At 63.9% G+C, this 55838-nt stretch carries 52 protein-coding genes and 2 pseudogenes (2 of these 54 cut by a window edge); 24 read left to right on the top strand and 30 right to left on the bottom strand.

Annotated elements, in window-relative coordinates; genetic code table 11:
* From ACQZ2L_RS13855 to ACQZ2L_RS13835, 5 genes are all read left to right on the top strand, one after another.
* On the top strand, positions 1–1115 hold the 3' portion of the coding sequence (locus ACQZ2L_RS13855; protein WP_101322263.1) for a D-alanyl-D-alanine carboxypeptidase family protein. It extends 46 nt beyond the left edge of the window; the window shows 1115 of its 1161 coding nt (coding positions 47–1161); the start codon falls outside the window, past its left edge; it ends in the stop codon at positions 1113–1115.
* Positions 1116–1189: 74 nt separating this feature from the next.
* Complete coding sequence (locus ACQZ2L_RS13850; RefSeq protein ID WP_430326640.1) at positions 1190–1465, top strand: DUF493 domain-containing protein; 276 nt, start codon at positions 1190–1192, stop codon at positions 1463–1465.
* Positions 1465–2112, top strand: a complete 648-nt coding sequence (gene lipB / locus ACQZ2L_RS13845) for a lipoyl(octanoyl) transferase LipB (RefSeq protein ID WP_314877134.1) — start codon at positions 1465–1467, stop codon at positions 2110–2112. Before ACQZ2L_RS13850 ends, lipB begins: the two co-directional genes overlap by 1 nt.
* A gap of 2 nt (positions 2113–2114) precedes the next feature.
* Complete coding sequence (gene lipA, locus ACQZ2L_RS13840; protein WP_101322260.1) at positions 2115–3131, top strand: lipoyl synthase; 1017 nt, start codon at positions 2115–2117, stop codon at positions 3129–3131.
* Between the two features lie 144 nt (positions 3132–3275).
* Positions 3276–4214 (top strand): S66 peptidase family protein, encoded by a 939-nt coding sequence (locus ACQZ2L_RS13835; protein ID WP_430326639.1) that lies wholly within the window; start codon positions 3276–3278, stop codon positions 4212–4214.
* Positions 4215–4250: 36 nt separating this feature from the next.
* On the opposite strand, the gene ACQZ2L_RS13830 is transcribed toward ACQZ2L_RS13835, so the two are convergent.
* From ACQZ2L_RS13830 to leuS, 5 genes are all read right to left on the bottom strand, one after another.
* Positions 4251–5561 (bottom strand): lytic murein transglycosylase, encoded by a 1311-nt coding sequence (locus tag ACQZ2L_RS13830; protein WP_430326638.1) that lies wholly within the window; start codon positions 5559–5561, stop codon positions 4251–4253.
* A 60-nt stretch (positions 5562–5621) separates the two neighbouring features.
* Positions 5622–5786: an alternative ribosome rescue factor ArfA gene (gene arfA / locus ACQZ2L_RS13825; protein ID WP_103435107.1), complete on the bottom strand. Its 165-nt coding sequence runs from the start codon at positions 5784–5786 to the stop codon at positions 5622–5624.
* A gap of 215 nt (positions 5787–6001) precedes the next feature.
* Positions 6002–7039 carry a DNA polymerase III subunit delta gene (gene holA / locus ACQZ2L_RS13820; RefSeq protein WP_430326637.1) on the bottom strand — a complete coding sequence of 346 codons (1038 nt, stop codon included), beginning with the start codon at positions 7037–7039 and terminating at the stop codon, positions 6002–6004.
* Between the two features lie 39 nt (positions 7040–7078).
* Entirely contained in the window at positions 7079–7684 is a 606-nt protein-coding gene (lptE, locus tag ACQZ2L_RS13815) for an LPS assembly lipoprotein LptE (protein ID WP_430326636.1), read from the bottom strand.
* 61 nt (positions 7685–7745) lie between these two features.
* On the bottom strand, positions 7746–10352 hold the full coding sequence (leuS, locus tag ACQZ2L_RS13810) for a leucine--tRNA ligase (protein WP_430326635.1): 2607 nt from the start codon (positions 10350–10352) through the stop codon (positions 7746–7748).
* A gap of 239 nt (positions 10353–10591) precedes the next feature.
* Here leuS and ACQZ2L_RS13805 point away from each other — a divergent pair, with 239 nt between their 5' ends.
* A complete protein-coding gene (locus ACQZ2L_RS13805; RefSeq protein ID WP_430326634.1) occupies positions 10592–10906 on the top strand; it encodes a hypothetical protein in 315 nt (104 codons plus the stop codon).
* A gap of 133 nt (positions 10907–11039) precedes the next feature.
* The gene (locus tag ACQZ2L_RS13800) at positions 11040–11801 is read left to right on the top strand and encodes a YdcF family protein (RefSeq protein WP_430326633.1); all 762 of its coding nucleotides are present in this window, start codon (positions 11040–11042) and stop codon (positions 11799–11801) included.
* 164 nt (positions 11802–11965) lie between these two features.
* Here the strand turns inward: ACQZ2L_RS13800 and lnt are convergent, their stop codons facing one another.
* From lnt to ACQZ2L_RS13780, 4 genes are read right to left on the bottom strand one after another with little or no spacing between them, the layout of a single operon-like run.
* Positions 11966–13483 carry an apolipoprotein N-acyltransferase gene (gene lnt / locus ACQZ2L_RS13795; protein ID WP_430326632.1) on the bottom strand — a complete coding sequence of 506 codons (1518 nt, stop codon included), beginning with the start codon at positions 13481–13483 and terminating at the stop codon, positions 11966–11968.
* Between the two features lie 8 nt (positions 13484–13491).
* On the bottom strand, positions 13492–14331 hold the full coding sequence (locus ACQZ2L_RS13790; protein ID WP_101322250.1) for an HlyC/CorC family transporter: 840 nt from the start codon (positions 14329–14331) through the stop codon (positions 13492–13494).
* A gap of 5 nt (positions 14332–14336) precedes the next feature.
* On the bottom strand, positions 14337–14825 hold the full coding sequence (ybeY, locus tag ACQZ2L_RS13785; protein WP_430326631.1) for an rRNA maturation RNase YbeY: 489 nt from the start codon (positions 14823–14825) through the stop codon (positions 14337–14339).
* Positions 14818–15810: a PhoH family protein gene (locus tag ACQZ2L_RS13780; protein WP_101322248.1), complete on the bottom strand. Its 993-nt coding sequence runs from the start codon at positions 15808–15810 to the stop codon at positions 14818–14820. Before ACQZ2L_RS13780 ends, ybeY begins: the two co-directional genes overlap by 8 nt.
* A 208-nt stretch (positions 15811–16018) precedes the next feature.
* Here ACQZ2L_RS13780 and ACQZ2L_RS13775 point away from each other — a divergent pair, with 208 nt between their 5' ends.
* The gene (locus ACQZ2L_RS13775) at positions 16019–16345 is read left to right on the top strand and encodes a DUF1820 family protein (protein ID WP_186701555.1); all 327 of its coding nucleotides are present in this window, start codon (positions 16019–16021) and stop codon (positions 16343–16345) included.
* 3 nt (positions 16346–16348) lie between these two features.
* On the opposite strand, the gene ACQZ2L_RS13770 is transcribed toward ACQZ2L_RS13775, so the two are convergent.
* The 4 genes from ACQZ2L_RS13770 to ACQZ2L_RS13755 form a co-directional block, all read right to left on the bottom strand.
* Complete coding sequence (locus tag ACQZ2L_RS13770) at positions 16349–16906, bottom strand: tetratricopeptide repeat protein (RefSeq protein ID WP_430326630.1); 558 nt, start codon at positions 16904–16906, stop codon at positions 16349–16351.
* Between the two features lie 221 nt (positions 16907–17127).
* On the bottom strand, positions 17128–18411 hold the full coding sequence (gene hemL / locus ACQZ2L_RS13765) for a glutamate-1-semialdehyde 2,1-aminomutase (protein ID WP_430326629.1): 1284 nt from the start codon (positions 18409–18411) through the stop codon (positions 17128–17130).
* A gap of 15 nt (positions 18412–18426) precedes the next feature.
* Entirely contained in the window at positions 18427–19050 is a 624-nt protein-coding gene (gene thiE, locus ACQZ2L_RS13760; protein ID WP_430326628.1) for a thiamine phosphate synthase, read from the bottom strand.
* A gap of 21 nt (positions 19051–19071) precedes the next feature.
* Positions 19072–19869: a hydroxymethylpyrimidine/phosphomethylpyrimidine kinase gene (locus tag ACQZ2L_RS13755; RefSeq protein WP_188036722.1), complete on the bottom strand. Its 798-nt coding sequence runs from the start codon at positions 19867–19869 to the stop codon at positions 19072–19074.
* A gap of 265 nt (positions 19870–20134) precedes the next feature.
* Between ACQZ2L_RS13755 and ACQZ2L_RS13750 the strand changes: the two genes are divergently transcribed.
* From ACQZ2L_RS13750 to ACQZ2L_RS13735, 4 genes are all read left to right on the top strand, one after another.
* Positions 20135–22114: a sensor histidine kinase gene (locus ACQZ2L_RS13750; protein ID WP_430326627.1), complete on the top strand. Its 1980-nt coding sequence runs from the start codon at positions 20135–20137 to the stop codon at positions 22112–22114.
* 114 nt (positions 22115–22228) lie between these two features.
* On the top strand, positions 22229–23881 hold the full coding sequence (locus ACQZ2L_RS13745; protein ID WP_430326626.1) for an acyl-CoA dehydrogenase family protein: 1653 nt from the start codon (positions 22229–22231) through the stop codon (positions 23879–23881).
* A 58-nt stretch (positions 23882–23939) separates the two neighbouring features.
* Positions 23940–25427 (top strand): AMP nucleosidase, encoded by a 1488-nt coding sequence (amn, locus tag ACQZ2L_RS13740; protein WP_430326625.1) that lies wholly within the window; start codon positions 23940–23942, stop codon positions 25425–25427.
* A 6-nt stretch (positions 25428–25433) separates the two neighbouring features.
* Positions 25434–26066 (top strand): pseudouridine synthase, encoded by a 633-nt coding sequence (locus ACQZ2L_RS13735; protein WP_430326624.1) that lies wholly within the window; start codon positions 25434–25436, stop codon positions 26064–26066.
* An 18-nt stretch (positions 26067–26084) separates the two neighbouring features.
* Here ACQZ2L_RS13735 and ACQZ2L_RS13730 read toward each other — a convergent pair whose 3' ends face one another.
* Positions 26085–26288: a DUF2788 domain-containing protein gene (locus tag ACQZ2L_RS13730; RefSeq protein ID WP_101322238.1), complete on the bottom strand. Its 204-nt coding sequence runs from the start codon at positions 26286–26288 to the stop codon at positions 26085–26087.
* Between the two features lie 55 nt (positions 26289–26343).
* The gene (locus ACQZ2L_RS13725) at positions 26344–26820 is read right to left on the bottom strand and encodes an Lrp/AsnC family transcriptional regulator (protein WP_186701560.1); all 477 of its coding nucleotides are present in this window, start codon (positions 26818–26820) and stop codon (positions 26344–26346) included.
* 390 nt (positions 26821–27210) lie between these two features.
* On the opposite strand from ACQZ2L_RS13725, the gene ACQZ2L_RS13720 reads away from it, so the two are divergent.
* Positions 27211–28035, top strand: a complete 825-nt coding sequence (locus ACQZ2L_RS13720) for a DUF6515 family protein (protein WP_430326623.1) — start codon at positions 27211–27213, stop codon at positions 28033–28035.
* Between the two features lie 169 nt (positions 28036–28204).
* Here the strand turns inward: ACQZ2L_RS13720 and ACQZ2L_RS13715 are convergent, their stop codons facing one another.
* Positions 28205–29074, bottom strand: a complete 870-nt coding sequence (locus ACQZ2L_RS13715) for a cation diffusion facilitator family transporter (RefSeq protein ID WP_430326622.1) — start codon at positions 29072–29074, stop codon at positions 28205–28207.
* Positions 29075–29096: 22 nt separating this feature from the next.
* Positions 29097–29516, bottom strand: coding sequence for a polyribonucleotide nucleotidyltransferase (locus tag ACQZ2L_RS13710; protein WP_101322234.1), 420 nt, complete (start codon positions 29514–29516; stop codon positions 29097–29099).
* A 116-nt stretch (positions 29517–29632) separates the two neighbouring features.
* On the opposite strand from ACQZ2L_RS13710, the gene hrpB reads away from it, so the two are divergent.
* Positions 29633–32161 carry an ATP-dependent helicase HrpB gene (gene hrpB / locus ACQZ2L_RS13705; protein WP_430326621.1) on the top strand — a complete coding sequence of 843 codons (2529 nt, stop codon included), beginning with the start codon at positions 29633–29635 and terminating at the stop codon, positions 32159–32161.
* Between the two features lie 9 nt (positions 32162–32170).
* On the opposite strand, the gene ACQZ2L_RS13700 is transcribed toward hrpB, so the two are convergent.
* The 3 genes from ACQZ2L_RS13700 to ACQZ2L_RS13690 form a co-directional block, all read right to left on the bottom strand.
* Positions 32171–32683: a hypothetical protein gene (locus ACQZ2L_RS13700; RefSeq protein ID WP_430326620.1), complete on the bottom strand. Its 513-nt coding sequence runs from the start codon at positions 32681–32683 to the stop codon at positions 32171–32173.
* A 107-nt stretch (positions 32684–32790) separates the two neighbouring features.
* On the bottom strand, positions 32791–33876 hold the full coding sequence (locus ACQZ2L_RS13695; protein ID WP_430326619.1) for an endonuclease/exonuclease/phosphatase family protein: 1086 nt from the start codon (positions 33874–33876) through the stop codon (positions 32791–32793).
* Between the two features lie 65 nt (positions 33877–33941).
* The gene (locus ACQZ2L_RS13690) at positions 33942–34598 is read right to left on the bottom strand and encodes a YciC family protein (protein ID WP_430326618.1); all 657 of its coding nucleotides are present in this window, start codon (positions 34596–34598) and stop codon (positions 33942–33944) included.
* Positions 34599–34751: 153 nt separating this feature from the next.
* On the opposite strand from ACQZ2L_RS13690, the gene ACQZ2L_RS13685 reads away from it, so the two are divergent.
* From ACQZ2L_RS13685 to ACQZ2L_RS13675, 3 genes are all read left to right on the top strand, one after another.
* Complete coding sequence (locus tag ACQZ2L_RS13685) at positions 34752–35504, top strand: DUF2076 domain-containing protein (protein WP_430326617.1); 753 nt, start codon at positions 34752–34754, stop codon at positions 35502–35504.
* Between the two features lie 54 nt (positions 35505–35558).
* Positions 35559–36038, top strand: a complete 480-nt coding sequence (locus ACQZ2L_RS13680; protein ID WP_101322228.1) for an NYN domain-containing protein — start codon at positions 35559–35561, stop codon at positions 36036–36038.
* A 232-nt stretch (positions 36039–36270) separates the two neighbouring features.
* Entirely contained in the window at positions 36271–37602 is a 1332-nt protein-coding gene (locus ACQZ2L_RS13675; protein WP_430326616.1) for a DEAD/DEAH box helicase, read from the top strand.
* Positions 37603–37648: 46 nt separating this feature from the next.
* Here ACQZ2L_RS13675 and ACQZ2L_RS13670 read toward each other — a convergent pair whose 3' ends face one another.
* Positions 37649–38887, bottom strand: a complete 1239-nt coding sequence (locus ACQZ2L_RS13670; protein ID WP_430326615.1) for a TIGR03862 family flavoprotein — start codon at positions 38885–38887, stop codon at positions 37649–37651.
* Between the two features lie 152 nt (positions 38888–39039).
* Positions 39040–39954, bottom strand: coding sequence for a histone deacetylase family protein (locus ACQZ2L_RS13665; protein WP_188036711.1), 915 nt, complete (start codon positions 39952–39954; stop codon positions 39040–39042).
* Positions 39955–40082: 128 nt separating this feature from the next.
* On the opposite strand from ACQZ2L_RS13665, the gene ACQZ2L_RS13660 reads away from it, so the two are divergent.
* The 4 genes from ACQZ2L_RS13660 (at position 40083) to ACQZ2L_RS13645 (ending at position 43256) form a co-directional block, all read left to right on the top strand.
* Positions 40083–40652: a GNAT family N-acetyltransferase gene (locus ACQZ2L_RS13660; RefSeq protein ID WP_430326614.1), complete on the top strand. Its 570-nt coding sequence runs from the start codon at positions 40083–40085 to the stop codon at positions 40650–40652.
* 96 nt (positions 40653–40748) lie between these two features.
* Positions 40749–41618 (top strand): acyl-CoA thioesterase II, encoded by an 870-nt coding sequence (gene tesB / locus ACQZ2L_RS13655; RefSeq protein WP_430326613.1) that lies wholly within the window; start codon positions 40749–40751, stop codon positions 41616–41618.
* A complete protein-coding gene (locus ACQZ2L_RS13650) occupies positions 41615–42205 on the top strand; it encodes an HAD family hydrolase (RefSeq protein WP_430326612.1) in 591 nt (196 codons plus the stop codon). Before tesB ends, ACQZ2L_RS13650 begins: the two co-directional genes overlap by 4 nt.
* Positions 42206–42245: 40 nt before the next feature.
* Positions 42246–43256 carry a zinc-dependent alcohol dehydrogenase family protein gene (locus tag ACQZ2L_RS13645; protein WP_430326611.1) on the top strand — a complete coding sequence of 337 codons (1011 nt, stop codon included), beginning with the start codon at positions 42246–42248 and terminating at the stop codon, positions 43254–43256.
* Positions 43257–43425: 169 nt separating this feature from the next.
* On the opposite strand, the gene ACQZ2L_RS13640 is transcribed toward ACQZ2L_RS13645, so the two are convergent.
* On the bottom strand, positions 43426–44139 hold the full coding sequence (locus ACQZ2L_RS13640) for a FadR/GntR family transcriptional regulator (protein WP_430326610.1): 714 nt from the start codon (positions 44137–44139) through the stop codon (positions 43426–43428).
* A gap of 326 nt (positions 44140–44465) precedes the next feature.
* Here ACQZ2L_RS13640 and ACQZ2L_RS13635 point away from each other — a divergent pair, with 326 nt between their 5' ends.
* From ACQZ2L_RS13635 to gabP, 3 genes are all read left to right on the top strand, one after another.
* A complete protein-coding gene (locus ACQZ2L_RS13635) occupies positions 44466–45815 on the top strand; it encodes an MFS transporter (RefSeq protein ID WP_430326609.1) in 1350 nt (449 codons plus the stop codon).
* Between the two features lie 24 nt (positions 45816–45839).
* Entirely contained in the window at positions 45840–47207 is a 1368-nt protein-coding gene (gudD, locus tag ACQZ2L_RS13630) for a glucarate dehydratase (RefSeq protein ID WP_430326699.1), read from the top strand.
* Positions 47208–47667: 460 nt separating this feature from the next.
* A complete protein-coding gene (gene gabP, locus ACQZ2L_RS13625; protein WP_430326608.1) occupies positions 47668–49071 on the top strand; it encodes a GABA permease in 1404 nt (467 codons plus the stop codon).
* Between the two features lie 172 nt (positions 49072–49243).
* On the opposite strand, the gene ACQZ2L_RS13620 is transcribed toward gabP, so the two are convergent.
* The 7 genes and pseudogenes from ACQZ2L_RS13620 to ACQZ2L_RS13590 all read right to left on the bottom strand — a co-directional run.
* Positions 49244–50884 (bottom strand): AMP-binding protein, encoded by a 1641-nt coding sequence (locus ACQZ2L_RS13620; protein WP_430326607.1) that lies wholly within the window; start codon positions 50882–50884, stop codon positions 49244–49246.
* Between the two features lie 55 nt (positions 50885–50939).
* Positions 50940–51200 (bottom strand): annotated as a pseudogene (locus ACQZ2L_RS13615) (methyl-accepting chemotaxis protein); the annotation flags it as partial.
* Positions 51201–51230: 30 nt separating this feature from the next.
* Positions 51231–51890, bottom strand: a pseudogene (locus tag ACQZ2L_RS13610) (PAS domain-containing protein); the annotation flags it as partial.
* Between the two features lie 349 nt (positions 51891–52239).
* The gene (locus ACQZ2L_RS13605; RefSeq protein ID WP_430326606.1) at positions 52240–53496 is read right to left on the bottom strand and encodes a GTP-binding protein; all 1257 of its coding nucleotides are present in this window, start codon (positions 53494–53496) and stop codon (positions 52240–52242) included.
* Positions 53493–54155 carry a nitrile hydratase subunit beta gene (gene nthB / locus ACQZ2L_RS13600; RefSeq protein WP_430326605.1) on the bottom strand — a complete coding sequence of 221 codons (663 nt, stop codon included), beginning with the start codon at positions 54153–54155 and terminating at the stop codon, positions 53493–53495. Before nthB ends, ACQZ2L_RS13605 begins: the two co-directional genes overlap by 4 nt.
* A 39-nt stretch (positions 54156–54194) precedes the next feature.
* On the bottom strand, positions 54195–54776 hold the full coding sequence (gene nthA, locus ACQZ2L_RS13595) for a nitrile hydratase subunit alpha (protein ID WP_430326604.1): 582 nt from the start codon (positions 54774–54776) through the stop codon (positions 54195–54197).
* A gap of 87 nt (positions 54777–54863) precedes the next feature.
* On the bottom strand, positions 54864–55838 hold the 3' portion of the coding sequence (locus ACQZ2L_RS13590; RefSeq protein ID WP_430326603.1) for an amidase. Its footprint extends 540 nt past the window's final position; 975 of the gene's 1515 nt are visible here — the last part of the coding sequence; the start codon falls outside the window, past its right edge; its stop codon occupies positions 54864–54866.

Here is a 55838-nt window from a genome sequence, read left to right as displayed (position 1 = left end):
TGATGATCACCCCTGCTGCCTTTGCAGCAGAGCAGATGATGCCAGCCCCACCACAGCTGGCAGCCAAGTCCTACGTACTCATGGACGCGTCCAGCGGCAACGTGCTGGTCGAAAACAACGGTGACGAGCGCCTGCCGCCAGCCAGCCTGACCAAGCTGATGACCGCCTACATCGCCACCCTCGACATCCGTCGCGGCCAGATCGGCGAGAACGACCCGGTTACCGTCAGTGAAAACGCCTGGCGTACCGGCGGTTCGCGGATGTTCATCAAGGTGGGCAGCCAGGTCACCGTCAGCGACCTGCTGCACGGCATCATCATCCAGTCGGGCAACGATGCCTCGGTCGCTCTGTCCGAGCACATCGCCGGCAGCGAAGATGCCTTTGCCGATATGATGAACAAGACTGCTGCCGATCTGGGCATGAGCAACAGCCACTTCATGAACCCGACCGGTCTGCCGCACCCTGAGCATTACTCGTCGGCCCACGACATGGCCCTGCTGGCGCGCGCGATCATCAACGAGGACCCGGCTCACTATGCGATCTACTCGCAGAAAGAGTTCTTCTGGAACAACATCAAGCAGCCCAACCGCAACCTGCTGCTGTGGCGTGACAAGACCGTCGATGGCCTGAAAACCGGCCACACCGACGAAGCCGGCTACTGCATGGTCGCTTCCGCAGTCCGTGACGGCCAGCGCCTGATCGCCGTGGTGTTCGGTACCAACAGCGAGCAATCGCGTGCTGCCGAAACGCAAAAGCTGCTGACCTATGGCTTCCGCTTCTTCGAAACCCAGACCTTCTACCAGAAGGGCACCGAGCTGACTCAGGCGCCGGTATGGAAAGGCGCGACCAACCAGGTTAAAGCCGGTCTGGCCAACGACCTGACCATGACCATGCCTAAAGGCCAATTGAAGCGCCTGGCCGCTTCGATGACCATGAACCCACAGCTGACCGCGCCTATCGCAAAAGGTGACGTGATCGGTAAAGTCGAAGTCAAACTTGACGAGAAAGTGGTTCACAGCGCCGACCTGATCGCCCTCGACGGCGTTGAGGAAGGTGGTATCTTGCGCCGTATGTGGGATAGCATTCGTCTATTCTTCTACGGGTTGTTCAACTGATAACGTGACCTGCCACGCTCCCGCCAATCCGGCGGGAGCGTTGTTGTTGCCACGGCTTACGAGGCCGTTTCCGCATGAGCGAAGCTGACGTCAAGTCGCACAAGATCGAATTCCCCTGCGCTGATTACCCAATCAAGGTGATCGGCGATACCGTGGTCAATTTCAAGAACACGGTCATCGAGATTTTGACGAAATACGCCGAAGTCGACATGTCGACCCTGGCCGAGCGCCAGAGCAAGGAAGGCAAGTACACCACCGTGCAATTGCACATCGTCGCCACCAGCGAAGACCAGTTGCACGATATCAACAGCGCCCTGCGTGCTACCGGCATTGTGAAAATGGTGCTCTGATGCCGGCCAGCCTCGGTATCCGCGAGCTTGGCCTGCAGCCCTATGAACCGGTGCTGGAGGCCATGCGGCGTTTTACCGAGCAGCGTGGTGCCGACAGCCAGGACGAAGTCTGGCTGGTCGAGCACCCGCCGGTGTTCACCCAGGGCCAGGCCGGCAAGGCCGAGCACCTGCTGGTGCCGGGTGATATCCCGGTGGTGCAGAGCGACCGCGGTGGCCAGGTGACCTACCATGGCCCCGGGCAGTTGGTGGCTTACCTGTTGCTTGATGTGCGCCGGCTTGGTTTTGGCGTGCGTGAGCTGGTTACCCGGATCGAACACAGCCTGATCGATCTGCTGGCCAGTTATGACGTTGTGGCGGCGGCCAAGGCCGATGCGCCCGGGGTCTATGTTGACGGGGCCAAGATCGCCTCGCTCGGCTTGCGAATCCGCAACGGCCGTACCTTTCACGGCCTTGCTCTGAACGTGGACATGGACCTTGCGCCATTCCGCCGAATCAATCCCTGCGGCTATGCGGGGCTGGCGATGACCCAGCTGCGTGATCTGGCAGGTCCGATCGAACTCACCGAGGTCAGGACAAGGCTGCGTGGACAGCTGGTCAAGCACCTCGACTATGCTGAGCAGACGACCCTTACGGGCGGAATCGACTGAATATGACAACTGTGCAAGAAGCCGTGCCGAACCTGATCACCACCCATGACGTGACCCCGCGCCCGGCGCCGAAGAAGGTCGAAGCCGGGGTCAAGCTGCGTGGCGCCGACAAGGTCGCGCGCATCCCGGTGAAGATCATCCCTACCGACGAGCTGCCGAAGAAGCCTGACTGGATCCGCGTGCGCATTCCGGTTTCGCCGGAAGTCGACCGTATCAAGCAACTGCTGCGCAAGCACAAGCTGCACAGCGTCTGCGAAGAAGCCTCGTGTCCGAACCTGGGTGAGTGCTTCTCCGGTGGTACCGCCACCTTCATGATCATGGGTGACATCTGCACCCGTCGCTGCCCGTTCTGCGACGTCGGCCATGGCCGGCCGAAAGCACTGGATGCCGACGAGCCGATGAACCTCGCCGTGGCCATCGCCGACCTGCGTCTGAAGTACGTGGTGATCACCTCGGTAGACCGCGACGACCTGCGTGACGGCGGTGCCCAGCACTTTGCCGACTGCATTCGCGAGATCCGCAAGCTGTCCCCGGGCGTGCAACTCGAGACCCTGGTGCCGGACTACCGTGGGCGCATGGACGTGGCCCTGGCGATCACCGCCCAAGAGCCGCCAGATGTGTTCAACCACAACCTGGAAACGGTACCGCGCCTGTACAAGGCTGCGCGTCCGGGTTCGGACTACGACTGGTCGCTGGACCTGCTGCAGAAGTTCAAGCAGCTGGTGCCGCATGTTCCGACCAAGTCTGGCCTGATGCTCGGCCTTGGCGAAACCGACGAAGAAGTGATCGAAGTGATGCAGCGCATGCGCGAGCATGACATCGACATGCTGACCCTCGGCCAGTACCTGCAGCCATCGCGCAGCCACTTACCGGTGCAGCGCTTCGTGCACCCGGACACCTTTGCCTGGTTCGCTGAAGAAGGCCACAAGATGGGCTTCAAGAACGTCGCCTCCGGGCCGCTGGTGCGTTCCTCGTACCACGCTGACCAGCAGGCGCACGAAGCCAAGATCAAGCTGTAAGCTGATCCGCTGGGCCAATGCCGATGTGCGCCGTGAGGTGCCATCGGCATTTTTGTTGGGGTAGCTGTACCCTGTGGGCAACGACCTCGGGCTGGCCCATTGTTGCTGCCCACTGATCTGCAAATGCTTTCAAGGAGTTGCTGGATGGACTGTGCTGAACACCTAGGTTCTCTATTGCCGCGAAAGCTGGCGGCGAATGCCTGCTTTGCGGTGATTGCTCCGGCAGGCCCGGCGCGGCTGGATGCCGACAAGGCCCGGCAATGGTTCAGCGAGCGTGGCTACCAGTGCCGGCTGTACCCCAGCGTGAACAGCAGCCAGGGTTATCTGGCCGGCACCGACCAGCAAAGGCTGGACGACCTGCACGCCGCATTCGCCGATCCGCAGATAGATGCCATCCTGTGCATGCGCGGTGGCTACGGCAGCATGCGCTTGCTCGACCAGATCGATTTTGCGCTGATTGCCCGCACCCCCAAACCCTTGATTGGCTACAGCGACATCACTGCGCTGCACACCGCGATCAACCGCTACAGCGGGTTGGTCAGTTTTCACGGCGGCATGCTCAACGCCGACCTGCTGGGCGGCAAGCTGGAACCTACCGTCAGCTCGCTGCTGCGGCAATTGCGCGGTGAAGTGGGGCAGGGCGATGCACTCGTCCATCCCCATGCTTATCCCTTGACCACAGTGCTGTCGGGCGTTGCCAGCGGGCGCCTGCTGGGCGGCAATCTGTCGATGCTCGGGGCGACGCTGGGCACGCTTGGGGAGATCGATACTGACGGCGCCATTTTGTTTATCGAAGACGTCAACGAGCCGTTGTACCGGGTCGACCGGCTGCTCACGCAACTGCGCCTGGCAGGCAAGCTGCAGGGCGTGCGTGGGGTGTTGGTGGGGGATTTCGCCGGGATCACCGTAGCCGCCATGACCCCGCTCTTGCAGGACATGTTTGCGCCGCTGGGGGTGCCGGTACTGGCCGGCTGGCGCAGTGGCCATTGCGACCCGAACCTGTGCCTGCCGCTGGGCGCTCAGGTGCGGCTCGACAGCGAGAGGCAGACGCTGGTACTGCAGCAGGCGCTGTTCCAGCCCTGATCGCCAGGGGCTCAGGGCTGGAACAGGCCGCGACAGTCAGCGCAGGCCGTCGAGCAATTTGTGCGTCGGGTAGCCGTCAGCGGGCATGTTCTGCGCCTGCTGAGCCGTGCGGATGGCCTTGCGGGTATTGGCGCCGATGATGCCGTCGGCATTGCCCGCGTCATAGCCGCGCGCATTGAGCAGATTCTGCAGCTCGATGCGCTCGCTGCGGCTCAATGGCAAGTCATCCTTTGGCCAACTACCGGCGATGAAGCCCCAACCGGAGAAACGATCGCCCAGCAGGCTTACCGCCAGCGCGTAGGACGACGAGTTGTTGTACTTGAGAATGGCGCGGAAGTTATCCAGCACCAGGAACGCCGGGCCACGTGCGCCGGCCGGCAGCAGCAGCGCTGCCGACAGTTGATTGCTGCCCGCTGGCAGCTGAGTGCCATTGGGCAGTTTGACGCCCAGTTGCAGCCATTCGCTGACGGTCTTGCGCTGGGCGCCATCGGCAATCCAGAAGTCGAAATCGGCCGGCACCTGGACTTCGAAGCCCCACGGTTGGCCACGCTTCCAGCCCGAGCTTTGCAGGTAATGCGCGGTCGATGCGAGGGCATCGGGAGTGCTGTTCCAGATGTCGCGGCGGCCGTCGCCATCGAAGTCGACGGCATGGGTGTTGTAGGTGGTCGGGATGAACTGGGTCTGGCCCATCGCCCCGGCCCACGAGCCACGCATGGCTTCAGGCTGGATGTCGCCGTTCTGCAGGATCTGCAACGCCGCGATCAATTGGTCCTGGGCAAACTGTGGGCGACGACCTTCATAGGCCAGGGTCGCCAGCGAGCGGATGACCGATTTGCTGCCCTGGAACTGGCCGAAGTTGCTCTCCATGCCCCACACCGACACCAGCACCTGGCGGTCTACGCCATAGCGTTGCTCCAGGCGCGTGAGCAGTTCGGCGTTCTGTTCCAGCAGCTTCTTGCCGTTGCGCACCCGTAGCGGCGACAGCGCACCTTCGAGGTATTCCCACACCGGGCGGCTGAACTCGGGCTGGCTGCGATCGGCCTTGATCACGTCCATGTCTGGCGTGACACCGGCAAACACGCGATCGAACAGCCCGGCATCAATGCCGGCCTGCAACGCTTGTTGACGGAAACCGGCCTGCCACTGGGCAAAGCTTTGCACTGGCTGGATTTCAGCGTTGATGTCGGCGTTGCTGGTGGGCAGGGTAACCACCGGTGCGGGCTGGGCAGGGGCCAGGGGCACGGCGTCGGCGGCGGTAGGTTTTTCCGCACAGGCGACCAGCAGGATAAGGCTGGAGGCCGCGATCAGCTGGCGTGGTTGCCAGCGTGGGAACAGACTGAGGGACATGCACAGATCCAGAATTACAGGTCAGGTAGCGACCATATCATGCCTGCGCGCTGGATGCTTTCATGCGGCCAAAAAGTAAGAAGCCTCCCAATCTCTCGATTGGAAGGCTTCGCGGCGGTAGCTGCCTTTGCCCTTGTCGGGTTGCTCCTGGCGGCTGCGAAACAGCGGCTGGGCAATGATCGACTTGGCTTTGTTGGGGCGGTGCTTTTGCGGCTTTTTGCTCATGGCGGGGGTCCCCGGCTTGGGTGGGTTTGCGGGGCGGACTTTAGGGCTTGGGGCGGGGTGGGGCCAATTGATTGTGTATATGGCTGAGATTTTTGGGGCCGCTTTGCGCCCCAATCGCGACACAAGGCCGCTCCTACAGTGACCGCGCATGTCGGTAGTGCGCGGTGCCTGTAGGAGCGGCCTTGTGTCGCGAAAGGGGTGCGAAGCGCCCCCAGCTATTCCGAAGGCAACACCAATCGCTGCCCAGCCATCAACAGCGCCAGCCGCGACAACCCAGTCCAAGGCGAACCAGGCGCCTGGCCCTTGATCTGCGCATCAATCCGCTGGGCATCCTGCAGCAACTGCGCCCAGCGCTGCGCCGACAGCCGTTGCAGGGCCTTGCTGACCAGGGGCCGACGCTTGTCCCAGATCGGCGGGCGCGCCTGGCTGAAAGCCTTGTCTAGCGGAATACCCTGGCTGAACTGCAAGGCAATCCCCGCCAGCAGGCGCAGCTCGCGGGCCAGCGCCCAGAGAATCACCGGCGGCTCCACGCCCTCACCGCGCAAGCCTTCAAGCATGCGCAGCGCATGGCCAGCATCACCCTTGAGAATCGCATCGACCAGGCCGAACACATCGAAGCGAGCACTATCTGCCACCGCGCTCTGCACGGTTTCGACGGTGATCTGGTTGCCTTCGGCGAGCAGCTTGAGCTTTTCGATCTCTTGGGCGGCTGCGAGCAGGTTGCCCTCGACCCGCGCCGCAATCAGGTCGACCGCATCGCGCTGGGCCGACAACCCGGCCTGGGCCAGGCGCTGATTGATCCACTGTGGCAACTGCTGCGCATTGATCGGCCAGATCTGGATGAACTGGCACTGACTGCCCTCGACCAGCGCCTTGCCCCATTTGGTTTTCTGCGCACTGCCGTCGAGCTTGGGCAGGCTGATCAACAGCAGCGTGTCTTCCGCGGGTCGCGAGCAATACTCGATCAGCGCCGCCGCGCCCTTGTCGCCTGGCTTGCCTGAGGGCAGGCGCAGCTCGAGCAGGCGCCGCTGAGCGAACAGCGACAGGCTGGCACCGGCTTGCAGCAGCGTACCCCAGTCGAAGTTGGCATCGGCACTGAACACCTGGCGCTCGTCAAAACCCTGCTGGCGGGCGGCGGCGCGAATCGCGTCGGCGGCCTCCTGACACAGCAGCGGGTCATCGCCGCTGACGATATAGACAGGCGCAAGAGTACCTTGCAGATGCTTGTCGAGTTGGGCGGGGGCGAGCTTCATGAGCAGAGGCCGGGGCACCTGATGGTGCCCCGCACGGGCTTAGGTGCCCGGGATTTCCATCGGCGACTGCTGCGGGGTTTCATCACGATAGCGCTGCGCGGCTGCGGCGGCTTCGGCTTCGGCCTTGGCACGTTGATCCGCTTGCTGCTGCAGTTCGTCGAGGTGAGCTGGGGTCAGCATCTGCAGGCGCACGACCAGGGCCTGGACCAGATCACGGCGCATTTCTTCACGGGTCTGGGTGCCTTCTTGGTCGGAACCGGTGATGTTGTCGCCGTCACGCACGTAGATCTTGCGCACTTCGAGCTTGTCGCTGAGCAACGGCACGTTGTTCAGGCCGTTGATGCTGTAGTCGAGCATGGTGGTGAGTTCGTACTCGGCCGAGCGGCTGCCGCTGCTGTAGGTGACTGCGCGCTCGGTCTGTTGCTCGTTGTCGAGCGACAGGCGATACGGTGCACCGCTGCGCAGGTTGACGCCACTGCGCTCAAGTACCTGGCGCAGTTGGGTGACGGTCTGGCCGTAGGCGTCACGCGCGCTGACATCAAGTTCCTTGATGCTCAGTTCGGTAGTGCCGGTGCCGCGCAGCTGGAAACCGCAGGCGCTGAGCATGACGGCCAGGCCCATTACCAGCAGATTGCGTTTGATCATGTTGAAGCTCCCTTGTGGGCCGATTCCGCTCGCCCGCAGTGCCTGCGGGCGAGCGTTGCCATCAGTTGGCGACGATGTTGACCAGTTTGCCTGGAACCACGATGACCTTGCGAATGGTCAAGCCGTCGGTGAAGCGCACCACGTTTTCGTTGGCGCGCGCCGCAGCTTCGACTTCTTCGCGGCTGGCAGTGGCGGGCATTTCGACCTGACCACGCAGCTTGCCGTTGACCTGTACCACCAGCGTCACGCTGTCTTGCACCAGGGCGCTTTCATCCACGCTCGGCCAGGTGGCGTCGATAACCGCTTCGCTGTGGCCCAGGTGCTGCCACAGCGAATGGCTGATGTGCGGGGTGATCGGCGCCAACAGCAGGGTGACTGCTTCCAGGCCTTCCTGCAGCAGGGCACGGTCCTGGGCGGTAGCGGTCGGGGCTTTTTCCAGCACGTTCATCACGGTCATCACCTGGGCGATGGCGGTGTTGAATTTGTGGTGCAGGCCAACGTCGGTGCTGGCTTGCTTGATCGCCACGTGGATCGCGCGGCGGATCGCCTTTTGCCCGTCATCCAGTGCCGCAGTGTCCAGCTTGCCCGGCAAGCCGAGACTGACGTGGGCCTGGGCCAGGCGCCAGACGCGACGCAGGAAGCGGCTTGCGCCTTCAACGCCGGAGTCGGACCATTCCAGGCTCATGTCGGGCGGCGAGGCGAACATCATGAACAGGCGGCAGGTGTCGGCGCCGTAGACGTCGATCATCGACTGTGGGTCGACGCCGTTGTTCTTCGACTTGGACATCTTCTCGGTGCCGCCGATTTCCACCGGCAGGCCGTCAGTCTTGAGGCGAGCACTGATGACCTTGGCCTTGCTGTCGCGCTCCAGCTCGACATCGGCCGGGTTGAACCAGTCCTTGCCGCCATTGCTGGCTACACGGTAGTAGGTTTCGGCAACGACCATACCCTGGGTCAGCAGATTCTTGAACGGCTCGTTCGAAGTGACCAAGCCTTCATCGCGCATCAGCTTGTGGAAGAAGCGCGCATACAGCAGGTGCAGGATGGCGTGCTCGATACCACCGATGTACTGATCGACCGGCAGCCAGTGGTTGGCCGCTTTCGGGTCGACCATGCCACCTTCGTAGTTCGGCGAGGCGTAACGGGCGAAGTACCAGGACGACTCGACAAAGGTGTCCATGGTGTCGGTTTCGCGCTTGGCCGCAGCGCCGCACTTGGGGCAGCTGCATTCATAGAACTCTGGCAGGCGTGCCAGGGGCGAACCGGCACCATCGGGTACGACGTTCTCTGGCAGGGTGACCGGCAGTTGGTCTTCCGGCACCGGTACGTCGCCGCACGCTGGGCAGTGGATGATCGGGATCGGGCAGCCCCAGTAGCGCTGGCGGCTGATGCCCCAGTCGCGCAGACGGAACTGAGTGCGCGATTTGCCCAGTTCCTTGCTGATCAGCGCGGCTTCGATGGCGTCGAACGCGCCCGCGAAGTCGAGGCCGTCAAAGGCGCCGGAGTTGATCAGGGTGCCTTGCTCGCCGTAGGCGGCTTCCCAGGTGCTGCCGACTTCGTCGCCAGCGCTGGTGCGCACCACGGCCTTGATCGGCAGCGAGTACTTTTGCGCGAACTCGAAGTCACGCTCGTCGTGGGCCGGCACGGCCATGACCGCGCCGTCGCCGTAGTGCATCAGCACATAGTTGGCGACCCAGACCGGCAGTTTCTCACCGGTCAGTGGGTGCTCGACGAACAGCGAAGTGGCCAGGCCTTTCTTTTCCTGGGTGGCCATGTCGGCCTCGGCAACGCTGCCGCCTTTGCATTCTTCGATGAACGCCTGCAGCGCCGGGTTGCCCTGGGCAGCCTGGGTCGCCAGCGGGTGCTCGGCGGCGACGGCGACGTAGGTCGCGCCCATCAGCGTGTCGGGGCGGGTGGTGAAGACTTTGAGGGCGCCGGCATGACCAATGCTTGCCTGGTCGTAGGGGAACTGCACTTCCATCCCGCGCGACTTGCCGATCCAGTTGCGCTGCATGGTCTTGACCTGCTCAGGCCAGCCCGGCAACTCGTCGAGGCTTTCCAGCAGCTCGTCGGCGTATGCGGTGATGCGGAAGTAGTACATCGGGATTTCGCGCTTTTCGATCAGCGCGCCCGAACGCCAGCCACGGCCGTCGATGACCTGTTCGTTGGCCAGTACCGTCTGATCGACAGGGTCCCAGTTGACCGTGCCGTTCTTGCGGTAGATGACGCCTTTTTCGAACAGACGGGTGAACAGCCACTGTTCCCAGCGGTAGTAGTCCGGCTTGCAGGTGGTGACTTCACGCGACCAGTCGATGGCCAGGCCCAGGCTCTTGAGCTGGGTCTTCATGTAGTCGATGTTCTCGTACGTCCACTTGGCCGGGGCAACGTTGTTTTTCATCGCGGCGTTTTCCGCCGGCATGCCGAAGGCGTCCCAGCCCATCGGCTGCAGTACGTTCTTGCCGAGCATGCGCTGGTAGCGCGCGATCACGTCACCAATGGTGTAGTTGCGCACGTGGCCCATGTGTAGCTTGCCGCTCGGGTACGGGAACATCGATAGGCAATAGAAGGTGTCTTTGCCTGGCTGTTCGGTAACAGCGAACGATTGTTGCTCGTCCCAGGATTTCTGGGCGGCGGCTTCTATGTCACGGGGCGTGTATTGTTCGTGCATGGCTACTTTTGGCTGAGAGAGAGAAGACCTTGTTCCCGGCAGCGGAACCTCGCTGCATCCGGCACTCCGGTGTCGGTGAGAGTGAACGCCGTAGCATACATGAGCGCTGTGTATCGTGGGAAACCCAATTGGCCCGCAGCGGCGCCGGGGGCCGTTGGTCGCAGCGCTCTGCTGCTTTGCACAACGCCGCTAAGCTCAGGTGTGGGGGGAGATATCGTTATCTTCAATGAGGTGAACGGATGGGAGAGTCGCAGTTACCCGCAAGCAAACCGGAGCTGTATGAACGCTTGATCGACCGCCTTGGGCTGGCGTTGGAAGCTGCCCGCACGGCGGTGCGATTGCGCGACGAGATGCCAGCGGAACTTGAGTTGCGTGGCCTGAGCCCCGCAGAGTTCGAAGTGATCAAGGCCTATCTGGAGACCTTTCCAGAGAGCCGCATTGCCAGCGCCGCTGCGGTCAAACCAGTGGAGCCGAGCTCAGCCAAGATCATCTGGCTCAAGGACAGGAAGCGCTCCGTCGCCCCGGTCAGATCCAGGACGCTGCCGCATCGGTAGCCGTGCTGGCCTGCTGGCGCGCAAGACCCTGCGCGCTGGTTAATTCATCTACATAGCATGATCGGCGCCGGGCGCTACTTGTCGCTCGGTGTCGATCCTCTTAGTCTGCACGCCTTCACAGGAGGTGCAGGCAATGCCTATTCGATTCTTCATCAAGCAGTGGCTGATGCCGCCTGGCTTGCTGTTCATCTTGCTGTTGGCAGCGTGGTGGTTGCGCAAGCGCCGGCCGCGGCTGGCGCTTGCCTGCTTCACATTGGGGCTGGGCGGTCTTTGGTTGATGAGCCTGCCGCTGGTGGTGGAGCAGACCGCGCGCCAACTGGAAACCGAAACGCCGCTGAGCCTGGCGCAGTGGTCGGGGCTGGCCCAGCGGGCAGATGCGATCGTGGTGCTCGGCGCCGGCCGCGAGCGCGGCGACCCTGCCTGGGGCGGTCAGGATCAGCCAACCGGGCACGCACTTGAGCGCATGCGCTATGCCGCGCAATTGGCCAAGGCCTCTGGCTTGCCAGTATTGACCAGCGGTGGCTTGCACTATGGCACCCCGCCCAGCGAGGCGCAGTTGATGGCTGATCGGCTGCGCGATGACTTTGGCGTTACGGTGAAGTGGCAGGAGCAGGCCAGCCGTACCACCTGGGAAAACGCCCAGATGAGCGCGCAACTGCTGCAGCCGTTGGGCATTCGTCGGGTAGTGGTGGTGACCCAGGCCTGGCATATGCAGCGCTCGCGCTGGAGCTTCGAGCAGGCAGGTTTTGAGGTAGTGCCGGCGCCAGTGGGGTTTCTTGGACAGGATCATGCGCGGCCGTTTGGCGGGTTGTTGCCTGAGAGCAGGGCGGTTTGGCAGAGTGGGCAATTGCTTAATGAGGTGGCTGGGTTGGTCGGTTATCGGCTGTTCTATTGAGGTGAGGCGGTTGGGGCCGCTTTGCGGCCCTTTCGCGACACAAGGCCGCTCCTACAGGGGACCGCGCAAATAGGTAATGCGCGGTCAGTGTAGGAGCGGCCTTGTGTCGCGAAAGGCCCGCAGAGCGGGCCCGGCGATTTAACGGCATACCACCCCAAATCGCCTCAAACCGTCTTGGCAATCCGCCTCGCCGCCAACGCCCAGCCCATCAGCAACAGGCAAACAATCGCCAACGGCCAAGACCGCCATTGCAGATACGGCGTCAGCTGCTGCATCGGCACCACCTCGCCATACAGCACCGCCTGCTGAAACTGCGGAATCTGCGCAGTAATACGGCCATACGGATCGATCAGCGCAGTAACCCCATTGTTGGTCGCACGGATCATCCAGCGCCCCGCTTCAAGCGCGCGCATCTGTGCCATCTGCAGGTGCTGCAGAGGGCCGATCGAGGTGCCGAACCAGGTGTCGTTGCTGATGGTCAGGAGCAGATCGCTGCGCGCCGCAAGACCTGCGGCAAACTCGGGGTAGACCACTTCGTAGCAGATGTACGGGGCGATCTGATAACCCTTGGCCTGCAGCAGCGGCTGGTCGTCCGGGCCGCGGGCGAAGTCCGACATCGGCAGGTTGAAGAACTCGATCGCCCCGCGCAGCATGTCCTGCAGCGGCACGTACTCGCCAAACGGCACCAGCTTCTGCTTGAGGTAAGTGCCATCGCCTTCACCGGTCACGGTGATGCCGTTGAAGTAGCGCCGTTGCTGATGCACCACTTCACGCACCGGTACCCCGGTAATCAAGGCCGAGTTGCGTTCGGCGGCAAAACGCCCCATCACGTCGATGTAGCCCTGGGCCTGATCCTTGAGGATCGGCACGGCCGTCTCGGGCCAGACCAGCAGATCCACCCGCTTGGAGGTGAAGCTCATGTCGCGGTACAGCGCCAGTTGCGCGTCGATGTGCGCTGGGTCCCACTTCAGGTCCTGCTCGACATTGCCTTGCACGGCGGCGACGCTCAGCGGCTCGCCGGCAGGGCGCGTCCAGGCGTGGCTTTTAAGGGCCAGGCCGAGTACCCATGGCGCCACCAGCAACAGTACGCCAACTGCGAGGAATGCCGGGCGTGCACGCAGTCGATGCAGGTTGCACAGCAATGCAGCGCTCAGGGCCAGGGCAAACGAGATCAGCCACACCCCGCCCAGCGGCGCGAGGCCGGCCAGCGGGCCATGCAGCTGGCTGTAACCGGAATACAGCCAGGGGAAGCCGGTCAGGAACCAGCCGCGGAAGGCCTCTTGCAGCAGCCACAGCGCGGCAAAGCACAAGGCATCGGCCAGCGGCGCTTCGTTGCGGCGCAGCCAGCGCGCCCAGAGCCAGGCGGGCAGGGCGAAGAACCAGGCAATGGCGGCAAAGAACGCCACCAGCAGCAGCACCGCCAGCAGCGGCGAAGCACCGCCGTAGGTGGTCATGCTGATGTAGATCCAGCTGGTGCCGGCGCCGTACAGGCCGAAGCCGAAGCACCAGCCGCGGCCCATGGCCTGGCGTGGGCTCAGCTCGCGCAGGCCAGCGTAGAACAGGCCGACGGCAAGCAGGGCCAGCGGCCACAGGTCGAACGGCGACAGGGCCAGCAGGGTAGACGCGCCGGCCGCCATGGCCAGCAGGTTACCGGGCCAGCCGGGGCGGGTGATCCAACGCATGGTGTTCCTTAACGGCTAATCGGGGTCAGGCGCAGCAAGTGCACGCGGCGGCTGTCGGCGTTGAGCACGCGGAAGCGATACGCGCCGATCTCGGTGGTTTCGTTGCGCTTGGGCAGGTGGCCGAAGGCACTCATCACCAGGCCGCCGACGGTGTCGAACTCGTCATCGGAGAACTCGCTGTCGAAGAACTCGTTGAAGTTCTCGATGGGCGTCAGCGCCTTGACCAGGAAGTCGCCACTTGGCAACGGCTTGATGTAGCTGTCTTCTTCGACATCGTGTTCGTCTTCGATGTCGCCGACGATTTGCTCAAGCACGTCTTCGATGGTAACCAGGCCGGCGACGCCGCCGTACTCGTCGATCACCACGGCCATGTGGTTGTGATTGGCGCGAAACTCGCGCAGTAGCACATTCAGGCGCTTGGACTCCGGCACGAAGGTGGCCGGGCGCAGCAGGTCCTTGATGTTGAAGCTGTCGCCGTTCTCCTGAAGGATCAGCGGCAGCAGATCCTTGGCCAGGAGGATCCCGAGCACATCGTCATGGCTTTCGCCGACCACCGGATAACGCGAGTGCGCGGCATCGATCACCGACGGCAGAAACTCGCGCGGGGTCTGGCTGGCCTTGATGCTGATCATCTGCGAGCGCGGCACCATGATGTCGCGTACCTGCAGGTCAGCGACCTGAATTGCACCTTCGACGATGGTCAGCGCTTCGCTGTCGAGCAGCTTGTTCTGATGGGCTTCGCGCAGCAGCTCAAGGAGCTCCTGGCGGTTTTTCGGCTCATGGGCAAAAGCCTGGGTCAGTTTGCCCAGCCAGGACTTTTGCCCGTTGCTCGATCGGTCTTCGCTCATGGCGGTTACTCGTGTTCCTTGCAGATGTCGGTAGTAGGGATGTGGTCGTCGGCATACGGGTCAGGATGACCCAGTTCTGCCAGCAATGTTCGTTCCAGTGCTTCCATCTCTTCGGCTTCGTCATCATCGATGTGATCGTAGCCAAGCAGATGCAGGCAACCATGGATAACCAGGTGTGCCCAATGTGCTTCAAGTGCCTTGCCCTGTTCGGCCGCTTCGCGCTCGACCACGGCCACGCAGATCACCAGATCGCCCAGCAGGGGAATGTCGAGCAGTTCGTCGGGGACGTCGGCAGGAAATGACAACACATTGGTTGCGTAATCTTTATGACGGTAGGTGTGATTGAGCTCACGGCCTTCGGTTTCATCGACCAGGCGAATGGTCATTTCCGAATCGGCACTGCGCTGGCGCAGGGCCAGCTCACACCAGCGGCGGAAGTCGGCGTCATCAGGGCTGGCCGCATCGGTAGCCCGTTGCAGGTCGAGTTCAAGCATCGCGTGCGGGTGCCTCGGCCTGGCGGCTCTCGAAACGGTCGTAGGCCTCGACGATGCGCTGCACCAACGGGTGACGCACGACGTCCTTGGACTGGAAGTGGGTAAAGCTGATGCCCTGCACGTCCTTGAGCACATCGATGACATGGGTCAGGCCCGACTTGGTGCCGCGTGGCAGGTCGACCTGGGTGATGTCACCGGTGATCACCGCGGTCGAGCCGAAGCCGATCCGGGTGAGGAACATCTTCATCTGCTCGAGCGTGGTGTTCTGGCTTTCGTCGAGGATGATGAAGCTGTTGTTCAAGGTACGACCGCGCATGTACGCCAGCGGCGCGATCTCGATGACCTGGCGCTCGATCAGCTTGGCCACGTGCTCGAAGCCGAGCATCTCGTAGAGGGCGTCGTACAGCGGGCGCAGGTACGGGTCGATCTTCTGCGACAGGTCGCCGGGCAGGAAGCCGAGCTTTTCGCCCGCCTCGACCGCCGGACGCACCAGCAGGATGCGTCGCACCTGTTCACGCTCCAGCGCATCGACTGCGCAGGCCACGGCCAGGTAGGTCTTGCCGGTACCGGCCGGGCCAACACCGAAGTTGATGTCGTTGGCGAGGATCTCTTTGACGTAGCGTTGCTGGTTGGCCCCGCGCGGGGTGATCTTGCCCTTGCGCGTGCGCAGCGAAACGCTGACCTCGTTGACCGCCGGGTTGGCGATGTGTTCGACCGCCGACTCCTGCAGGTACAGGTGGACCGTTTCCGGCGACAGCTCGGTGGCCTTGGTCTCACGATAGAGACGGCGCAGCAGCTGTTCGGCAGCGGAGGTGGTCTTGGGTTCGCCGACCAGTTCGAACTGGTTGCCGCGGTTGCGGATCTGGATGGACAGACGTTGCTCGATGAGCCGCAAGTGCTCGTCGAACTGGCCACACAGGTTGGCGAAACGATGGGCCTCGAAAGGTTCGAGGATGAAACGATGGGGTTCTATGGGTGCGTTCAAGGTCGTTTTAGGCCGCTCGCCGGCTATAGAGGTGAACTCAAGAATAACCCTTGTCTGACAGTGGCGAAAGCACTGAAACGATCAAGGGTCGGTGCTGGCGCTTTTGCCGACCAATTGACCCGCCGTCGGTGCCTTGTGAGGCCTCGCAGTGGGCCGGGCTCTGCTATGATGCGGGCCATTTTCAGCCCAGTGTGCCTATACGCCGATCATGAGCAAAAGCGAACCCGCGATCTACAAAGTGATCTTCCTCAATCAGGGGCAGGTCTTTGAAATGTATGCCAAGCAGATCTTCCAGAGCGACCTCTGGGGTTTTCTCGAAATCGAAGAGTTCGTCTTCGGCGAGCGCACCCAGGTGGTGGTCGACCCGAGCGAAGAAAAGCTCAAGGCGCAGTTTGAGGGAGTGATCCGCAGCTTTGTGCCGATGCACTCGATCGTGCGCATCGATGAAGTCGAGCGGTTGGGTACGGCAAAGATCAGCGAAGCCAAGATCACCGGCAACGTGATGCCGTTTCCGATGCCGATGCCTACCAAATAAGCCTTACGGCAGAGGGGCGAAAGGGCTGCGGCCCTCGGCGTTCTGCAGTTCGAGCAGATATTTGCGGAAGATCTGGCCGAGCACCTGGGTGGCGTGCTCGAGTTCGTCGCGGGGCATCTGCTCGGTGACTTCGTCAGCCAGGTCGAGGGCATCCTCGGCACCGTTGACCGCAGCCATCTTCAGCAGAATGTACGCCTGGACGTTGTTGGCCTTGACCCCTTCACCATGGAAGAACATCGAGCCAAGCCGATACTGGGCCTGAGCATGACCTTGCAAGGAGGCTTGCTGGAACCAGTTGAGGGCTTTGTCGAGGTCGCGTGCGGCTTGCTCGCCGTTACCGCTGTAGTAGAACTCGCCCAGCTCGTACTGCGCCTGGGCATCCCCAGACTCGGCAGTGTGCTCGCACGCCTTGAGGGCGTTCTGCAGGTCCTCTGGCTGAACGTTGAGAGTGCAGCGGCCCGTCGCTGGAATCAGCAACGAGTTACCGCCCTCTGCCAAGGCCAGCAGGGGCTGAAGGAGCAACAGGCAGCCCAGGGTCAGGGCGCGGCCGGTGCGGTTCATGGGGATCGACTTACCTCTGCAAGCTGTCCGATGTCTCTGGTGGCACATTATGGGATAAGCAGCGCCAACCTTACAAAGTTTTACTCGATTTTCTGTAGGTAGGGGGGCTGCTGACGGCCTCTTCGCGGGTAAACCCGCTCCTACAGGGGATTGCGTCGACCCTGTGGGAGCGGGTTTACCGGAGCGCCGGACCGCCGCGAATAGCCCTCAGCCACGCTGGTTTACTTCAGCTTGGCAAACGCCCGCTCAGCCGCATCCAAAGTGATTTTCAGCTCGGTATCGCCATGCACGATCGAGGTGAAACCCGCCTCATAGGCGCTTGGCGCGAGGTACACACCGCCTTCCAGCATCAAGTGGAAGAAGCGCTTGAAGCGCTCGGTGTCGCTGGCCATGACGTCGTCGAAGGTGACGATATCGTCCGCGCCGGTGAAGTACAGGCCGAACATGCCACCCGCCTGAGTGGTGACAAACGGCACGCCCGCAGCATCGGCGCGCTGTTGCAGGCCGTCGAGCAGGTTGCTGGTGAAGCGGCTCAGCTCATCGTGGAAGCCCGGCCGGCTGATCAGCTTGAGGGTGGTCAGGCCGGCGGCCATGGCCAGTGGGTTACCCGACAGGGTACCGGCCTGGTAGACCGGGCCGAGCGGGGCGATGCATTCCATGATCGCGCGCTTGCCGCCGAAGCAGCCGACCGGCATGCCGCCGCCGACGATCTTGCCGAAGGTGGACAGGTCCGGGGTGATGCCGTAATGGCCCTGAGCGCCGCCCAGCGATACCCGGAAACCGGTCATCACTTCGTCGAAGATCAACACCACGCCATGCTTGTCGCACTGCTCGCGCAGGCCTTCGAGGAAGCCCGGCGCCGGCGGTACGCAGTTCATGTTGCCGGCAACCGGCTCGACGATGATGCAGGCAACGCTCTGGCCGACTTCGGCGAGGGTCTTTCCGACTTCGGCGAGGTCGTTGAACGGCAGGGTCAGGGTGTGCTTGGCAAAGTCTGCCGGGACCCCGGCCGAGCTTGGTACGCCCTGGGTCAGCAGGCCGGAGCCGGCCTTGACCAGCAGGCTGTCGGAGTGGCCGTGGTAGCAGCCTTCGAACTTGATGATGGCGTCACGGCCGGTGTAGCCACGGGCCAGGCGAATGGCACTCATGGTCGCTTCGGTGCCGGAGCTGACCATGCGCACCATTTCCATCGACGGCACCAGCGAGCAGACCAGGTCGGCCATCTCGGTTTCCATCGCGGTCGGCGCACCGTACGACAAGCCGTGCTCGAGCTGCTTGCGCACCGAGTCGAGCACGTCCGGGTGGCTGTGGCCAAGAATCATCGGCCCCCACGAGCCGACATAGTCGACGTAGCGCTTGTCGTCTTCATCGATGACGTAGGCGCCCTGGGCGTGCTTGAAGAACAGCGGCGTGCCACCGACGCTCTTGAAGGCACGCACCGGTGAGTTGACGCCACCGGGGATGTGTTTCTGGGCCTGGGCAAAAAGGAGTTCGGAACGGGACATGGTTTTCTCTCGAATTCAGGAAGCGAACAGCGCGTTGAACGCGCGGGCCCGGCGGGTGACTTCGTGGGCGTCGTCAGCCGCAAACAGGCCATGAATGACGGCCAGCAGGTCGGCGCCGTGGTCGATCAATACCGGGGCGTTGTCGAGGGTGACGCCGCCGATCACGGCGATCGGCAGTTTCACCCTGGCGCGGGCCTGGGCCAGCAACTCCAGGCTGGCAGCCGGTGCGCCGGGTTTGGTCACGGAGTTGAAAAAGCGCCCGAAAGCGACATAGTTGGCGCCTTCACGGGCAGCCTGCTCGGCCAGCTCGAGTTGAGCGTGACAGGTCGAGCCGATGATTGCATTGCGCCCGAGCAAGGCTCTGGCAGGTGTCAGCGGGCCGTCGGTCTGGCCCAGGTGCACGCCGACGCCCAGGCGCGCGGCCAGCTCGGCGTCGTCGTTGATGATCAGTTGGGTGCCGTAACGCTCGCAGAGCACCTTCAAGGCTTCGGCTTCGCGCAGGCGCTTGGCCGCATCGTCGCTCTTGTCGCGGTACTGCAGCAGGCGCACACCGCCGGCCAGCGCCGCTTCTACATGGGATTCAAAGCGGCCAGCGAGGAGCTGGCTGTCGGTGATCGCGTACAGACCGCGTAGCTTCATGTCAGGCCTCGTGTGCGTAGCTCAGGAACAGAAATCCAGCGGCAGGCGGCGCGGCACGAATTGGCCACGGCCCAGTTGTTCGGCGTCGCGCAGAGTCCGCCAGGTGTAGTCGAGGGCGCTGCGCACGGCGCTCTGCAATTCCTCGCCAAGGGCCAGGCGGCCGGCCAGGGCGCTGGCCAGGGTGCAGCCGGAACCGTGATAGCTGCCCGGCAAGCGCTGGCAGAGCCAGGTCTGGCTGCTGCCATCGCGGCTGTACAGACGGTTATGAATAGCGTCTTCGTCACCGTGGCCGCCGGTGATCAGCAGGTTTTTGCAGAATGGCAGCAGCTTGGCGGCGCACTCGTCGGCCGTGCCTTCCGGCAGCTCGGCCAGAATCCGCGCCTCGGGCAGGTTGGGCGTGGCGATGGTCGCCAGCGGCAACAGCCGTTCGCGCACGGCATAGCCGACTTCATCCTTGCCCAGCCGGCCACCGCCGCCGGCGCGCAGTACCGGGTCGCAGACCAGCGGCAGGTGCGGGTGCGCGGCCAGCAGCTCGGCCACGGTGTCGACCATTTCGATCGAGCCGAGCATGCCCAGCTTCACCGCTGCCACCTGCGAGTCGTTGAGTACGGCGTTGGCCTGGGCCAGCACCCACTCGCGGTCGAGCACGCGGAAGTCGGAGACGTTGACGGTATCCTGCACGGTCAGAGCGGTCACGGCGGGCGCGGCGTGACAGCCTTGGGCGATCAGGGCTTCGATATCTGCCTGCAGGCCGGCGCCGCCACTGGGGTCGTGGCCGGAGAGACAGAGGACAACGGGGCGGGAGCTGTAGATATTCATGGTCGGCGAGCTTACCACCAAACCTATTTCGGCGAAGCGCCCCGCGTGTCGATAGTGCAGGGTGTTGCTCGGGATGGGACAGTCATTGCGCCTGTAACTGGCGTGCTAGAGCTGTTAAGTCAAAATCATGCGGACTTGATGGCCATCACTGATGGCTATGCTAGAGTGCTCAAATAATTCGATAACGGGCTCTACCGGATTACGTCGCCTCAAAGGGAAAGGGGGGCCAACGCGACGCAACCGAAAGGGCCATGCTGGGGCTGTAATGCGCTATTTGCTGATCATCTTGCTGGGCTGCTTGCCCGTGCTCGCCGCAGCTGTGGATTTTGACGACGCGACCCGGCGCCTGCCGCTGGGCAAAATCATGCAGGTGTATGAGGATCGCACGGCCAGTGCGACCATTGCCGAGGTCAGCTCGGCGGACTTTGCCGAGCGTTTTGTCACCCATAAAGAAGACGTGCTCAACGCCGGTTATTCCAACTCGGTGTTCTGGCTGCGCCTTGATCTGCGCTACGTCGCGCCAGCCAGCCAGGCCACCCGGCAATGGTTGCTGGAACTCGCTTACCCGCCGCTCGATCACCTCGAAATGTACCTGGCCGACGCCCACGGCAAGTTCAAGCTGGCGCAGCGCACCGGTGATGCCCTGCCGTATGCCAGCCGGCAGATCCAGCAGAACAACTACCTGTTCGAACTACCGCTGCAGCCCGGCCAGCCGACCACGGTGTACCTGCGCCTGCACAGCGAAGGCTCGGTTCAGGCGCCGCTGACGCTATGGTCGGTGAATGCCTACATGGAAGATCAGCCTACCCGCCTGTATGTGCTGGGGATGATCTATGGCGTGTTGCTGGTGATGCTGGTGTACAACCTGTTCATCTACATCAGTGTGCGCGACGTCAGCTACCTCTATTACATCCTCTATATAGCCTCGTTCGGCTTGTACCAGGTATCGGTCAACGGCGCCGGCGTGGCGTATTTCTGGCCGGACAGCCCGTGGTGGGCAAACGCCGCGACGCCGCTGTTCATCGGTGCCGCCGGCTTGTTCGGCTGTCAGTTTGCCCGCCACTTCCTGCAGATGGGCCTGCTCAGCCGCGGCTTCGACCGGCTGCTGCAAGTGCTGATGCTCGGCGGCGCGCTGGTCATGGTGCTGGCGGTGACCCTGCGCTACGGCGTGGCCCTGCGCATGGCTACGGTGCTGGCGCTGCTGTTCACCGTGAGTATCTTCAGCGCCGGGCTGTATGCCTGGTGGCGCGGCCTGCGGGTAGCGCGCTGGTTCATCATTGCCTGGTCGGCGTTTTTGCTCGGTGGTCTGGTCAATACTCTGATGGTGCTGGGCTATCTGCCCAACGTATTCATCACCATGTACGCCAGCCAGCTCGGCTGCGCGCTGGAAGTTGCCCTGCTGTCGCTGGCCCTGGCCGATCGCATCAACAGCCTGCGCGAGCAGCAGGCGCAGACCCTGCGCGAAACTGGCCAGACCCTGGAGCAGCTCAACCAGCAACTGGCTCGCAGTAACCGCTTGAAGGACGAGTTCCTGTCGACCGTGACCCACGAGCTGCGCACGCCAATGAACGGCGTGATCGGCTCGCTGCAATTGATGCAGACCCTGCCGATGGACAGCGAACTCAGCCAGTACCAGCACACCGCCACACGCTCCGCCCAGGACATGATGGTGATGGTCGACGACATCCTCATCCTGACCGAACTGCAGGCCGGGCGACTGCGTGCGCATCCGTTGCCGTTCAACCTGCGTCGCGAGTTGCAGGAGTTGCGTGCCAGCTTTGCCGGGCTGGCCTTGAGCAAAGGCCTGTACCTGAGTTTGGATATCCCGGCCGACCTGCCCGACGATCTGGTCGGCGATGCGCCAAAGCTGATGCGCTGCCTGCGTTGCCTGGTCGACAACGGCTTGAAGTTCACCGAGCAGGGTGGGGTGATGATCAAGGTCCGTGGCCGTCGGGTTGGCCCGCATAACCTGGCGCTGTCGTTTATCGTCAGTGACAGCGGCATCGGCTTTGATGACCTTGATCAGGCCACCCTCTATCAGCGCTTCTTCCAGGTCGATGGCTCGATGACCCGGCGCTATGGCGGGCTGGGCATCGGTCTGTCGATCTGCCGGCAGTTGGGCGAGTTGCTCGAGGCGAGTCTTTCGCACGAGTCGACCCGCGGGCTGGGTAGCCGTTTCGAGCTGACCCTGAACCTCAGTGCGGCCCAGGTTCAGGCGCCGCCGGGGCGTGTTGCCAGGTTCTGAGTGCACGGCACTGTCGTAAAGCGCCGCCGCGATAGGCCGATTCGTCACTTTGACTGACCGCGCAACGGTGCTTCACTGGCAGTCCAAGGCCAGCACGGCTCCAGGAGCGCGCCCATGAACCTGCATCAGTACGCCGAGACTCACCAGGTCAGCAACCAGCCGCCGTCACTGGATGGCGCCAACCTGTACCGGCTTGATCTGCCGTTGCAGCAATGGTCGCAGCGCTTTGGCGCCGGCTGGGCGCAGGCGCAGCTGGACAGCTATGGCGCGCTGGCCGGTGGGCCGCTGATGGCGGCGGGGTTTCTGGCCAACGCGCACAAGCCCGAGTTCCACAGCCACGACCGCTATGGCCATCGCATCGACCTGGTCGAGTTTCATCCGGCCTATCACCAGTTGATGCGCACGGCGGTCGAGCACGGCTTGCCGTCCTTGCCCTGGGCCGCGCCGCAGCCGGGTGCGCACGTTGCCCGCGCCGGGCTGACCTATCTGCACTCGCAGGCCGAAGCCGGCACTGGCTGCCCGCTGACCATGACCTTTGCCGCCGTGCCTGCGCTGCGCGTACAGCCGGAGCTTGCCGAGTACTGGCTGCCCAAGCTGCTGGCCCGCGACTACGACCCGCGCAATGTCGGCGACCGGCACAAGGCCGGCGTCACGATCGGCATGGCCATGACTGAAAAACAGGGCGGCACCGACGTGCGCGCCAACACCACGCGGGCCTATCCGGTCGGCGCCGCTGGCCCCGGCCAGGCGTACGAGCTGGTCGGGCACAAGTGGTTCTGCTCGGCGCCGATGTGCGATGCGTTTCTGGCCCTGGCGCAAACCGACAAAGGCCTGAGCTGCTTTTTGCTGCCGCGCCATCGCCCCGATGACAGCCGCAACCAGTTCTACATCCAGCGCCTGAAAAACAAGCTGGGCAACTGCTCCAATGCCTCCAGCGAAATCGAGTTGCGCGGTGCCCTGGCGTCGATGATCGGCGAAGAGGGCCGCGGCGTGCCGACCATCATCGAAATGGTGGCGATGACCCGCTTCGACTGCATGGTCGGCTCCAGCGCACTGATGCGCCAGGCGCTGACCCAGGCCACGCACCACTGCGCCCATCGTCAGGTCAGTGGGCGCGTGCTCGCCGAGCAACCCTTGATGCAGAACGTGCTCGCTGACCTCGCCCTGGAAAGCGAGGCCGCGCTTGCGCTGAGCCTGCGTATGGGCCAGGCATTGGACCAGCTCGATGATCCGCAACAGGCGCATTTCGCCCGGCTGATGACCGCTGTAGGCAAATACTGGATCTGCAAACGCGCCCCGGCGATGATCAACGAAGCAGCGGAATGCATGGGTGGCGCGGGCTATGTCGAAGACAGCATCCTGCCGCGGCTGTACCGCGAGGCGCCGGTCAATTCGACCTGGGAAGGTTCGGGCAATGTGCAGTGCCTGGATGTGCTGCGCGCGCTGAGCAAGGAGCCCGGTATTCAGGAGGCCTTGTTCGCTGAGCTGGGCGATGGCCACGGTGACGCTCGGCTGGCGGCGCATATTGCCAGGCTCAAGGCAGCCTTGGCCGACACCGGTGACATCCAGTACCGCGCCCGCCGACTGAGCGAAGACATCGCCCTGGCGGTGCAGGCCAAATTACTCCTCGAAGCGGGCAATGTGCAGGTCAGCGATGGCTTTATCGCCAGCCGCTTGAACGGCGCGGGCAGGGTCTACGGCGCCTTGCCGCGTGGTGTCGACGTGCAGGCGCTGGTCGCGCGGGCGACGCCGCTGTGGCCGTGCTGAGGCTAATGCATCCGTAGGGGTGTATTTGCCACCGAAGCAAGGCAAGATGGCTGCACGCATGACAGAAAACAGGAAGCCCAGCGTGAGCCAAGCGTTTGTAGTCGTTGATACCCCCGAACAGGCCGTCGACCGTCTGGCGGCCCTGCATGAACAGGCCACCGGTGCCCTCAGTCAGGCCCTCAAGCGTTACCTCAAGGACCGCACCGAACCGGACGCCGAAGAGCGCGCCCTGTACCGTTACCCAGCGTTGCGCCTGACCTACTACAGCAACGGCGAAGTCGCGGCCACCACCCGTGCCTATGGCAAGGTTCAGGTTGCTGGTACCTACAGCGTTACCGTGACCCAGCCAGAAGCCTTCCGCAGCTACCTGCTCGACCAGTTGCGGCCCCTGATGCACGACTACACGGTGACCGTGGAAGTCGGCGTCAGCGAGCAGAACATCCCTTACCCGTATGTGGTCGAGCAGGGCGATGAACTGGCCGGCACCGGCATCACCGCCGCCGCCCTGGCGCGGGTATTCCCCAGCACCGACCTGTCGGCTGCCACCGACGATATCGCCGACGGCCTGTGGGACTGGAGCAATGCCGACAATCTGCCGCTGGCGCTGTTCGACGCCGCCCGCGTGGACTTCTCGCTGCGCCGCCTGGTGCACTACACCGGCAGCGACTGGCGCCATGTGCAGCCGTGGATCCTGCTGACCAACTACCACCGCTACGTTGACCAGTTCATCGCCCATGGCCTTGAGCAGTTGCGTGACGACCCGCGCTTTGTGCGCATGGTCTTGCCGGGTAACGTGGTCATCGAAAAAGGCCTGAACGAAGGCGAGACTCAGGCGCTGGTGGCCAGCGTGGTCTGGCACCGCTTCCAGATGCCGGCCTATCACCTGATCGCCGCCGATGGTGACGGTGTGACCCTGGTCAACATCGGCGTTGGCCCGTCCAACGCCAAGAACATCACCGACCACCTTGCCGTGCTGCGCCCGCACTGCTGGTTGATGATCGGCCACTGTGGCGGCCTGCGTCAGTCGCAGACCATCGGCGATTACGTGCTGGCCCACGCCTACATGCGCCGCGACGGCATTCTTGACCGAGTGGTGCCGCCGAACATTCCCATCCCGGCCCTGGCCGAGGTGCAGATGGCGTTGCAGGAAGCGGCGGCGCACGTCACCGGCGAGCGCGGCGACGAGCTGAAAAAACGCCTGCGTACCGGCACCGTGCTGACCTACGACGACCGCAACTGGGAGCTGCGCTGGGCCCAGGAACGGCCGCTGATCAACCTCTCGCGGGCGGTGGCGGTCGACATGGAAAGCGGCACCATCGCCGCCCAGGGTTATCGCCTGCGGGTGCCTTACGGGACCTTGCTCTGCGTGTCGGACAAACCCCTGCACAGCGAGATCAAGCTGCCAGGTTCGGCCAATGCGTTCTACAACCGTGCGGTCAGCCAGCACTTGAAAATCGGCATTGCCGCGCTGGATCTGCTGCGTACTGAGCTCAATTCGTTGCACTCGCGTAAACTGCGCAGCTTCGATGAGCCGCCGTTCCGCTGAGGATCCATGCCCCTGCCACCCCGTTCCAAGCCGCGCCGCACCCCAGCGCCGCGGCCTGCCGGCCCCCGCCGGCCGGCCAAGGCGCCACCGGCCGAGCCGCGCCTGGTGCTGTTCAACAAACCGTTCGACGTGCTGACCCAGTTCAGTGACGGCGACGGCCGCGCGACGCTCAAGGATTTCATCGATATCCCCGGGATCTACCCCGCCGGGCGTCTGGACCGTGACAGCGAAGGCTTGCTGTTGCTGACCAATGACGGCCGCCTGCAAGCACGGATTGCCGACCCCAAGCACAAGTTGGCCAAGACCTACTGGGTCCAGGTTGAAGGTGAGCCGAGCGAGGAGCAGTTGCAGCGCTTGCGCCAGGGCGTCGAGCTTAACGACGGCATGACCTTGCCAGCCGAGGCGCGGCTGTTGGCCGAGCCGCAGTTGTGGCCACGCGACCCGCCGGTGCGCTTTCGCAAGAGCGTGCCGACGGCCTGGCTGGAGCTGGTGATTCGTGAAGGGCGCAACCGCCAGGTGCGGCGCATGACTGCTGCGGTCGGCTTGCCGACCTTGCGTCTGGTGCGGGTGAAGATCGGCGACTGGACCTTGGACGGGTTGGATCAGGGCTGCTGGCGCGACGCGCCACCCAAGCTATAGGTGAGCAGGGCGTGAGCGTCAGACGCCCTCGATCATCCCCACCACCACGCTTTTGATGATGAACGCGAGCACGCCCAGGCCGAGCACGAAGAACAGGATCAGCGTGCCGAAGCGGCCTGCCTTGGACTTTTTCGCCAGGTCCCAGACGATGAATCCCATGAAACCGATGAGGATGGTCACCAGGATGATCATCATCCATTCTTCGAATTTTTCAGGATCCATCTGTGCGCTCCAAGCAGGCTCAAGCGGCTGAGTATACGCCCGGGCCCCTCGGCTGTTAACGCAGGTGGGTCAATGGCAGCTCGGTGCTGGCCAGTACCTGGTTGAGCACAAAGCTTGAACGCACGCTGGTAACGCCTTCGATGCGGGTCAGGCTGCCCAGTAGCAGTTTCTGGTAATGGTCCATGTCCGGCACCACCACCTTGAGTTGATAGTCGGCGTCCATACCGGTCACCAGGCTGCATTCGAGCACCTGCGGCAGGCCGCGCACGGCGGCTTCAAATGTCTCGAAGCGCTCCGGGGTGTGCCGGTCCATGCCGATCAGGACATAGGCGGTCAGGCTCAGGCCGAGCTTCTTGCGGTCCAGCAGCGCGACCTGGCGCGAGATGTAGCCGTCGTCTTCCAGTTGCTTGACCCGACGCGAGCACGGCGAGGGCGACAAGCCGATGCGTTCAGCCAATTCCTGGTTGGAGATGCGCGCATCGCGCTGCAATTCGGCAAGGATGCTCAGGTCGTAGCGGTCGAGCTTGCTCATGAAAGGGGCCTTATCTGTTCGGATTGCGTAGAATTATCAATCAAGGGTTAAAAATTGCGCAAGTGCTATTTATCTGAGCAATCTTCGCAATCCTGTGCCGGGCTGCTGGCAGTATCTTTATCAACAGAATCACTGCCCGGACATCAGTCCACGGCGACCGGCCCAGGAGGCCGCTCGCGGCCCGCGATCAACACGATCAGCCGGCCCCCGGGCTACGCACCGTTTACCAAACGGGGTGAGGTGAGCCGGCGCCACAAGTGCCGAGCACGGACGACAATTGCAAAGGGAGGCCACTTGGCCTCCCTTTTTTATGGCTGGATTTTCATCTGCCCAGGCAAGCTGCGCGGTAAACTGGCGACAGTTGCGGTTTTACTTGTCGAGAGGAATACCATGAGGTCGCGCGGCTGGCAGTTGGCAGGGGTAGGTGTGCTGGCGATGGTTATCAGCGCCGCGGTGCTGGCGCAGGGGCCGGGCGACGGCCGTGGGCCGCAAGACCCGAATGGCGGCGGCAGCTCCGGCTCATCGCTCAATTCCCGCGATGAAGTGCGCCAGACCGAGCCACCCCGGCAAGGTTATTACCAGGACATCCCGCGCCGCGGCCCCGATAACCGCCATTGGCAGGCGGGCGGGCCCGGGCAGCGCCCCGGTGACAACTGGTCAGGTCGCCCCGATGGCCACGGCAACGGTTGGGGGCCTGGCCCGCAATACCATCCCGGGCATGCTATCGACCGCTTCCCTGAGCAGCACTGGAAGGTGCCCTATCGCGGCCGCGATTACTTCTATTCCGGTGGCTACTGGTATCAGCCGCAGGGCCCGCGCTATGTAGTGGTGCGCCCTCCTTATGGCGTGCGCGTCGGTTACTTGCCGCCGTATGCGCGAGAAGTCTGGCGCGGCGGGGTGCTGTTCTTTCTGGTTGCTGACACCTACTACCAGTACCTGGCCGACAGTCGTGAGTACGTGGTGGTCAACCCACCGGTCAGCCAGCCTGTGCCAGCGTCGCAGGCCAGTAGTGGTTATGACGTGGTTGCTTATCCAAGCTATGGGCAGAATCAACAGCAGCAGGATCAGGATCGCTATCAGTGCCATCGCTGGGCGGTTGAGCAGTCGGGGTTTGATCCGGCTCAGGCCAGTTATGCGCCGGCGGCGAATGTTGCCGAGTTGTATCGGCGTTCGCTTGGGGCCTGCCTTAGTGGGCGTGGGTATAGCATCAACTGATTGCGTTCGTAATCTGAAGTCTGCGTCTGATTTAAGTGCGCCGGGGCTGCTTTGCAGCCCTTTCGCGACACAAGGCCGCTCCTACAGGGACCGCGCAAGTCACAGGCCCTGTAGGAGAGGCCTCGTGTCGCGAAAGGGGCGCAGAGCGCCCCCGGCAATCTAACTGACACTACACCGGATCAGCATGCACCATCACATCCGCCTGCGGATACCGCTCGCGAATCACCGCCGAGGCCTGCACGCACAGCTCATGGGCATCATGCAGTGACAGCGTGCCGGGCAGCTCAAGGTGCAGTTGCACAAACCAGTAGCTGCCAGACACGCGCGTACGCAGATCATGCGCGCCGAGCACTCCGGGAATGGCCGTGACCAGCGCCAGCATCTGCTCGGCCACATCGCCGGGCAGCTCCTTGTCCATCAGGATCGCCGTGCTTTCTCGAGCAATCTGCACGGCACTCCAGAGGATGTAGAGCGCAATGCCCAAGCCGAACAGCGCATCCAACTGCGGCCAGCCATAACCGGCCAGCAGCAACGCCAGCAGGATGCTGCCATTGAGCAACAGGTCGGAGCGGTAATGCAGGGAATCGGCACGCACCGCGGTCGAGCCGGTGGCCTTGATCACCTTGCGCTGCAGCGCCAGCAGGGCCACGGTCAGCACCAGCGACAACACCATCACGCCGATACCCGCCGCCGTGTCGCCCAGCGGCTGCGGTGATTGCAGGCGACTCACCGCCTGCACCCCGATCAGCACCGCACTGGCGCCGATGAACAGGGCCTGGGCCATGCCGGCCAGCGCTTCGGCCTTGCCATGGCCAAAGCGGTGGTCGTCGTCGGCCGGGCGCAGCGCATAGTGCACTGCCAGCAAGTTGAGCAGCGAGGCGACTGCGTCCAGCGCCGAGTCGGTCAGCCCGGCCAGCAGGCTGACCGAGTCGCTCAGCCACCAGGCTATCGCCTTGCTCACCACCAGGATGCAGGCCACCGCCAGCGATGCGCGGGTGGCCAGGCGGAGCAAGCGTTGCTGTTCAGCAGTGGGCGTCATGCGGTGCGCATCCTGCGAAGTGTCAGGCGGCCGGAATCAGGCCGTAACTGGCCAGTTGCTCGACGCTGCCGCGATGCTGGATCAGGCGCGGGTCGTTGAGCGGCAGGCGCTGGCCCAGTTCGCTTTCGAGAATAGCCTGCAGCTTGCTGTTGTCGATGCTGCCATCGGCATTTACCGCCGGCTTGAGCTTGGCCGGGTCGACCTGGGCGGTGGTCCCGCCGGGGTAGTAGATTGCGCCAGTGGCAAAGTCGACACCAAAGGCGATCAGGCCCGGGATCACGTAGAACAGAATACCGATGGCATCGAGGGCAACGATCACCGGGTCGACCTTGCCTTCGATCTGGCCGCGACGATCTGGATAGAACAACGTGCCGCAGGCCGTCAGCTGAGTCAGCAGGGTGGCAACCAGGGCGCCACCGATGACGCGGGAATGAATGCGCATGAAAATCTCCGATGGAAAATCGCAACGAAACAGGCCAGCGGCCTGCTGCCGTAAGTATGACCTATCGGGCCTCGCCCGGTTCGCCGTTATACTCGGCGCCTCGTTCGAGGACCACCATGATTTCATTACCAATCGATGCCGTACTGCCCGCGCTGCGTCAGGCGCTCAGCGCGCGCCACGAAGCCGTGCTGGAAGCGCCGCCCGGCGCCGGCAAGACCACCCGCGTGCCGCTGGCCCTGCTCGACGAGCCGTGGCTGGCTGGCCAGCGCATCATCATGCTCGAGCCACGCCGGCTGGCCGCACGCGCTGCGGCTGAGCGCCTCGCCAGTGAGCTGGGCGAGCAGGTCGGGGAAACGGTCGGCTATCGGATTCGGCTGGACAGCAAGGTTGGCCCGAACACCCGCATCGAAGTGGTCACCGAAGGCATCCTGACCCGCCGGCTGCAGTCGGACCCGGCGCTGGAAGGCGTGGGCCTGCTTATTTTCGACGAGTTTCACGAGCGTTCGCTGGACGCCGATCTGGCGCTGGCGCTGACCCTCAACGGGCGGGCGCTGCTGCGCGACGAGCCGCCGCTGAAAATCCTGCTGATGTCGGCAACTCTTGAAGGCGAGCGCTTGTCGCGCCTGCTCGACGATGCCCCGGTGGTCAGCAGCCAGGGCCGTATGCACCCGGTAACGATCCAGTGGGGCCGGCCGATGCAGCCGGGAGAGTTCATCGAGCCGCGGGTGGTCGACTGCGTGCTGCAGGCGCTGGCCGATCAAATCGGCAGCCTGCTGGTGTTTCTGCCGGGCCAGGCCGAGATCCGCCGAGTCCATCAAAGCCTGCAGGAAGCCATCGGCGAGCGCTCCGACATCATCCTCTGCCCGCTGCACGGCGAGCTTGACCTGAACGCCCAGCGCGCCGCCATCGAACCGCCGGCCAAGGGCCAGCGCAAGGTGGTGCTGGCGACCAACATTGCCGAAACCAGCCTGACCATCGATGGCGTGCGGGTGGTGATCGACGCAGGCCTGGCGCGGGTGCCGCGGTTTGACCCGGGCAGCGGCATGACCCGCCTCGACACCCAACGTATCTCCCGCGCCAGCGCCACCCAGCGCGCCGGGCGGGCAGGGCGACTGGAGCCGGGGGTGTGCTACCGGCTGTGGTCTGAAGCGCAGCATGAACAATTGGCCGCCCACGGCACGGCGGAAATTCTCCAGGCCGACCTGGCCGGGCTGGCGCTGCAACTGGCGCGCTGGGGCGTGAGCCCGGATCAGCTGAGCTGGCTCGACCAGCCGCCTGCCGCCGCCTACGCCCAGTCGCAAGATCTGCTGGCCCGGCTTGGCGCGTTCAAACCGGCCAGCCGCAGCAACCTGAGTAGTCATGGCCAGGCCATGGCCGAACTGCCCGCGCATCCTCGTATCGCCCATCTGTTGTTGCGCGGTCAGCAACTGGGCCTGAGCGAAATGGCCTGTGACGTTGCCGCACTGCTGGGCGAGCGCGACATCCAGCGCGGTGGCGGCGCTGATCTGCACAGCCGGCTGGCGCTGCTCAGCGGCGAGAATAAAGCAGTGCGCGGCGCGCAAGGCGGCGTGCAGCGCGCCCGTCAGTTGGCCCGCCAATACCGGGGCTTGCTGCGTGGCAGCGCGCAGACGCCGGTCGCCGGCCCGCAGCACCCGCGCTGGCTCGGTGCACTGCTGGCACTGGCCTATCCAGACCGAGTCGCCCAACAGCGCCGTGACGGCGGCGCCGAGTACCGCCTGGCCAATGGCCGAGCGGCGCTGTTTGCCGAGGTCGATGGGCTGATGAAATGCCCGTGGCTGGTGATTGCCGACCTCGGCAGCCGCCAGGGCCAGCGCGAGGAGCGGATCTATCTGGCTGCCGAGTTCGACCCTGATTTGTTCGATGGCGTGCTCGCCGAGCAGGTGCAAACCCTCGATCTGCTCGACTGGGATGAGCGAGAGCAGGTCCTGCGCGCCGAGCGCCAGCGCAAGGTCGGTGAGCTGGTGCTGAGCCGTGAAGCCCTGCCCGGGCTCAACGATGAAGCCCGTGCGCAGGCGCTGCTCGGGCTGGTCCGGCGCAAAAGCCTGGCCTTGTTGCCGTGGACCCCAGAGCTGCGCCAGTGGCAGGCGCGGGTGGCCTTGCTGCGACAGCTCGATCTGGCACAAAACGGCGCCAGCGACTGGCCCGACCTGTCTGATCCGGCCCTGCTTGGTAGCCTTGAAGGCTGGTTGCAGCCGTATCTGGGCAAGGTCTCGCGGCTCAGCCATTTCGCCCAACTGGACCTGCCGTCGATCCTGCGCAATCTGCTGCCGTGGCCGCTGCCGCAGCGGCTGGACGAATGGGCGCCGCAGCATCTGCCGGTGCCATCTGGCTCGAGCATCCGTCTGGACTACAGCGAGACGCCGCCGATTCTGGCTGTGCGCCTGCAAGAACTGTTCGGCCTGGCCGACACCCCGCGCATCGCTCAGGGTCGCCAGCAGGTGCTGCTCCACCTGCTGTCGCCGGCACGCCGGCCGGTGCAGGTGACCCAGGACCTGGCCAACTTCTGGCGCACCACCTATGCCGAGGTGAAGAAGGATCTCAAAGGTAGATACCCGAAACACTACTGGCCGGATGATCCGTTGATTGCTCAGGCCACCGCTCGGGTAAAACCTCGGGGGACTTGAGCGCGGTGGTTAGTCGACACGCTTCAGCAGGAAGGTGGCGATGTCACCCTCGTGGACATTCAGGTAGGCAAACCAGCCGGGCTGGAAGTGCGGATCGTCCTGCACCGTCGCTACTCTGTGGCCTTGATGATCGCGCAGGTGGCAGAGCAGGCCCTCTTCGCTTTCGCCCAGCGGTTCGATCTTCCAGTGCTCGCTCTGCTCCTCGGTCCAGTAGAAGCCCAGATAGCCGTTGCTGCTGATCGCCAGCCTGCGCGGCACCAGCGGCCCGGGGGTGTTCTTGCGGGGGCCGGGGATGTGCACCTGGTAGTGCAGGCGATTGTCGGTCATCGACTGATAGTCGAACGAGATGATCAGCGACGGCGCGTCGCCGCCAGCCTGCAGCCAGTCATTGTCGGGGCTCAGGCCCCAGGAGAACTTGTCGTTGTTCTGGCTCAAGCGCAGGGGGATGGTCTTGCTGTGCGCCTGCAGGTACAGCTTGGCGCGAAATGACCGGGCATAGGTTGCCGAAATGTTCTGATCCATGGAGTGCTCCTCGCAATGCCTAAGGGGACGCCGCACGGTTTGCGGCGGCGGTTCACCTTAGGTTGCAGCCTCTGCGCAACGGAGCCAGAAGGCCTTCCTTGCTGTGCTCAGTTGCGTTGCGGCGCCGGCAGCGCGAGATCGGCACGTACCGGCAGGTGATCGGAGATCTGCTCGGTACCGTTGCCCAGCACGTAGGCCTGCGTGCGCAGCAAGCGTGGGCTGTGGAAGATGAAGTCGACACTGCGGTCGGGCCCGCTGAGGGCTGGGTCGTTGGGGAAGTGGGTCAGCCACAGTGCCCGTTCGGCGCCGCTGGCTTCAGCGTTGCTGGGGATCATCGGGTACTTGTCCCAGAGCAGGTGCAGGTCGCTGTCCGGGGCGTAGCTGCCACGCTGGGCTGGCGGCAGGCGGCGGTACTGGCCCAGCGGCAACTGCTTGAAGTCGCCACCGAGCAGCCATGGCGTGCCCTGGCTTTCGAGGCGGTCGACGACCTTGCTGACGTGGTTCATCTGCTGCCGTTGCAGGTCGCTGCCGGCGCGGTAGGGCGACAGTTGGGTGTTGAGCACCGCCAGTCGGCTGCCGTCGCTCAACGGCAGATAACTGACCTGCAACGCCGGTTGTTGTTCGAGCAGCCGGCTCACAGCGCCCGTTACCGCATTCGGCAGTTGCAGGCGCTCGGCCTTGGCAATCGAATAGCGGCTGAGGGTAGCCAGGGTGCGGCCGACGCTGCCGAAGATATGCCGGTCGGGGACGAAGCCTGCCTGCCATTGATAGCTCTGCACGCTGCACGGGTAGAGGTCAGCCAGGCGTTCGTGGAGCAGGCCGAGCTGGTCCTGGTAATCACTGGCCTTGGCGTCCTTGTCCAGCTCTTGCAGCAGGACCACATCGGGCTGCTCGGCACGGATTACCCGCGCGACTTCATCGAGGGTGAACGCCAGGTCTTCAGCGGTGGCGCGGGTATCGCTGCCCTGGCCTTGGTCGTTCCAGAACACATAGCGTTTGCCGGCCAGGTGCTGCACGTTCCAGCTCATCACCTTCAGCGGCTGGCCAGCTTGCAGGACTGGCGCCGGGCTCTGACAGGCGACTGGCAGCGCCTCACGCGGGGCAGGTTGCCAGCCCAGATGGTTGGCCAGCAACCACAGCGAGGCCAGCGCCAGGAGAATCAACAGCAGGACGTTGCGCAGTAGTCGGATCATCGGCTCGGCTTGTCGGTGCGAATAGCGCCAGCATACCCAAGGTGGTGGCGCCGTGTCAGCGTGGCTCAGGCGCCCGCTTTGGCCTCAAGCAGCATGAAGATGCGGAACAGCACCACGCTGCTGAACAACTGCAACAGCCCACTGAGGCTGTCCATGGCCAATTGCACGCCGCCGGCGGGGTCGGGGAAGGCCATCAGCAACAGACCGTCGAGCAGCCATGCCGGTGCCAGCGAAACAAACACGCAGACCAGAATGCGCATGAAATGACCGGTGGTCATCCGCGCGCTTTCGCGCATGGCCTGCATCAACGGCATGCCGCGCAGCACCAGCAGGTACTCGGCGAACACCAGGTTGATCATGATCCAGATGCCGGGGAAGACGAACAGCGCAAGGCCGGCCATGATCAACAAGGTGCTGATCATGATCAGCAGGGCCAACTGCGGCCACAGCTGCACCGCGCGGGCAAACAGATCACGGTTGGCGATGTGCTGGTCTTGGCTGCGGGTGTCCAGATAGAGGATCAGCGCCGCACTGTAAAGTGGGTATACCAACAGGCTTACAAGCATGCCGTAAGCCGGTGAGGCGCTGTCGCCGAGCTGGCGATACAGCAGTTGGGTGGCCAGTGCCTCGAGCACGATCAACGGCAGGCAAAGCTGGACGATGCTCACCAGGTGGCGGCGGAAAAAGTACAGGGAGTCGCGCAGAACGCTCAGCGGATTCATCAGTCAACATCGCATGGCAGTAATAGCAGGGGCGTAACTTTAGCCCACTCCGGCCCTTGCTGAAAAAAGTTTCACCCGTGCGCTGATTGAATCCCGCGCCGCCACCCCCCATCTTTGATGCATCCGATGTCCCGCCCAGCGCGTGAGGTAAGCATGAATACCGAAGAACAATCGCTGATCGATGGCCTGTTTGGCCGCATCAAGCAAGCCGAAGACCCCAACCAGCCGCGCGATGCCCAGGCCCAGGCCTGCATCGAAGCGCACCTGCGCACGCAACCGGCGGCGCCGTACTACATGGCCCAGGCGATACTGGTGCAGGAAGCTGCGCTGAAGCAGCTGGATGAAAAGAACAAGCAGTTGGAGGCGGAGCTGAAGCAGGCCCGCGCCCAGGTCGATGCGACCCGCAGCAGCAACACCAACAGCGGCGGTTTCCTGTCGAGCATCTTTGGTGCCGGTAGCCGCAGCCCTGATCCGCAGCCGCAGCGCCCGGCAGCACCGGCAAACTCCGGCGGCGGCTGGCGTGACCCTGCGCCTGCTGCTTACAACGCGCCACCACCCGCTCAGCAACCGCAGCAGCAGTCGGCGTTCAACGCCGCGCCGGCTCGTTCGGGTGCGTCGAGTTTTCTCGGTGGGGCCATGCAGACGGCAGCCGGGGTTGCCGGCGGCGTGCTGCTGGCGCAGGGCATCAGCAGCATGTTCCACCACAACTCGCAGCCTGACGAGGTGGTCGAGGTGATCAAGGAAGAACCGGCGCCGGCCAGTGACAGCGGCGGCTGGCAGGACCAGGGCGCGCAGCAGCAGGTGGCTGATAACGGCGGCTATGGCGCTGACCAGGGCGGCTACGCCGACACTGATTACGGCAGCGACGATGGCGGCTTTTTCAGCGACGACGACAGCTTCGTCTGACAGCTGGCATACTGCTCAGCTTTGCGGGCGCCTGCCCGCTCAGCCGAGGCCTGGATGAAAAAAATCGCGCTGTTCGCCGACGTGCAGAACCTCTACTACACCGTCCGCCAGGCCCACGGCTGCCACTTCAACTATGCAGCGCTGTGGGCCGAGGTGAGCCGCGAGGGCACCATCGTCGAGGCGGTGGCCTATGCGATTGACCGCGGCGACAGCAAGCAGCAGCAGTTTCAGCAGATTCTGCGCAACCTTGGTTTCGAGGTACGGCTCAAGCCTTATATCCAGCGCAGCGATGGCTCGGCCAAGGGCGATTGGGATGTCGGCATTACCCTAGATGTGATCGAAGCGGCCAGCCGCGTGGACCAGGTGGTGCTGGCGTCTGGCGATGGAGATTTTGATCTGCTGCTGGAACGGGCGATTCAGCGTCATGGGGTAGAGGCGGTGGTGTATGGCACGCCGGGGCTGACGGCACTGTCGTTGATACGCGCGGCCAGCCGCTATGTGCCGATCGAAGGGCATCTGTTGCTGCGCCACTGACCGTACGCGGTCCCCTGTTGACCGTACGCGGTCCCCTGTAGGAGCGGCCTTGTGTCGCGAAAGGCCAGCGCAGCTGGCCCGGCGATTCTGCGGTGTGGCACAAATCGCGGGGCCGCTGCGCAGCCCTTTCGCGACACAAGGCCGCTCCTACAGGGACCGTGTTGTATCTGTCAGGCAGCGGTGTTCGCGGGTTAAACTGCCGCCTTCGCTGAACCCCCCTGACGGTACTGAAATGAATTTCGCCCAACTCGGCCTGATCGAACCGCTGCTGCGCACCCTGCAGCAGCGCGACTACTCCACCCCCACGCCCGTGCAGGCCCAGGCCATCCCCGCCGTGCTGGCTGGCCGCGACCTGATGGCCGCCGCCCAGACCGGCACCGGCAAGACCGCAGGCTTTGCCCTGCCGGTGTTGCAGCGGCTGGCGCTGGAAGGTGAGAAGGTCGCCAGCAATTCGATCCGCGCACTGATCCTGGTGCCGACCCGCGAGCTGGCCGAGCAGGTCCATGCCAACGTCCAGCAATACGCCGAAAACCTGCCGGTCTCGACCTATGCCGTGTACGGCGGCGTCAGCATCAACCCACAGATGATGCGCCTGCGCCGTGGTGTCGATCTGCTGGTGGCGACCCCAGGCCGGTTGCTCGACCTGTTCCGGCAAAAAGCGGTCAAGTTCGGCCAGGTGCAGATGCTGGTGCTCGACGAAGCCGACCGCATGCTCGACCTGGGCTTTGCCGAAGAACTGCAATCGGTGTACGCCGCACTGCCGCGCAAGCGCCAGACCCTGCTGTTTTCGGCGACCTTCTCCGAGCAGATCCGCATGCTCGCAGGCCTGGCGCTGAACGACCCGCTGAGCATCGAAGTCAGCCCGCGCAACGCCGCGGCCAACACCGTCAAGCAGTGGCTGGTGCCGGTCGACAAGAAGCGCAAGGCCGACCTGTTCTGCTACCTGCTGCGCAAGCAGCGCTGGAAGCAGGTGCTGGTGTTTGCCAAGACCCGTAACGGCGTCGATCAACTGGTCGAGCGCCTGCTCGCCGAAGGCGTAGTGGCCGACGGCATCCACGGCGATCGCCCGCAAGCGACCCGCCAGCGCGCGCTGGATACCTTCAAGGCCCGCGAGATTCAGGTACTGGTTGCTACCGACGTGGCCGCCCGTGGCCTGGACATCGACGACCTGCCGCTGGTGGTCAACCTCGACATGCCAATCGTCGCCGAAGACTACGTGCACCGGATTGGTCGTACCGGCCGGGCCGGCAACAAAGGCGAGGCGATTTCACTGGTATGCGCTGATGAAGTGCAGATGCTCTCGGCGATTGAAACGCTGATCCGCCAGACCCTGCCGCGTCACGAAGAACCGGACTTTATCCCCGAGCACCGGGTACCGCTGACCGACGCCAGCGGGCAAGTGATCAAGAAACCGAAAAAGCCCAAGAAGCCCAAGGAAAACAGCGCCAAGCGTGGTCTGGGCAAATGGATGGACAGCACCGACTCAGTGGACGCCAAGCCAGCGGTGAAAGCCGTGCGCAAGGTGCCGAGCTTTAACGGTGGCCCGCGCAAGCGCAAGCCTTAAGCTGCTCAGAGCCGAACGCAGACCCTGCGTTCGGCTCGACTCGCCATCAGCGTGCGTTGAGCCATTCGGCCGCAGCCTTGCCCGCACGCAAGCCACTGGCAAAGCAGGCCGTGAGTAGATAGCCGCCCGTCGGCGCCTCCCAGTCAAGCATCTCGCCAGCGCAGAACACGCCCGGTAGCTGACGCAGCATCAAGCCCTCATCCAGCCCGGCAAAACGCACCCCACCGGCACTGCTGATGGCCTCGTCCAGAGGCCGCGTGCGCACCAGCTCGATCGGCAGCGCCTTGATTGCCGCCGCCAGTGCCAGCGGGTCAGCGAACGTGGCCTGATCGGTCAGCTCGCGCAACAACCCCGCCTTCACCCCATCGATGCCCAACTGGCTGTGCAGATGCTTGGCCATCGAACGCGAGCCACGCGGTTTGGCCAAGGCCTGGGCGATTTTGTCCACAGGCTTGTCTGGGAGCAGGTCGAGCAGCAGGGTAGCGCGGCCCTCGCGGTTGATCGCCTCCCGTACTGGCGCCGACCAGGCATACACCAGGCTGCCTTCCACGCCCTGAGCGGTGAGGATGAATTCGCCCTTGCGCGGCGGGCTGCCGGGCATGGCCAAGGCGATGTTCTTCAGCGGTGCGCCGGCAAACTTGCTCACCAGCAGCTCGCTCCAGCCTGCCACTTCAAAACCACAGTTGCTCGGCTGCAAGGGCGAGATATCCACAGCCCGCTCTGCCAGCAATGGCAGCCAAGCGCCGTCAGAGCCGAGCCGTGCCCAACTGCCGCCACCCAGCGCCAGCACTACCGCATCGGCCTGCACAACCAGTTCGCCCTGTGGATAAGCTATCCGCAGCGCACCCTCGGCATTCCAGCCCAACCAGCGATGACGGGTGTGGATAACTACGCCACTGTCGCGCAGGCGCTTGAGCCACGCGCGCAGCAATGGCGCCGCTTTCATATCGGTGGGGAACACCCGCCCGGAGGTGCCGACAAAGGTCTCGATGCCGAGGCCGTGTATCCACTGGCGCAGCGCGTCGGCATCAAAGCCGCGTAACAGCGCGTCGATCTCGCTGCTGCGCTCGGCGTAGCGGCCGACAAACGCGGGGTAGGGCTCGGAATGGGTGATGTTCATGCCGCCCACGCCCGCCAGGAGAAACTTGCGCCCCACCGACGGCATGGCGTCGAACACCTGCACCGCTACGCCCGATGCCGCCAGGGCTTCGGCGGCCATCAGCCCGGCAGGGCCGGCACCGATAACGGCAACCAGAGGAGGGCGAACAGGGTGGAGATCAGACATGGTCGGCGGCAACGGGCTGTGGAAAAGAGCCGTCATTCTACCCCAAGCACGCTTTCGCAAGCACTGGTCAAAAAATGATCAGTGCTTTGCAGGCCATACAGCTAGAGGCCTGCAGCGGGTTGCCAGCAGGTTATCCACAGGCGGTTCCACAGTCATTGTGAACAACTGATGACACGCGCTGCAGTGTGATGAAGGATGCCATGGCGCTTGGCCAAGGCCAGGCGGTCCTTGCTGTAGCCGCCGCCAATCACCCCGACCACCGGGATATCCCGCCCCAGACAGTGGCGCAGCACCTTTTCATCGCGTGCCGCCAGGCCTTCGTCGGTGAGTTGCAGATAACCCAGCGCATCGTCCTTGTGCACATCGACCCCGGCGTCGTACAGCACCAGGTCGGGCTGGTACAGCGGCAGCAAATAGTTGAGTGCGTCATCCACCACCTGTAGGTACTCGGCGTCGCCCATGCCCCGCGGTAGCGGGATGTCCCAATCGCTCTGCGCCTTGCGCGCGGGGAAGTTCTGCTCGCAGTGCAGCGACACGGTGATCGCTTCCGGGGTGTCCTGCAGCATGCGTGCGGTACCGTCGCCCTGATGCACGTCGCAGTCGAAGATCAGCACCCGGTGCACGCGCCCGGCCTCCAGCAGATAACGGCTGATCACCGCCAGGTCATTGAAGATGCAAAAGCCTGCCGGGTGGTCGTAGTGGGCATGATGAGTACCGCCGGCGAGGTGGCAGGCGACGCCGTCGCGCAGGGCCATTTCGGCGCTCAGCAGCGAGCCGCCGACCGCCCGCACGGTGCGCCGGGCCAGCGCTTCGCTCCAGGGCAGGCCGAGCCGGCGCTGGTCTTCGCGGGACAACTCGCCGCTCATGTAGCGCTCGATATAGCTGCGGTCGTGGGCCAGGGCGAGGATGTCGTTGGGGCAGATCTCCGGGCGCAGCAAATCCTCGTCGCGGGTCAGGCCGCTGTCGATCAGGTGGTCGCGCAGCAGGCGAAACTTGTCCATCGGAAAGCGGTGCTCGGCGGGAAACTCCGGGCTGTAGTCGTCGTGGTAGATCAGCGGCAACGGCATGATGGGATCGCGCTAGGGATGTACGTGGATAGTGCCAGCTCCGGTGGCCGTTGGGCTATTGCCGGGCGCCGCCGCGTTGCTGGGCCTACCCTGTAAGATGCGACACGACCTTTTTTCGGAGCTGGCTGATGACGCTGATCCCCAAACTTGAGAGCGCCCGCCTGATCTTGCGCCAGTGGCACGACGAAGACCTCGCCGAGTTTGCCGCGATGTCTGCCGACCCGCAGGTGATGCGTTACTTCCCGGCGCCGTTGAGCCGAGTCGAGGCGGCTGCGCTGATCGGCCGGGTGCGCGGTCACTTCAATGAATACGGCTACGGCCTGTGGGCGCTGGAGCGCAAGGACACCGGCGCCTTCATCGGCATGACCGGCCTGCTCAACGTCAACTTCGACGCGCCCTTTGCCCCTGCGGTGGAAATCGGCTGGCGCCTGGCCCGCCGGCACTGGGGCCTGGGTTTTGCCAGCGAGGCGGCCTGGACCTGCCTGCGCTGCGCTTTCGCGCAACTGCGCCTGGAGCAGGTGGTGTCGTTCACCAGCGAGAACAACCTGGCGTCGCAAAAGGTCATGCAGGCCATCGGCATGCAGCAGGACCTCGACGGCAGCTTCGACCACCCCAAGCTTGCCGCCGATGACCCGCTGCGCCGGCATGTGCTGTACCGCATCGACCGCGCCCACTGGCAGGACACCCTGCACGGCTGAATGGCGCTGCATGCGTAGCGCTGATGACAAATTCTGTATCATCTTGTCTTTCAAAAATGCTGTAGCGCCGTGCTGCCTAGCTAGGAGAACACCCCCATGAGCCACGTGTTGGACGACCTGGTCGACCTGTTGAGCCTTGAAGCGATCGAGGAAAACCTGTTCCGTGGCCGCAGCCAGGACCTGGGCTTTCGCCAGTTGTACGGCGGCCAGGTGCTCGGCCAGGCGCTGTCGGCTGCCAGCCAGACAGTCGAAGACGCCCGCCATGTGCATTCGCTGCATGGCTATTTCTTGCGCCCGGGCGATGCCAGCCTGCCGGTGGTGTATTCGGTGGATCGGGTGCGTGACGGGGGCAGCTTCAGCACCCGCCGGGTGACTGCGATCCAGAAAGGCCACACCATCTTTACCTGCAGCGCCTCGTTCCAGTACGACGAAGAAAGCTTCGGGCACCAGGCGCCGATGCCCGATGTAGTCGGCCCGGAAAACCTGCCCAGCGAAGTCGAACTGGCCAGCGCCATGGCCGAGCAACTGCCCGAGCGCATCCGCGACAAGGTGCTGTGTGATCGGCCGATCGAAGTGCGCCCGGTGACCGAGCGCGACCCGTTCAACCCCAAGCCCGGCGACCCGGTCAAATACGCCTGGTTCCGCACCAGCGGCAGCCTGCCGGACGTGCCCGCGCTGCACAAATACCTGCTTGCCTACGCCTCCGACTTTGGCCTGTTGACCACCGCGCTGCTGCCGCATGCCAAGTCGGTGTGGCAGAAGGACATGCAGATCGCCAGCCTCGATCACTCGCTGTGGTTCCACCGCGACCTGCGCGCCGATGACTGGCTGCTGTATGCCACCGACAGCCCGTGGGCTGGCAATGCCCGTGGCTTCTGCCGCGGCAGCATCTACAACCGCGCCGGGCAACTGGTGGCCTCGTCGGCCCAGGAAGGCCTGATTCGCCATCGCAAGGACTGGTCATGAGCCTCTCGGCAGTACGCAACTGGGTGTTCGACATGGACGGCACGCTGACCGTGGCGGTGCATGACTTTGCCGCGATCCGGGTAGCGCTGGGCATTCCGCCTGAGGACGACATTCTTACCCATCTGGCCGCCTTGCCTGCTGCCGAGGCCGAAGCCAAACACGCCTGGCTGCTCGAACACGAGCGTGACCTGGCCGTGGCCTCGACTGCTGCGACTGGCGCGGTCGAGCTGGTACGCGAGCTGGCCGGGCGTGGTTGCCAGTTGGCGATCCTTACCCGTAACGCCCGCGAGCTGGCGCACGTCACCCTCGAGGCGATCGGCCTGGCCGATTGCTTCGACAAGCAGCTGGTGCTCGGCCGCGACGAAGCCGCGCCCAAGCCAAGCCCCGACGGCCTGCTGAAAATCGCCCAGGCCTGGGACGTCGACCCCAGCGAGCTGGTGATGGTCGGCGATTACCGCATCGACCTGGAATGCGGCCGCACCGCCGGCGCGCGCACGGTGCTGGTCAATCTGCCGGACAACCCCTGGCCAGAGCTGACCGACTGGCACGCCGCCGACTGCCGCCAGTTGCAGGCGATGCTCGGCTAAGCTGCACAGCACCCCATCCACTTACAGAGGAACAGCTGCCATGACCAGCAAGGCGATCTACGTTCAGCCCGGCGGCGGTTACGCCAACGTCCAGATCGGCACCTGCGAGGCGGCCGCGCCGCAGGCCGGCGAGATCAGCGTGCGCCTGCACGCCAGCTCGCTCAACTACCATGACTTTGCCGTGGTCAGCGGCATGTGGGGGCCGAGCGAGCGACGTATTCCGATGGCCGATGGCGCTGGGCAAGTGACCGCGGTGGGCGCGGGCGTCACCGAGTTCAAGGTCGGCGATGCGGTGGTCAGCACGTTCTTCCCCGACTGGCTCGATGGCCAGCCGCTGGTCGAAGGTTTTGCTAGCGTGCCTGGCGATGGTATCGATGGCTATGCGCGTCAGCAGGTCACCGCGCGCGCGACCTCGTTCACCCGTGCGCCGAGTGGCTACAGCCATGCCGAGGCTGCGACCCTGACTACCGCCGGGCTGACTGCCTGGCGTGCACTGATGGCCGATGATCAGCTCAAACCAGGTGACAGCGTGCTGGTGCAGGGCACCGGTGGTGTGTCCATTTTTGCCCTGCAGTTCGCCAAGCTGGCTGGCGCCACGGTGATTGCTACCTCGTCCAGCGATGCCAAGCTGGAGCGGCTCAAGGCGCTGGGTGCCGACCATGTCATCAACTACCGCAGCACCCCGGCCTGGGGCGAGCAGGTGCGCAAGCTGACCGACAATCGTGGCGTCGATCATGTGATCGAAGTCGGCGGCCCGGCCACGCTTGAGCAGTCGATGATCGCGGCGCGGATTGGCGGGCATATTTCGCTGATCGGCATTCTTACCGGCGTTGCTGGGGAGTTGCCATTGGTGCAGGCGCTGGTGCGGCAGATTCGTCTGCAAGGCGTGCTGGTTGGCAGCCGTGCGCAGCAGCAGGCGATGGTTCGTGCCATTGACGCCAACGGGCTGCGGCCGGTGGTCGACAAGCATTTTGAGCTGGAGCAGATTGTTGAGGCGTTTCAGTATCAGGAGAGTAATCGGCATTTTGGCAAGATTTGCCTGACGTTCTGAAGCGCTGGAAGTTGTGTTTGGCTCGAGTATGTTGGGGCTGCTGCGCAGCCCTTTCGCGACACAAGGCCGCTCCTACAGTCGACCGCGTAAGTCGTTGGTGCGCGGTCCCCTGTAGGAGCGGCCTTGTGTCGCGAAAGGGGCGCAACGCGCCCCCGGCGTCCCCAAACCTTCACTCCGGCAACAACCGATCCCGGCTATTGGACAGGTGCAGGCAAATCGCCGCCCGCGCCGCATCCGGGTCCTGCCGACGAATAGCATTGAGGATCGCCTCATGCTCAAGGTTGGCCAGGTAAGCATGCCGGGCCAACTTGGCACCTGAGCGCTCATCGGCCGCCATGCGGTTACGCGGGATCAAGCCGCTGCCCAGCTGCGCCATCATCTCGCTGAAATACAGGTTGCCGGTGGCCTCGGCGATCAGCAGATGAAAGCGCCGGTCGGGTTCGATGCAACTGTCGCCGGCCGCGGCGAGGTCCTGATGGTCATCCAGTGCCTGGCGCATACGCAGCAACTGGCTGTCAGTCCGGCGCAGCGCGGCCAACGCCGCAGCCTGGCCCTCCAGACCAATCCGTAACTCGAGCAGATCACGCACGCTCGCCGCGCTTTCGGCCCCAACGCGCAGGCCGCTTTGTGCCTGGCGTTCGATAACGAAAGTGCCGATGCCATGGCGCGGCTCGACCAGGCCGGAAGCCTGCAACTTGGATAACGCCTCGCGCACCACCGTGCGGCTGACGGCGTGCTCGCGCACCAGGGTGTTTTCCGAGGGCAGCTTGTCGCCGGGCTTGAAGGTGCCGAGCAGGATCTGCTGAGTCAGGCTCGAGACCAGATCATGGGCGCGGCTGTGGCCACGTTTGCGCGGGGGATCGATGGATTCAGGGGCGGTCATGGGCGGCTCCGCACTGGTTCAGACAAGTGCCTTGGGCTAGGGGCGAGATTAGCATCGGCGCTTGTCTGACAAGTTTAAATTTCAAATTATTTTCAACGGTATAAATCAGACGGGTGCTCTCGTTGTTTGAACGGTATTAGCTAATTTCACAGATTTTATCCACTTTATAAGCTTGTATTTTGCTTTTTGCCGACCGTTCAGCATCTTGTCGTACAACTTCGTGAGGCCTATTCTGGCCTCCACTGGCATGTCAGACAACTCGGCGCGCTGCCCGCCGCCATGACCGCCATCGACCCGCACAAAAACAATTAGTGGGAGATTCTGCAGTGAACGACACCCTCGCTCCGTCCGCACGGCGTGACGACGTGTTGACCAGCGCCGTGGCCAAGGTCAAACGCCACGTCCTGCCGCTGTTCGTCATCATGTTCATCGTCAATTACCTGGACCGCGTCAATATCGGCTTCGTCCGCCCGCATCTGGAGAGCGACCTTGGTATCAGCGCCGCCGCCTATGGCTTTGGTGCAGGCCTGTTCTTCATCGGCTACGCCTTGTTCGAGGTGCCGTCGAACATGCTCCTGCAGCGCGTCGGCGCCCGCGTATGGCTGACCCGCATCATGTTCACCTGGGGCCTGGTGGCAACCGCGATGGCCTTCGTCCAGACCGAAACCCAGTTTTACGTGCTGCGCTTTCTGCTTGGTGTGGCCGAGGCAGGCTTCTTCCCGGGGGTGATCTACTACTTCACCCGCTGGTTGCCTGCGGCTGAACGTGGCAAGGCAATTGCGATCTTCCTCAGTGGTTCGGCGGTCGCCTCGCTGATCTCCGGGCCATTGGCCGGCATGCTCATGCAGATTCAGGGCTTCGGTATGCACGGCTGGCAGTGGATGCTGTTCATCGAGGGCATGGCCTCGGTGTGCCTGACCTTTGTCGTGTGGTTCTGGCTCGACTCCAAACCCCATGACGCCAAGTGGCTGAGCCGGGCAGAGCAGGACGCGCTGGTCGAAACCATCGATCGCGAGCAGCGTGAGCGCGAGGCGGGCGGGGTGGTCAAGACCTCGGCCTGGCGCCTGCTCAAGGACCGGCAGATTCTGCTGTTCTGCGGCATCTACTTCTGCATCCAGTTGACCATCTATGCCGCTACATTCTGGTTGCCGAGCATCATCAAGCGCATGGGCGATCTGTCCGACATCCAGGTCGGCTTCTTCAACTCGATCCCGTGGCTGATCTCGATCATCGCCATGTATGCCTTTGCCGCCGGCTCTGCCCGCTGGAAGTTCCAGCAAGCCTGGGTCGCCGCAGCGCTGATCATCGCCGCCATCGGCATGTTCATGTCCACCACCGGTGGCCCGGTGTTCGCCTTTGTCGCGGTGTGCTTTGCCGCGATCGGCTTCAAGTCGGCTTCGGCGCTGTTCTGGCCGATCCCGCAGGGCTACCTGGATGCGCGCATCGCCGCGGCGGTGATCGCCTTGATCAACTCGGTCGGCAACCTCGGCGGCTTTGTCGCGCCAACTACCTTCGGCTTGCTCGAAGAGCACACCGGCTCGATCCAGGGCGGCCTGTATGGCCTGGCGGTGACCTCGGTACTGGCGGCGATCGTGGTGTTCTTCGTTCGCACCGGCCCAAAGGCCAACACGCCCAATGACCTCAAACCGCAGTCGGCCCTGAGCCAGACCCACTGACCCGGCAGGAAAACAACAATGACTATGCACAGCCCAGCAGACACCTTGAGCGCAGTCCAGGCTCACACAGGCACCCCCGTGGTCACCGAATTGCGCGTCGTGCCGGTTGCCGGCCACGACAGCATGCTGCTCAATCTCAGCGGCGCCCATGGCCCGTACTTCACGCGCAACATCGTTGTGCTGCGCGACAGCGCCGGCAACACCGGCGTGGGCGAAGTACCTGGTGGCGAGACCATCCGCCAGACCCTCGAAGACGCCCGCAGCCTGGTCATCGGCCAGCCCATCGGCCATTACCAGCGCGTGCTCAATGCCATGCGCCAGACCTTTGCCGGGCGCGACGTCGGCGGCCGCGGCCTGCAAACCTTCGACCTGCGCATCACCGTACACGCGGTCACGGCCATCGAGTCAGCGCTGCTCGACCTGCTCGGCCAGCACCTCGGCGTGCCCATCGCCGCCTTGCTCGGCGAAGGCCAGCAGCGCGATGCAGTGAAGATGCTTGGCTACCTGTTCTATATCGGCGACCGCCAGCAGACCGATCTGGCCTACCGTAACGAACACGATGCCGATGACGACTGGCTGCGCGTGCGGCACGAAAAAGCCATGACGCCGGAGGCGATTGTGCGCCTGGCCGAAGCCGCCAAGGCCCGTTACGGCTTCAGTGACTTCAAGCTCAAGGGTGGCGTGCTGCGCGGTGAGGACGAGATCGAAGCGGTCACCGCCCTGGCCGAGCGCTTCCCGGAAGCGCGCATCACCCTCGACCCCAACGGCGCCTGGTCACTCCAGGAAGCGATTGCCCTGTGCCGCGATCAGCACCATGTGCTGGCCTACGCCGAAGACCCCTGCGGCGCCGAAAACGGTTACTCCGGGCGTGAAGTAATGGCCGAGTTCCGCCGCGCCACCGGGCTGCCAACGGCGACCAACATGATCGCCACCGACTGGCGGCAGATGGGCCATGCGATTCAGTTGCAGTCGGTGGACATCCCCTTGGCTGACCCGCACTTCTGGACCATGCAAGGCTCGGTGCGCGTCGCGCAGATGTGCCATGACTGGGGCCTGACCTGGGGTTCGCATTCGAACAACCACTTTGATATTTCCCTGGCGATGTTCACCCAGGTGGCGGCTGCCGCGCCGGGGGAGATCACGGCGATTGATACGCATTGGATCTGGCAGGACGGCCAGCGTCTGACCCGTGAGCCGTTGCGGATTGTCGATGGCCATGTGCGCGTGCCGGCACGGCCGGGGTTGGGGGTGGAGCTGGATGAAGATCAGTTGGCCAAGGCGCATGAGTGCTATCGCAATATGGGCTTGGGGGCACGGGATGATGGGGTGGCGATGCAGTATCTGATCCCGGGTTGGAGCTTTGATAACAAGCGGCCCTGCCTGGTGCGGTGAGTTTGAGGCAGCCGGGGGCTGCTTTGCAGCCCTTTCGCGACACAAGGCCGCTCCTACAGTTTGCCGCGCAAGTAGCTGGTACGCGGTCCCCTGTAGGAGCGGCCTTGTGTCGCGAAAGGGTCGCGCAGCGGCCCCCATCGATCCCACCCCGACAGAAAATCCTGACTTCTGCTACCACCCCAGCGATGCATGCCGCAATCAGACATGCCATTCACGACATCTGCCGCGATTCGATATCGGGTGTCGTGATCGCGCACCTGCGAGGCGGTCTCGCATAATTTCCAGCCGCTCTTGCCCGGTTAAATGGATGTGCATTCGAGCTGGCGCGCTGCTCTGCAAAGCGTGTAAAACGTCCCGCCAGGCGCACACAGAATGTGCCTACCCCCTTGTATTCGAAGGAGATTATTTTCGCCTACGCCTGCCCGTCCTTCCTTGTGTCAGCAAAAAGAGAACAAGATCAATGAACACCGTGGGATCTGCTGGAAGTAACCTCGCGCAAGGGTTCAAACCCCGTCACGTCACGATGCTGTCCATCGCCGGCATTATCGGCGCGGGGCTCTTCGTCGGCTCCGGGCATGCCATTGCGGCAGCCGGCCCAGCCACCATCATTTCTTATTTCGTTGCCGGTACCCTGGTGGTGCTGGTGATGCGCATGCTCGGCGAAATGGCCGTCGCGCACCCCGACACCGGTTCGTTTTCAACTTACGCCGACCAGGCCATCGGCCGCTGGGCCGGCTATACCATCGGCTGGCTGTACTGGTGGTTCTGGGTCCTGGTCATCCCCATCGAAGCCCTTGCCGCCGGGCACGTGCTCAACGCCTGGTTCCCGCAGGTGGACAGTTGGATCTTTGCCCTGGCCTCGATCATTCTGCTGGCCGGCACCAACCTGTTCAGCGTGGCCAAGTACGGCGAGTTCGAGTTCTGGTTTGCCATCCTCAAGGTCGTGGCCATTCTCGGTTTTATCGGGCTGGGCTTTGCTGCGTTGCTGGGGTGGCTGCCCAACCGCGAAGTCAGCGGCCTTAGCACGCTGGTAGACGAGTACGGCGGCTTTGCGCCGAAGGGCTGGTCGGCTGTCATCGGCGCGTTCATCACCGTGATGTTCAGCTTCATCGGCACCGAGGCAGTGACCATCGCCGCCTCCGAGTCCAGCGACCCATCGCGCAACATCGCCAAGGCCACTCGCTCGGTGATCTGGCGGATCAGCACCTTCTACATCCTGTCGATCTTCGTGATCATCTCGATCGTGCCGTGGAATGACCCGCAACTGGCAGTCGTCGGCTCGTACCAGCGCGCACTGGAAATCATGAACATCCCCAACGCTGCGTTCATGGTCGACTTCGTGGTGCTGGTCGCCGTGGCCAGCTGCATGAACTCGTCGATCTACATCGCCTCGCGGATGATGTACTCGCTGGCCAAACGCGGCGACGCCCCGGCCCTGCTGAAAAACACCTCCAAGGTTGGCGTGCCGCGTGCTGCGGTGTTCGGCAGTACCCTGATCGGCGCCGCGATTGCCATCCTCAACTACTTCGCCCCGGCCGGCGTGTTCGAGTTCCTGCTGGCCAGCTCCGGCGCCATCGCGCTGCTGGTGTACATGGTCATCGCCATCTCGCAGCTGCGCATGCGCCGCCGCCTGGAGCGGGAGAACACTGAGCTCAAGTTCCGCATGTGGCTGTTCCCGTACCTGACCTGGTTCGTGATCCTGTTCATCGCTGCGGCGTTGAGCGTGATGATGTATACCCCAGAGCACCGTGCCGAAGTTTCGGCGACGCTGGGGCTGGCGATCGTCATCTCTTTCCTCGGCATCATCACTACTCGCGGGCATGGCCGCACCGCTGCAGCCAAACCGCTCACAGACGCCGCGTAGGATACCCATGCGCGGACTCCTGTAGGAGCGGCCTTGCCGGGGCGCCGGACCGGTCGGAAAGGCCAGCGTAGCTTGCCCGGCGATTATGCGGTGTGGCACAAATCCTGGGGCCGCTGCGCGCCCCTTTCGCGACACAAGGCCGCTCCTACGCGGACCTCGTTATACCTGGAGTTCAGCTCTCGACTGGCTGCTGCTTGGCTATCTCCTGGTTACGCAGGATAAACCGCTGCAACTTGCCACTCGGGGTCTTCGGCAGTTGCTCGACGAAGTCGATCTCGCGTGGATAGGCATGCGCAGCCAGGCGGTTGCGTACGTGCAGGCGTAGCACTTCGGCCAGCTCTGGGCTCGGTGCATGTCCGCTGTGCAACACCACAAACGCTTTGATCAACTCGGTGCGCTGCGGGTCGGGTTTGCCGATCACGGCGGCTTCAACCACCGCCGGGTGTTCGATCAGCGCGCTCTCGACATCGAACGGGCCGACGCGATAACCGGAGGTGGTGATCACGTCGTCGTTGCGGCCAACAAAGCTAATGCTGCCATCGTCATTCAACTCGACGATATCGCCACTCAGGTAATAGTGGTCGACAAAGGCCTTGGTCGGCATGCCGTAGTAGCCGTCGAACCAGCACAGCGGCGAGCGCTTGCGATCGACCGCGAGCACGCCCGGCTGCCCCGGTGGCAGCTCGCGGCGTTGTTCATCCAGCACCACGATGCGGCAACCCGGCACGGCGTAACCGGCTGAGCCTTCGCGGATCGGGTGGCTGAGGCCGTGGTGGTTGCACAGCACCATGCCGACTTCGGTCTGGCCGTAGTGGTCGTGAATGACCACGCCGAGCTCTTCGGCAAACCAGCGGATCACCTGCGGATTGAGCGGCTCGCCGGCACTGCTGACGGCGCGCAGTTTGCCGCGTATGGCATCGGAGAATTCGGCACCGGCGGCGATCAGCAAGCGGTACGCGGTGGGGGAGCCGGCGAGGTTGCTGATCTCATATTTGTTGATCAGGCGGCTGGTGCTTTCGACCGAGAACGGGCCGTCGTAGAACAGCGTGGCCTGGCCGCAGGCGAGCGGGCCGGTGACGGCGTAGTACAGGCCGTAAGCCCAGCCAGGGTCGGCGAGGTTCCAGAAGCGATCGTCGTCGCGCAGCTCGATGGCGTCGCGCATATAACTCTTGAACGCGAGGATGGCGCGCAGGGGCACTTCCAGCGGTTTGGCCGGGCCGGTGGTGCCGGAGGTGCACATCAGCAGAAACGGCGCGTTGCCGTCGAGCAGCGCCGGCGGGCAGTCAGCCGAATGCTGGGACAGCACGTCCCAGAAGTCGTAGTCGTCCAGGTCCAGCCGGTCGGCGCCAACCACGATGATGTTCGGGCAGTCGGCGATGTCGTCGAGCTTGGAGCGGTTGTGCGGGTCGGTGAGCAGCCAGCGCGCCTTGGAGCAGCTCAGGCGTTGTTCGATGGCCTTGGGGCCGAACGCAGTGAACAACGGCTGATAGACCGCGCCGATGCGCCAGGTGCCGAGAATGGCAATTAGCAGCTCAGCCGTGCGCGGCATCAGCCCGGCGACGCGGTCGCCCGGCTTGACGCCCTGGCTGCGCAAAAAATTTCCGAATTGCGCGGCCTGAATCTGCAACTCGCTGAAAGTGTGCTGGGTAGCACGGCCATCGCGGGTTTCGCAGTACAACGCCACGGCGTCACTGTAGGCGTGGCGGTCGCAGCATTCGATGCAGGCGTTCATCGCGGCCAGCTCGCCGTGCAGGTCTTGCGCGGCCAGCTGATGGTAATTGAAGGAAGTCACTGCTGAGTCGTAATCGCGCATAAAGTACCTGATTGTTATTGTTTGGAATCTTTAACGCCGCGCTGGCGCTGGATTAGCGGTCGATCATCTGCGCTGCTTGTTGGGTTGCCTGACTGGTGCGCGTGGCCAGCTTGCGCACCTCGTCGGCCACCACCGCAAAACCACGCCCGGCTTCGCCTGCGCGGGCCGCTTCGATGGCGGCGTTCAAGGCCAGCAGGTTGGTCTGGCTGGCGATGCCCTGGATGGTGGCGACGATGTGGGTCAGTTTGCCGAGGGTCTCCTGCATCACCTGATGTTGTTGCGCCTGTGCCTCGCGGATGGTGCTTTCTTCATGGCGGGCATGGATATCAGTTATAGCTCCGACTACCCGCAAAGGCGCGCCATCTGCAGCACGCCGGGTTTGCCCGCGGCCGCGGAACCAGCGGTAGGCGCCGCTTTGGTGGCGCAGGCGGTACTCGACATCGAACGGGGTGTTGCCGCTGCGATCGTCGACATGGGCGACAAACGCGGCGATGGCGCGGGCGCTGTCGTCCGGGTGCAGGCGCGAGGTCCAGCTTTCCAGGGTGTTGGGGAATTCTTCGACGGTGCTGCAGCCGAGCAGCCGGCGCATCTGCGACGACCACCAGATGGTGTTGCTCGGGTTGGCCGGGTCGCCGGCGACGACTTCGATATCCCACAGGCCGTCGTGGAGCATTTCGCGGGAAATGTCGAAACGTTCGGCGGCCAGCTCCAGCTCTTGGATGTGCAACTGTTGCTCGTGGATGTCCCGCAGGGTTCCCGCCGTGGCGATGGCAACGCCGTTGGCGTCACGCAGCGAACTGCCGCTGACCCGGCACCAGCGGTAGTCGCCGCCGGCGGTGAATTTCATGCGTACATCCAGCACAAACGGCGTGCGCCCGCTGCGGTCGGCGAGGTGCCGGGCCAGGGCTTGCTGATGGGCGTGGCGATCGGATGGGTGCAGCTGTTCGTTCCACTGGCCCAACTGAGGCAAGTGCAGCGCCTGCACTGAAGAGCCCGTCCACTCCATCGCGCACTCTGGCGCAGCCGTGCCTGTGCCAGTCAAATGCAGTTGCCAGAACAACGCATCCGCCCCTTCGGTGACCAACGTCCAGCGTGCTTGCAACTGCTGCGCCTGTTCGTCGCGATCAGCCAGGCGCTGTTGCAGTTGACTCACCTGCGCGGCGAGTTCGCGAGCCTGCTCTTTGAGCGTGCGCCGCTCCTGCAGCAACTGCTCGACGCCGGTGAGGATGCGCCGCAGCAGCGGGTTGCCCGACGACAGCGGCGTACTCGGCTGGTCGGGCTGGTCGAGGCGGTCGGCGAGTGGGGCCAGTACCCAGCGGCTGGTGCGATTGAAAAACAGCATGCTACATCTCCAACTAGATAGCGGCAGCAGCCGGTGATGGCTGCGTCTGGCTGGCCGACAAGGCGAGGTTGTCAAAGCCGCTCGCCCAGGGCAGTGCCGGCCAGGCCGACGGGCCGGTAGCGATTTCGTCTGCGCTCAACAGGCAGTGGTCGAGCTCGCGTTGTAACGCCTCGGTATCGAGGTCCTGGCCAATGAACACCAGCTCCTGGCGGCAGTCGCCGACGATGCTGTCCCACTTGGCCATGATCCCTTGCAGGCGGTACTTGTCCTGCGGCCACTGCGACGGGTCGATGAAGTTCCACCAGTGGCCGACGTAGTCCCACTGAAACTGCTTGCCGCTGTGCACCAGCAGGCCGATTTCGCGGTGGCGGCTGGCCAGCCAGAAGTAGCCTTTGCTGCGCAGCAGGCGGCCATTGCTCCACGGGCGGGAGAGAAATTCGAGCAAGCGTTGCGGGTGAAACGGCGCGCGCTCGCGATACACCCACGAAGTCACGCCGTAGGTGTCCGACTCGGCGGCGGGAGTGTCGTCGGCGTCCATCTGCTTCATCCAACCGGGCGCGGCGGCCAGGCTGGGCAGGTCGAACAGCTGGGTGCCGAGGATGGTGGACAGTTCAACATTCCCGGCTACCATCGGCAGGATCTGCGCGCCGGGATTGAGACCGGCCAGCACCGCCCGCAGCGTCTGGTAGTGCGCGTCGTCGATCAGGTCGCACTTGTTCACCAGAATCACGTTGGCGTACTCGACCTGCTCGATCAGCAGGTCAGCCAACGGGCGCCGCGGCGCAGTGGCGTCGGCACGCTCGACGGTCTCCGGCGAGTCGAGCAAGGTCTGAAACTGGCTGGCATCGACCACGGTTACCAAAGTGTCCAGCCGCGCCAGTTCGCTGAGGCTGAAACCTTCGGTGTCGAGGAAGGCAAAGGTCTCGGCCACCGGCATCGGCTCGGAAATCCCGGTGGACTCGATCAGCAGATAATCAAACCGCTGCTGGCGCGCCAACGCGCTGATCTGCTCGAGCAGGTCGGCGCGCAGGGTGCAGCAGATGCAGCCGTTGCTCATCTCGATCAATTCGTCCTGGCCACGGTGCAGGGTTACATCACGCTGCACCTCGGCGGCGTCGATGTTGACCTCGCTCATGTCGTTGACGATCACCGCCACTTTCAAACCCTGGCGGTTGCGCAGGATATGGTTGAGCAGGGTGGTCTTGCCTGCGCCGAGGAAGCCGGAAAGGACCGTCACCGGCAGTCGGCCTGCCTGGGCGCCGGCGGTCATGCGTGCACCGCTCGCGGGCTGTCGAGCTTGTCCAGGTAGCTTTCGAACAAATCGACCACCACCAGGCCATCGTCGGCGGCGTCGCCCCACAGGTCCTTTACCCGGAACTCGACGTGGTAGGTCGGCTGATGCGCCGCGCTGCGGTCGCCGTGGCCAATCGCATCCGGGAACGGCCACTGCGCAGTGGTGCGGTGCAGCACCACGCCTTGCTTGCCGCGCACATAGGCCGGCATGCGCACATGCCCGGCGACGTATTCATCACGCACGATGACCCGGTCGCCGACTTCGAACGGCGGGCGCCCGGTGATCGCTTCGCGGCCCTGGGCATGGGCCGGGTTGGCCAGCTTGAAGTGCGAGCCAAGGGCTTCATCCAGTTCGGCCTGGGTGATGACGCCGGTCTCCACCAGCAGGGTGGCGGTGGCGATGACGTAGCGCTCGTAGTACTCGGTGCCGACATGCTGGCGCACATCGATGCGCTCCACGGCGTGACGGATTTCGTCGACACTGAACTTGCCCATGTGGTCGGCGCCAATGAACATCAGGCTGTAGGCCAGGTGCTCCCAGTCCTGCTTGAACACCTGCTTGTAGCTGAGGCTGTTGATGCGGTGGGGCACTTTGCCAAAGCCCTGGAAACCGCCGAGATCGTGAAAGCCATCCATTTTGAACACTCCGCAAGGGTAGGGGGTTGGGCGCTTTGCTCAGCCGACACGCGGCAGGGCGACGCCGATCAGCACGTCCTTGGTGACCAGTTGGCGCAGCTGCTCTTCGCTCATGTGCTCGGAGCCCGCTGGCCGCAGTGGCAGCACCAGGTAACGGCTTTCGGCGCTGGTGTCCCAGACCTTGATCACCACGTCTTCCGGCAACTCGGTGCCCAGCTCGCGCAATACCGTGCGCCCCTCGCGCACCAGCCGCGCACGGAACTCGAAGCCCTTGTACCACTCGGGCGGCAGGCCCAGCACCGGCCAGTTGGTGCAGGAGCACAGGCTGCAGACGATCACGTTTTTAAGCTGCGGGGTGTCTTCCAGGGCGACGATGTATTCGCCCTGCGGTCCGGTGAAACCGAACTGCGCGCAGGCGGCGGTGCCGTCCTTGAGCAGCAGCTCGCGGAAGGCCGGATCGACCCAGGCCTTGGCGACGATGCGCGCGCCGTTGTCCGGGCTCCAGCCGTGTTCCATCAGCTGGGTGAGCTGCTCGATGTAGCCTTCGGGGATGAGGTCTTTGTGCTTGAGCACTGCGTACAGTGCCCGCGCCCGCTCACCCGGGGTTGATGTTGCCGTCATGGGATTACTCCTCTCGTTCAACACGGTTGTTGAAGGATGTTGCTGTTCTAGTTGTGGTGTTGCCGGGGCGTAGCGGCTGGCGCTTGCTTACAGCGTGCGCCAGTCCACCGCGCCTTCGAATGCCGCCGCCGCCTGGTAAATTGTGCCCTCGGCGTAATGCTTGCCGACCAGCATCAGCCCAACGGGCAGGCCGTCGACCAAACCGCAGGGGATCGACATGGCCGGGTGGCCGGTGATGTCCTGGGCGGCGGTATTACCTAGCATTTCCAATGCCCGCGAGACGTTCTCGGTGATCGAGCAATCCGCCGCTGGCAGCGGCTGGGCGATGATCGGCACGGTCGGCATCACCAGCAGGTCGTATTCCTCCAGCGCCTTGTCGTAACCGGCGCGGGCGAAGCGGGCGATGTTCTGCGCCTTGGCGTAGTAACGGCCGTGGTAGTGATCGAGGCCAAACTGCCCGACCAGCATGCACAGCTTGAGCGACGGCGAGAGGGCGTTGGCCTGGGTGCGCCAGCCGACCTGTCTGTCGAGCAGGCCGACGTCGTACAGCCCCTTCCAGTTAAAGCCCGCGCCGTTGCCGTGCATCATCTGCATGGTCAGGCCTTCGCAGCCGATCGGGCCCCACAATGTGCCGGCCAGGGTGTGCTCGGGCACCGAGACTTCCTCGACCAGCGCGCCCAACGCTTCGAACTGGGTGATGGCGGTGCGCACCGATTTGGCAACCCGCGGGTCGAGGTTGGCCAGCTCGAAGCCTTGTTTGAGGATGCCGATGCGCAGGCCGCGCACACCGCGATCAAGGTAGTGGCTGTAAGCGTCGATTGCAGGCGTGCCCTGGCGTGGATCGAGCCCATCGGCGCCGGCCATCACTTCCAGCATCAGCGCGTTGTCGCGCACGTTGTTGGTCATCGGCCCGACATGGTCGAAGGTCGCCTCGACCGCCATCACCCCGGTATACGGCACCAGGCCGAAGGTCGGCTTCAGGCCATAAATGCCGCACCACGCCGCAGGAATACGCGCCGAACCGCCCTGGTCGCCGCCCACCGCCAGGTCGACTTCACCCGC

This window comes from Pseudomonas shirazensis, from assembly GCF_050496565.1.
GTDB classification, from domain to species: Bacteria; Pseudomonadota; Gammaproteobacteria; order Pseudomonadales; family Pseudomonadaceae; genus Aquipseudomonas; species Aquipseudomonas shirazensis_A.
The sequence above is the reverse complement of the archived record's forward strand: the minus strand, read 5'-3'. Positions and strand labels throughout refer to the sequence as shown.

Bases quoted from the DNA above. Each gene is read 5' to 3' on its own strand.
- hemL (WP_430326629.1), bottom strand. From the start codon at position 18,411: ATGTCCCGTTCCGAACTCCTTTTTGCCCAGGCCCAGAAACACATCCCC.
- ACQZ2L_RS13720 (WP_430326623.1), top strand. From the start codon at position 27,211: ATGAGGTCGCGCGGCTGGCAGTTGGCAGGGGTAGGTGTGCTGGCGATG.
- ACQZ2L_RS13790 (WP_101322250.1), bottom strand. From the start codon at position 14,331: ATGAGCGAAGACCGATCGAGCAACGGGCAAAAGTCCTGGCTGGGCAAA.
- leuS (WP_430326635.1), bottom strand. From the start codon at position 10,352: ATGCACGAACAATACACGCCCCGTGACATAGAAGCCGCCGCCCAGAAA.
- holA (WP_430326637.1), bottom strand. From the start codon at position 7,039: ATGAAGCTCGCCCCCGCCCAACTCGACAAGCATCTGCAAGGTACTCTT.
- ACQZ2L_RS13710 (WP_101322234.1), bottom strand. From the start codon at position 29,516: ATGCGCATTCATTCCCGCGTCATCGGTGGCGCCCTGGTTGCCACCCTG.
- ACQZ2L_RS13755 (WP_188036722.1), bottom strand. From the start codon at position 19,869: ATGAATATCTACAGCTCCCGCCCCGTTGTCCTCTGTCTCTCCGGCCAC.
- ACQZ2L_RS13745 (WP_430326626.1), top strand. From the start codon at position 22,229: ATGAACCTGCATCAGTACGCCGAGACTCACCAGGTCAGCAACCAGCCG.
- ACQZ2L_RS13695 (WP_430326619.1), bottom strand. From the start codon at position 33,876: ATGATCCGACTACTGCGCAACGTCCTGCTGTTGATTCTCCTGGCGCTG.
- nthA (WP_430326604.1), bottom strand. From the start codon at position 54,776: ATGACGGCAACATCAACCCCGGGTGAGCGGGCGCGGGCACTGTACGCA.
- ACQZ2L_RS13850 (WP_430326640.1), top strand. From the start codon at position 1,190: ATGAGCGAAGCTGACGTCAAGTCGCACAAGATCGAATTCCCCTGCGCT.
- lnt (WP_430326632.1), bottom strand. From the start codon at position 13,483: ATGCGTTGGATCACCCGCCCCGGCTGGCCCGGTAACCTGCTGGCCATG.
- ACQZ2L_RS13605 (WP_430326606.1), bottom strand. From the start codon at position 53,496: ATGACCGCCGGCGCCCAGGCAGGCCGACTGCCGGTGACGGTCCTTTCC.
- gabP (WP_430326608.1), top strand. From the start codon at position 47,668: ATGAACACCGTGGGATCTGCTGGAAGTAACCTCGCGCAAGGGTTCAAA.
- ACQZ2L_RS13775 (WP_186701555.1), top strand. From the start codon at position 16,019: ATGAGCAAAAGCGAACCCGCGATCTACAAAGTGATCTTCCTCAATCAG.
- tesB (WP_430326613.1), top strand. From the start codon at position 40,749: ATGAGCCACGTGTTGGACGACCTGGTCGACCTGTTGAGCCTTGAAGCG.
- ACQZ2L_RS13770 (WP_430326630.1), bottom strand. From the start codon at position 16,906: ATGAACCGCACCGGCCGCGCCCTGACCCTGGGCTGCCTGTTGCTCCTT.
- ACQZ2L_RS13660 (WP_430326614.1), top strand. From the start codon at position 40,083: ATGACGCTGATCCCCAAACTTGAGAGCGCCCGCCTGATCTTGCGCCAG.
- ACQZ2L_RS13690 (WP_430326618.1), bottom strand. From the start codon at position 34,598: ATGAATCCGCTGAGCGTTCTGCGCGACTCCCTGTACTTTTTCCGCCGC.
- ACQZ2L_RS13640 (WP_430326610.1), bottom strand. From the start codon at position 44,139: ATGACCGCCCCTGAATCCATCGATCCCCCGCGCAAACGTGGCCACAGC.
- ACQZ2L_RS13730 (WP_101322238.1), bottom strand. From the start codon at position 26,288: ATGGATCCTGAAAAATTCGAAGAATGGATGATGATCATCCTGGTGACC.
- ACQZ2L_RS13685 (WP_430326617.1), top strand. From the start codon at position 34,752: ATGAATACCGAAGAACAATCGCTGATCGATGGCCTGTTTGGCCGCATC.
- lipA (WP_101322260.1), top strand. From the start codon at position 2,115: ATGACAACTGTGCAAGAAGCCGTGCCGAACCTGATCACCACCCATGAC.
- ACQZ2L_RS13680 (WP_101322228.1), top strand. From the start codon at position 35,559: ATGAAAAAAATCGCGCTGTTCGCCGACGTGCAGAACCTCTACTACACC.
- ACQZ2L_RS13800 (WP_430326633.1), top strand. From the start codon at position 11,040: ATGCCTATTCGATTCTTCATCAAGCAGTGGCTGATGCCGCCTGGCTTG.
- lipB (WP_314877134.1), top strand. From the start codon at position 1,465: ATGCCGGCCAGCCTCGGTATCCGCGAGCTTGGCCTGCAGCCCTATGAA.
- gudD (WP_430326699.1), top strand. From the start codon at position 45,840: ATGCACAGCCCAGCAGACACCTTGAGCGCAGTCCAGGCTCACACAGGC.
- nthB (WP_430326605.1), bottom strand. From the start codon at position 54,155: ATGGATGGCTTTCACGATCTCGGCGGTTTCCAGGGCTTTGGCAAAGTG.
- ACQZ2L_RS13805 (WP_430326634.1), top strand. From the start codon at position 10,592: ATGGGAGAGTCGCAGTTACCCGCAAGCAAACCGGAGCTGTATGAACGC.
- ACQZ2L_RS13750 (WP_430326627.1), top strand. From the start codon at position 20,135: ATGCGCTATTTGCTGATCATCTTGCTGGGCTGCTTGCCCGTGCTCGCC.
- ACQZ2L_RS13715 (WP_430326622.1), bottom strand. From the start codon at position 29,074: ATGACGCCCACTGCTGAACAGCAACGCTTGCTCCGCCTGGCCACCCGC.
- ACQZ2L_RS13650 (WP_430326612.1), top strand. From the start codon at position 41,615: ATGAGCCTCTCGGCAGTACGCAACTGGGTGTTCGACATGGACGGCACG.
- ACQZ2L_RS13725 (WP_186701560.1), bottom strand. From the start codon at position 26,820: ATGAGCAAGCTCGACCGCTACGACCTGAGCATCCTTGCCGAATTGCAG.
- ACQZ2L_RS13665 (WP_188036711.1), bottom strand. From the start codon at position 39,954: ATGCCGTTGCCGCTGATCTACCACGACGACTACAGCCCGGAGTTTCCC.
- ACQZ2L_RS13645 (WP_430326611.1), top strand. From the start codon at position 42,246: ATGACCAGCAAGGCGATCTACGTTCAGCCCGGCGGCGGTTACGCCAAC.
- ACQZ2L_RS13830 (WP_430326638.1), bottom strand. From the start codon at position 5,561: ATGTCCCTCAGTCTGTTCCCACGCTGGCAACCACGCCAGCTGATCGCG.
- ACQZ2L_RS13675 (WP_430326616.1), top strand. From the start codon at position 36,271: ATGAATTTCGCCCAACTCGGCCTGATCGAACCGCTGCTGCGCACCCTG.
- ACQZ2L_RS13735 (WP_430326624.1), top strand. From the start codon at position 25,434: ATGCCCCTGCCACCCCGTTCCAAGCCGCGCCGCACCCCAGCGCCGCGG.
- amn (WP_430326625.1), top strand. From the start codon at position 23,940: ATGACAGAAAACAGGAAGCCCAGCGTGAGCCAAGCGTTTGTAGTCGTT.
- ACQZ2L_RS13670 (WP_430326615.1), bottom strand. From the start codon at position 38,887: ATGTCTGATCTCCACCCTGTTCGCCCTCCTCTGGTTGCCGTTATCGGT.
- lptE (WP_430326636.1), bottom strand. From the start codon at position 7,684: ATGATCAAACGCAATCTGCTGGTAATGGGCCTGGCCGTCATGCTCAGC.
- ACQZ2L_RS13700 (WP_430326620.1), bottom strand. From the start codon at position 32,683: ATGGATCAGAACATTTCGGCAACCTATGCCCGGTCATTTCGCGCCAAG.
- ACQZ2L_RS13620 (WP_430326607.1), bottom strand. From the start codon at position 50,884: ATGCGCGATTACGACTCAGCAGTGACTTCCTTCAATTACCATCAGCTG.
- ACQZ2L_RS13835 (WP_430326639.1), top strand. From the start codon at position 3,276: ATGGACTGTGCTGAACACCTAGGTTCTCTATTGCCGCGAAAGCTGGCG.
- hrpB (WP_430326621.1), top strand. From the start codon at position 29,633: ATGATTTCATTACCAATCGATGCCGTACTGCCCGCGCTGCGTCAGGCG.
- ybeY (WP_430326631.1), bottom strand. From the start codon at position 14,825: ATGCTTGAACTCGACCTGCAACGGGCTACCGATGCGGCCAGCCCTGAT.
- thiE (WP_430326628.1), bottom strand. From the start codon at position 19,050: ATGAAGCTACGCGGTCTGTACGCGATCACCGACAGCCAGCTCCTCGCT.
- arfA (WP_103435107.1), bottom strand. From the start codon at position 5,786: ATGAGCAAAAAGCCGCAAAAGCACCGCCCCAACAAAGCCAAGTCGATC.